Raw genomic sequence first — 44,724 nt, forward strand, 5'->3', positions numbered from 1 at the left:
TCCGGCTGGTGGCCAGCCGCAGGAGCGGCCCCCGGGCGCCGATGATCCAGCGGGTCAAGCAGCTCTACGACCCCAACACCGGCCAGGTGGTGGTGACCCGCGGCCTCCAAGGCGGGAACGGCGACAACGGCAACGGGGGGGACGCATGACAGCAACCACATCGCATCGCACGCGCCCGGTGGATATTTCCGCCTGGGGCGACGAGCCCCCGCGCTGGATCCGTCTGTTGGCCGCCGAGGTGCAAGCCACCAGTCGCACCCTGGCCGGGCAGCGCATCGGCATGTCGCGCAGCGCGGTCTCTTTGGCACTGGCCAACCGCTATCCGAGCCCCAGCACCGCGGGGGTGGAGCGGCGCGTGCTGGCCGCGCTGGACGGCATCCATTGCCCCGCCCAGGGCGAGACCATCAGCACCCAGCAGTGCCGGGAGTACCGCGAGCGCCCCGCGCCCACCCACAACCCCATGGCCATGCGCATCTGGCGCACCTGCCAGAGCTGCCCCAACAACCCGAACTGCGGAGGTAGCCAATGACCATCCGAGGCATCTGCCCCGAGTGCGGGCTCTCCGCCGAGCTGGCGGCGTTCGTCACCCAGGGCGAGCACAACCAGGCGCTGGCCGCCGCGCTGGAGATCCCGGCGATCCTCGGCCCCCGCGTGGTGCGCTACCTGGGGCTGCACCGGCCGCCCAGCCGCGCCCTGGCCGGCGCCAAGGCCGTGCGCCTGCTCTCTGAACTGCGCGACGTGATCGTCAGCGGCCGCATCGAGCGCAAGGGCGTCAGCCGCCCGGCGCCGCTGCAGGCGTGGGTCGCCGCCCTGGACAAGATCCTCGAGCGCCCGCCCAGCAAGTTGCCGCTGTCCGGCCACGGCTACCTGTTCGAGGTGGTGGCCAGCGAGGCCGACCGGCTCGACGCCGAGGCCGAGAAGCGCAAGGAGGAAGCCGTTAGAAGCGGGGCCAGCGCGCCGCCTTCTAACGCCTCCCCCACCGTGCGCGAGCGCAGCACCGAAGACGTGCTCGCCGAACACCGCCGCCTGGCCGCCCAGGGCCAGGGCGGGAAGCCCAGGGGCGGCGAGAAGGAAGTGGCCCCGCGCCGCGGCAACCAGTCCATCAGCCAACTGCTGAAAGGCGCCCCGAGCGCCGAGGAAGGGGAATCATGAACCACCACGCCCCCATCATCCGCAACCCCTACCACCCACCCCGGGCCTTGCCCGCGCGGCCCCGCTACGCCTGTCCCAAGCATGGGCCGCTGGGCGCCAATGAGGTCGACCTGGACCACCGCTGCACGCACTGCGGCCGGCCGATCCTGGCCATCCGCAAGCTGGCCGAGCGCCACGACCGCCTTGCCCTGCCGCGCCACGACCTGGAGCGGATCATCGCCGAGTGCGGTTGCGACCACACCGCCAATGCCCTGCGCGAACTCATGGAGGCCCACCATGCCGACCTATAGCGACGCCGTCATCGAGCACTACGCCGACCGCTTCATCGCCCTGCGCCTGGCCCGCTATGGCGTGAGCCTGGCGCAGTACCTGGCCGACCCCAAGCGCTACGAGGAGCGTGCCCTGGAGCCCGAGCCGCCGCTGCCCCAGCAGCGGGCCGTGGCCCTGCGGCTGTGGTGGGCCTGGGACACCGGCCTGGCGCCGCGCGGCGACGGCAGCGAGTCAACGCCGCTGCCCGAGAACTTCCAGGACTGGCGCGAGCTGCTGGCCCAGTGGCGCGCCGAGGCCGAGCAGGCCGAGCGCCCGCTGGCCCACCTGCCCCAGCGCAACGGCGTCATCGTCGAGCCGCTGCACCATCACCGTTTCGAGCGCCGGCACAACGCCGACTTCACCAAGCGAGGAGCCTGAGATGATCTCCGTCAATCCCGCTCTGCGCCTGATCGACGCCACCGAGCTCGGCGAGGCCAGCGTCAGCCAGATGCTGCGCGACCTGGGCGCCGAGCAGCGCGAACAGATCGCCGTGGCCATCGTTAGCAGCCACCAGTTCCAGCCCCGTGCCGCCTTCGTCTGCCTGCACGGCCCGCATACCCAGCGCTACCTGGACGCCATCGAACAGGTACGCCGCGACATCACACTCGACCAGCGCTATGGAGGTGCCAAATGAACGCCCCGAACCCGAAACAACAGCAGCAGATCCCCGAGGGTTATCGCCTCGATGCCAAGAACCGCCTGATCCCCGAGGACCAGATCAAGGAGATCGACAAGGTCCGCGACGAGCTGGTGCTGGCCATCGTCGATCGCGCCAGCGAGCTGCGCGAAGAGCTCAGGGACTTCAAGTCAGACACCTTCAGCGAGATCGAGGCCTTCGTGCAGACCTCGGCCCAGGAGTACGACGTCCAGATCGGCGGCAAGAAAGGCAACGTCCAGCTGGTCAGCTTCGACGGCAAGTACAAGGTGGTGCGTGCCATCCAGGAGAGCATCACCTTCGACGAGCGCCTCCAGGCTGCCAAGGGGCTGATCGACGAGTGCCTGCGCGAGTGGACCGCCGATGCCCGGCCCGAGGTGGCCACCATCGTCCAGGACGCCTTCCGGGTCGACGCCGCCGGCAACATCCGCACCGGACAAGTGCTTGGCCTGCGCCGCCTGAACATCCAGGACAAGCGCTGGCTCAAGGCCATGGACGCCATCTCTGACGCCGTCCAGGTCACCGGCTCCAAGAGCTACGTGCGGATCTATGAGCGGGTCGGCGACAGCGACCAGTACAAGCCCATCAGCCTCGACATCGCGGGGGTGTGACATGCGCCATTCCGATCAAGCCCAACCGATGGGACCGCGCTGCACCATCACCATCCAGCCCGGCGAGGGCGGCGTGATGGTCGCCGTGGAGTTCGGCGAGGCCCTGGACCTCACCGACCCGACGGTCACCCAGAGCCTGGCGCTGCATGGCGCCGAGGCCATCCAGCGCCAGGTGGCCGACCTGCGCGCGATCGCCAAGTGCAGCGGCCAGCCGCTGCACCCCACTCGCCAGCTGATGCACTGAGGAGCACGAGATGGACAAGCCGATCATCATCCGCGTCCGTCAGGCCAACAACACCTACGCCGCCACCCACAAGGGCCAGCGCGCCACCGCCACCGCCGGGCCCCACGCCGCGGCTCGGCGGGTGGCCGAGAAGATCTACGGCGAGAGCAGCTTCGTGCTGAGCGATGCCGGCATCGACAACAGCGACAACACCAAGGGTGCCCAGCACTGCTTCCGGGTGGAGCTGAAGGAAGGTGAGGCATGAACTTCACCCGCGGCCTCTGCTGCGCGCTGCTGGGACTCTTCGCCTGGCTGGGCGGCTACGGGCATGCCATGGACATGGCCCCGGAGTGGTTCGGCCTGTTGATCGCAACGGCTCTCTACTTCGCCGCCGGCAGCGGCAGCTAAGCGAAACGCCCCTCCGGGGGCGTCGTCCGGCGGTGGTGCGCCGGGCCTGATGAGCAGCCAACGAGGTGATGTGTGGACAAGTGGAAGGTACTCGAGGAGCAACTCCAGGGCGTGTTCGCCAGCGCGACGATCCTGGCCGACGGCCACGAGGTGAGCCTGCAGAAGCGCCTCGACGGCGAGAAGCTGGTGATCCAGGTCGGCGTCGACGGCTGGATCAAGGGCGCCTGGAGCAGCGTCGACGAGCACGGCCAGCCGGTGCACCCCGAGGGTCGCTTCTGGCGCCCCATGAAGAGCCGCGCCTGGAAGCTCAAGGAGCACGCCAAGCTCAAGCGAGTCTTCGGCAAGAAGAAGGCCGACGAGATGACCGCCCTGCGCACGGTGGCCGTCACTCCCTACTGGGGCAGCCCGCGCACACTGATCAGCCACCTCAAGAAGCACTTTCCCGATCTCGAGCTGAAGGCCGACGAGGTGACGTCATGATCAGCAAGGGCAAGCTGGCCCAGATCCATATCGCCAAGGCCCAGCTGGGCCTCGGCGACGACGAGTATCGGGCGATCCTGGCGCGCACCGCCGGGGTGAGCAGTGCCAAAGAGCTCACCAATCGCAACGTGGGCAACGTGCTGGCGGAGTTCCGCCGCCTGGGCTGGCAGCCCAAGCCGGCCAAGAAGGCCGGGCGCAAGACCCCGCGGCCGCCGGCCACCCGCCAGGTGGTGATGGGCAAGGTCGAAGCGCTGCTCGCCGATGCCGGGCGCCCCTGGGGCTACGCCGATGGCATGGCCCGGCACATGTTCCGGGTCGAGCGAGTCGACTGGCTCGACGATGCCCAGCTGCAGAAGCTGATGCAGGCGCTGATCATCGACAACAAGCGGCATGGAGGTGAAGGCTGATGGCAGACGACACCCAGGACATGGGCTTCGAGATCCCCGAGGACGCCCTGGCGCGCCTCCAGGATCCCGAGATCCTCAAGAAGTGGCCCCAGGGGCTCTCGGACATGGTGACGGTGATCACCGCCGCCCTGCGCCGCGCCGGCGACGACGAAACCACCGCCCGGGAGCGCGCCTTCCGGGCCGTGCGCGCCCTGGCCCAGTATGCCGGCGGCCGCAGCCTCTACGTGCCCAAGGGCGAGGCGCTGGACCGCGCCTTGCGCGACCGGGACATCTGGGAACGCTTCGACGGCGCCAACGTCACGGCGCTGGCGCGCCAGCACGACCTCACCGAGGTGCAGATTTACGCCATCCTGGCCGAGCAGCGAAAGCTGGCCCGTGCCCGGGTGCAACCGCAGCTGCTCTGATACGCTGAAGAGCAGGCAGCCGAGACCGAAAGGAGCAGGATCATGAGCGAACAGAAGACCGGCCGACAAGGCATCAAGGGTTTGGACGTCGTCGGTATCATGCTGATGCTGGCGAGCGTGGTGTGGATCATGGCCTTCGGCCCCCCTCAGGAGGACCCGCTGCTGGGCGGCTATGGCCTTGACCAGCTCGCGCCCCTGCTGCCAGCTGTGATCGGCTTTTGCCTGGTGATCCTGGCCAGGTTCAGGAAGTAGCCCCGCTTTACAGCACACCAGCGATCGCGCTAAATATCCCGTCCATGCCCCGCCTCCGTGCGGGGCATTTTGCGTAAAGCGCCTGATTTCCTCGCCATCCCACTTCGTCCCTAGCCTGAATATGTAAAGCGTCTTCATACAAGTTCAGGCGAGGTGACCCGTGCTCTCCAAGATCCTTCTCGACAAGCTGCGCGTCGGTCCCTGGCTGGTCGCCGGTCTGGTGCTGATCATCTTCAGCGCCGAGGCTCACCCCAACCTGGTCGACCGCCTCCTGTTGGCGCTGGCCCTGCTGTTCCTGGGCTCCTGGCTGGGCTACTGGATCGACCGAACGCTCTTCCCCTACGCCCGCCCGGGCGACCTCTTCCGTGCCGCCAACCGCCTCGCGGCCGGCAATGTGCATGAGCCCGAGGGCGGTCGCAGCATGCGCCACGAGGCGAGTCTGGCCGCTATCCGCCGTGCGGTGCTGGTCGCGATGGTCATCTTCGTGCTGAGCCTGGGGGTGTGACGTGGCCATCGACCGCCGGACCATCCTCGCCGCCATCGCCGCCGAGGCAGCTTCCCGCAAAAGCCCAGTGCCTGCCTGGCTAGTGCCAGTAGCCGTCAACGCCCATGCGAAAAGCGACGTGTCTCGCGTGCAGTCCATGCTCTCCGACCTGTTGATTCATGGGTTGGTCGAGCATCCCTTCAGCGAGTCACCGGGGCGCGGCATCCGTCTGACGACAGAAGGCCAGCATGTGCTGGACACCCTCAACCGCGAACGTGCCGAAAAGCGCAGGGCCAAGCCGTCGGTGCCATCACCAGCGCCACCGCCTCCCCCTCCCGAGCCGCCTGCGCCGCCTGCGCCGCCCGCCGACCTTGAACGGGTCGACCCCGATGCGCAGCCGCAGCTCTACGGCCTGCTGTTGCAGCTGGGCGCGGTCCTGATCGAGGACCTCGAGGCCGCCACGGCCGGGCGCGACCTCTATCGCGCCCTGCACCTCAACGACCTGGCCACGCGCCTGTTACGCCACACCGGAGGACCCCGGTCATGATCTCCCGACACTTCAAGCGCGCCGAGTTCGCCTGTTCCTGCGGCTGTGGCTTCGACACCGTCGATCAGGGCACCCTCGAGATCCTCGAAGCGGTACGCACCCACTTCGGCGCCCCGGTGATCGTCACCAGCGGCTGCCGCTGCCCGGCGCACAACGCCACCGTGGGCGGGGTACCGAACTCCCAGCACGTCCTGGGCCGCGCCGCCGACATCAAGGTGCGCAACGCCGCGCCGCTCACGGTGCGCGACTACATCGCCCGCCACTTCCCCCAGGCTAGCCTCGGGCTCTACGCCACCTTCGTCCACGTCGATACCCGCTCGAACGGCCCGGCGCGCTGGCCGGTGGGACAGGAGGGCTGAGATGGATGAGTGGAGCTGGAAGGATGCCGTCGACAAGGTCGCGCAAGTCGCCCCCGCCGTGGCCACTGCGCTGGGCGGGCCTGCTGCTGGTGGCATTACTGCTGGTGCCGCTCGCATGGTCACCGGCCTGCTGGGTGTCGAAAACACTCCTGAAGGCCTGCTGGGGGCGCTTGACGACCCGGCGAAGCTGGCGGAGTTGAAGCGGATCGACGCCGAGCACCGCCGCGAGCTGGAGAAGCTGCGCCTGGAGGCCGAGGCCGCCCAGGCCCAGGAAGCGACCAAGCGGCTAGCCGAGATCAACCAGACCATCCGTGCCGAGGCCGCCAGCAACGACGCCTTCGTGCGCCGCTGGCGGCCCACCTTCGGCTACCTGGTGGCCATCGCCTGGGCCGTGATGAGCCTGGCCATCGCCTGGTCCATCGTCAGCCAGCCGGGCCAGGCCGGCACCGTGGCCCAGGCCATCACCGCGCTGACGCCGATGTGGTCGGTGGCGCTGGCGATCCTCGGCATCAACGTGAGCAAGCGCAGCCAGGACAAGCAGGTCGCCGCCGGCCAGCCACCGGCGCCGGGCTTCATGGGCGCTATCGCCACCCGCCTGGCGGGTCGGCAGAAAGACCGATAACGAGGGACGCGGGGGAATGATGGAATCGATCGACTGGAACGCCGCCAAGGTGCTCTTCGATGTCGCCCAGGCGATGTTCATGGCCGGCGTGGCGGCCTACGTCTGGTGGACCAACAAGCACCGCGCCACCAGCACTGCCATCGCCGAAGTCAATTCGCGCATCGACGCCGTCGACAAGCACGTCGCGCGGATGGAGCAGACGCTGGAGAGCCGGCCTGGCTACGGCGAGATCGAGGTGCTGCGCACTGAGCTCGCCGAGATGAACCGCGGCATGGCCCAGATCAGCGCCCAGATGCAGGGCACCTCGGCACTGCTCAACCGGCTGCATGAATACCTGCTGACCGAGAAGGGGAACGGACGATGAGCACGAACTACCAGGACTTCGAGACCGAGGGTCGGCGGCTGGTGATCCTGCGCATCCTGGCGCGCCGCAACCAGTTCACCGCCAACGAGTACTCGCTGGGCGATGAGCTCAAGGGCGCCTATGCCCACCATGTCAGCCGCGACCGGCTGCACGGCGATCTCGCCTGGCTGGAGGAGCAGGGGCTGGTGATCACCCAGCAGCCGCGTGCCGGCTGGGTGATCACCCTGACCGCTCGCGGGGCCGACGTGGCCGAGGGCAACGCCCAGGTGCCCGGGGTGGCTCGTCCGCGCCCGGGCATCGCCTGAGGAGATCGCCATGCCCCCGCGCAACAAGGTCTACGACCTGCCGCCGGAGATCCGCGAGGAGCTCAACGAGAAGCTGGTCAGCACCGGCTTCCAGGGCTACTCGGCGTTAGCCGACTGGCTGGAGGATCGTGGCTATAACGTCTCGCGCAGCTCCGTGCACCGCTACGGCAAGGACCTCCAGGAGGAGTTCGAGGAGGCCATGGGCGACGTGCGCAAGACCACCGAGCTGGCCCGGGCCATGACCGCGGAGCAGGACGACGAGAGCGGCGCGCTGATCGACGCCACGGCGCGCATCGTCCAGGACCAGCTGCTGCGCATCACCATCGCCATGCGCAAGGCCGAGCACGAACCGGAGAAGGCCGCCAAGCACCTGGCAAGCGTGACCCGCGCCCTGGCCGACATCGGCCGGGTGAGCCTCGGCCAGAAGAAGTGGGCCCGGGAGCTGCGCCTGGAGATCGCCCAGGAGGCCGCCGAGGCCGCCGAAGGTGCGTTGGCCGGCCAGGGCATGACCCGCGAGGCCATCGACAGCATCAAGCGCGACATCCTGGGGATCGCCGGATGACCGAGGCCATGCCCCAATCCGTCCTGCTGCCCTACCAGCAAGCCTGGGTCGAGGACGCCGCCGACCTCAAGATCGCCGAGAAGAGCCGCCGGACCGGCATCACCTGGGCCGAGGCGGCCGATGCCGTGCTCTCGGCCAGCGCCTCGCGCGCCGCCGGCGGTACCCACCACTTCTACGTCGGCTCCAACAAGGACATGGCCATCGAGTTCATCGATGCCTGCGCCATGTGGGCCAAGGCGTTCGACCGTGCGGCCTCGACCATCCAGGAGGAAGTCCTGGTTGATGAGGACAAGGACATCCTCACCTTCAACATCCACTTCGCCAGCGGCTTCAAGATCCAGGCGCTGAGCTCGCGCCCCTCCAACATGCGCGGCCGCCAGGGCAACGTGACCATCGACGAGGCGGCTTTCCACGAGCAGCTCGCCGAGGTGCTCAAGGCTGCCCTGGCCCTGACGATGTGGGGCGCCAAGGTGCGGCTGATCAGCACCCACAACGGCGTCGATAACCTCTTCAACGAGCTCATCCAGGACAGCCGCGCCGGCAAGAAGCGCTACAGCGTGCATCGCATCACCCTCGACGACGCCTGCGAGCAGGGCCTCTACCAGCGCATCTGCCAGGTGCGCGGCAAGCCGTGGAGCCAGGTGGCGGAGGACGAGTGGAAGGCCAACCTGCTGGCCGACACCGCCACCCGCGAGGATGCCCTCGAGGAGTACTACTGCGTGCCCAAGGCCGGCGGCGGAGCCTACCTGTCTCGGGCGCTGATCGAGGCGCGCATGGTCGAGGCGCCGGTGGTGCGCTTCGAGGGCTCGGCGGAGTTCAACGCGGTACCGGAGCACTACCGCGCCCTGGAGATCGAGGACTGGTGCCAGCGCGAGCTCGCGCCGCTGCTCGAGCAGCTCAATCCCCGCGACGCCCACGCCTTCGGCGAGGACTTCGGCCGCTCCGGGGATCTCACGGTGATCGCCCCCATGGCCATCACCGCCCAGCTGGTGCGCCGCGTGCCCTTCCTGGTGGAGCTGCGCAACGTGCCCTTCAAGCAGCAGGAGCAGGTGCTGTTCTATGTCGTCGACCGGCTGCCGCGCCTCCAGGCCGGCGCCCTGGACGCCCGGGGCAACGGCCAGTACCTGGCCGAGCAGGCCGTCGATCGCTACGGCGCCGGGCGAGTCGAGGCGGTGATGCTCTCCCAGGGCTGGTACCTGGAGCACATGCCGCCCTTCAAGGCCGCCTTCGAGGATGCCGGCATCGAGATCCCCCGCGACCGCGACGTGGCCGACGACCTGCGCGCCCTGCAGGTGATCAAGGGCATCCCCAAGCTGCCCGACGGCAAGACCGGCGACGCCAAGGCCCGCCACGGCGACGCGGCCATCGCCCTGGCCCTGGCGCACAGCGCGAGCCTTGCGGATACCACCGAGATCGACTTCATCCGCGTGCCGCGCAGCGGCCCCGCGGACCTCGACGAGGATGACGACATGAGCGACGGCTTTGGCACAGGAGGTGGCGCATGGTAGCCATCAAGGGGATGCTCAATCGCCTGTTCGGCGGCGGCCGCGACGCCCTCGAGCAGCAGCAGACCGACGACGAGGACGGCGTCGGCATGGCCCGGGTGGGCCAATTGAAGCGCGAATTCGCCGAACACCCGAGCAAGGGCCTGACCCCGGCACGGCTCTACCAGATCCTCGAAGAGGCCGAGCAGGGCCACCTCAAGGCCCAGAGCGAGCTGTTCGAGGACATGGAGGAGAAGGACGCCCAGATCGGCGCCGACCTCGGCAAGCGTCGCCAGCTCGCCGCCGAGCTCGAGTGGCAGATCGTCCCGCCGGACAACGCCAGCCGCGCCGAGAAGAAGGCCGCCGACCAGGCCGCCGAGGTGTTCGCCGGCCTCGAGGTCGAGGACCTGATCCTCGATCTGGGTACCGGCATCGGCCACGGCTGGGCCAACCTGGAGCTGCCCTGGGCGCGAGACGGCGCGATGCGCTACATCGAGCAGCCGATCCTGCGCCCGCACTCCTGGTTCCGCCTGCACCCCGACGACCAGAACGTCATCACCCTGCGCGACCACTCCGCCACAGGCGCCGAGCTGTGGCCGCTGGGCTGGATCCAGCACCGCCACCGCGCCAAGCCGGGCTATGTGGCGCGCATGGGCATCCACCGCATGCTCGCCTGGCCCTATCTGTTCCAGAACTACGCGCTCGGGGATCTCGCCACGCTGCTGGAGATCTACGGCATGCCGGCGCGGCTCGGCAAGTACCCCAAGAACGCCACCGACCGCGAGAAGGCCACCCTGCTGAAGGCGGTGGTGGCCATGGGCAAGGACGCCGCCGGCATCATCCCCGACGGCATGTCGATGGAGTTCCTCGAGGCCGCCGGCAAGGGCAGCTCGGCGGACGTCTACAAGGTGATGATGGACTGGTGCGAGCGCGCCAAGGCCAAGGCGATCCTCGGCGGCACCTTGACCAGCGGTACCGGCGAGGGCACCAACACCAATGCCCTGGGCAACGTCCACGAGCGTGGCCAGACCAGCCTGATCCGCTCCGACGTGCGCCAGTACGCCGGCGGCATCCAGCGCTACGTGCTGTGGCCGATGGCCGCCCTGAACTTCGGCATCGAGGACCGCCGCCGCGCGCCGCGCTTCTACCTGGATCTCGGCGAGACCGAGGACTTCAAGGCCCTGGCCGACACCCTGCCCACCTTCGTCGACATGGGGGCGCGGATTCCCACCTGGTGGTTCCACGAGAAGACCCGCATCCCCAAGGCCGGTGACCAGGAGGAGATCCTCCAGCCCAGGGCCAAGGCCCAGCCGCTGCCCCCGGCGGTGACCACGCGGCGCCTGGCGGCCGCCCGGGAGGCCCTGCCGGCGGTGCGTGACGTGGCCGAGGCCCAGCGCGAGCGCCTCCAGGAAGACGGCGATGCCGCCCTGGAGCCCTGGGTCGAGCGAATCCGCGCCGAGGTGGAGGCCGCCACCGACCTCGAGGACCTGCGCGATCGGCTGGCCGCACTCGGCGACGAGCTGCCGCTGGACGACTTCGGCGCGGTGATGACCGAGGCCCTCGCCGCCGCCCACCTGGCCGGCCGCTACGACATCCTGGAGGGCGCCTGATGGTCGCCGCCCGCTACGGCTCGCTGCCGTTCCGCGAGCAGATCCGGGCCTTCCGAGAGCGGGTGCCGATCCCCACCCGGGCCTGGGGCGACGTCTATAGCCGGGAGAACGACCAGGCCTTCGCCGTAGCCGGCAGCACGCGCCAGGCCATCGTCGAGGACTTCGCCGACGCCGTGGGCCGCGCCATCGAGGAAGGCCGCACCCTGGAGGACTTCCGCCGCGACTTCGATGACATCGTCGCCCGCCACGGCTGGGCCTATAACGGCAGCCGCGGCTGGCGATCGCGGGTGATCTACGACACCAACCTGCGCCAGAGCTACGCCGCCGGCCGCGAGGCGCAGATGGCCGACCCGGAGCTGCGTCGCGCCCGGCCCTATGGCCTCTACCGCCACGGGGGCAGCAAGAATCCCCGCCCGCACCACATCGACAAGGACGGCTGGGTGGTGCCGATCGACGACCCCTGGTGGGATACCTGGACACCCCAGAACGGCTGGGGCTGCAGCTGCAAGAAGTTCATGCTGAGCCAGGCCGACGTCGACCGCCTGGGCCTAGCGGTCAAGCAAGCCCCACAGATCGAGCGCGAGACCCGCGTGGTCGGCGCCAACGGGCCCAACCCGCGCACCGTGGAGGTGCCGGTGGGCATCGATCCCGGCTTCGAGCACCGCCCCGGCATGGCCCGCTTGCGCGGCATCAGCCCACGGCCGCTGCGCGAGCCGCTGCCCTCGACCCGCACTGTGCCGGCTCGCCCGGCGCCCGACCTGCCGCCGGTACCGCGCCAGGCTCCCGAACCGCCGGCAGCCGACGGCCCCGAGGCCGAGGTCGGCGCCTTCCTCGCGCGGTTAGGTGTGGCCGAGGCCGACGGCGTGGCCTTCCACCGCGACGCCCTGGGCGAGATCCTGCCGCTCTCCCGCCAGCTGTTCGTCGATGAGGCCGGCGAGCTGGCGCTGGGGCATCTCACCGGCAACCTCACCCTGCTGGCCGAGACCCTGGACGCCCCGGACGAGATCTGGACGGCGCTGGTCCATGACGAGGTGGCTGGCCGCTGGCTGCTGCGCCGCCGCTACCTGGCGTGGTTCCAGGGCGGGGCGGTGATGATGGACTGGGGACGTGCCGGCTGGGCCGCCTGGGTCGGCAGCGCGGACAATGCGCAGGTCGATGAGTGGCGGCGCGGCGTGCGGCTGTATCGTCGCGGCGAAGAGGAGAACTGACATGGCCGGTGCCCGTATCCAGCTCGACCTCGAGGCCCGCTCGGTCCTGGCCGCCATTGGCGAGCTGATCGACCGCATCGAGGATCCCCAGCCGGCCTTCCGCGAGATCGGCGAATACCTGGACCTCGCCCACCGTGACCGCTGGGACGCCCAGCGCTCGCCAGACGGAACCCCCTGGGCACCGCTGTCGCCGGTGACCCGGGCACGAAAGAAGAAGAACGCCGACCGCGTGCTGGTGCTCGACGGCTACCTGCGCGACACCCTGCGCTACCAGGAGAGCGCCACGGAGCTGCTGTTCGGTACCGACCGGGTGTATGGCGCCGTGCACCAGTTCGGCGCCCGGCAGGGCGCCTTCGGCACCACCGCCCGGGGTGGGCCCATCCCCTGGGGCGACATCCCGGCGCGCCCTTGGCTGGGCCTGGCTAGCGAGGACGAGCAGCCGGTGCTGGAGATCCTGGAGCGGCATGTGATGGGGTGATCGTGAAAAGTCCCTACAAGCCTTTGAGAGGCGCGCAAGCTCTACGGGGGTGCCTACGGTCGCGTTTTAGTCTGGAGGGGGGTTAGAGGCGCGTTAGATTTCTTCTGGCGGGGGGTTTGAACGAACAGTTAGGCTGTTTGGTATCTCATTGCTCCACTTCATGCGATAGGGAACATCCGATGCCAAGACGCCCAGCCCTCAAGACGCTCCACTACCTGCGTGCCGTATACAACGATAACCAGGCGCCTCCGGAGACCTTTGCCGAGCTCGTGAGAGAGGCTCTGCAACGACTACCGAATGTGGGTGATACCAAGGTAGGCATCAGTAGCTTGGGCGTGGTGGGTGTCAGGCAGCGTCATTCGGACTATGAAGATCCCGAGCAGCCCCTGCTGCTGGCCATAGGCGCTGGAGCGCCTGGAGAACGAATGGGTACCTTTGGCACCGACGTCGCGGCTGACCACGACGACGACTTACCGGAAGCCCCGCCGCAAGACCGGGCCTTCAAGCTGGCCGACGCGTTCATGCTCATCGAGGGGCAGGAGTTGCTGGTTTGCACGGATGGCGCGATGCGAGGCTATGCCTCGGTGGAGAAGTACCTGAGGGGTCTTTTCGATAGGGCCAATTTGCCTCCCGTCGTCTCGGCGTTCGAGTTGCAGCCTGCCTCCAATCAGGAAAAGCGACAGACGCTCGAGCGGGAAGGTGTCAAGGAAATCACCATTAAGGGGACGATGTACGCCGCTACCCATGAGCTAGAGGGTCAGGACCCGGGCGGTTTTACCGAGCTTTTCCGGCGTTTCCGCAAGCATTGTCAGGACTATCTGGCCGAAGAAGTCGAAGACGAGCGGGAGCGGGAAGTCTTGGCAGGCCATTGGGGGGACATCAATGTCACCACGACAATCATGCCCTCGGGCGGAACGCGTGCGGAGCAGGTGGTGCTGTCCTCTCTAGACGATGCAGGCCTCGACATGGTCGACGAGATACCGGACGACTCTGAGGTGGTGATTCTGACGCGCTCCGGCAACACCATTCGCACCGGGGATGTGGTGTTGAAAAAGAAGGTTCGGCTGCGGCGCAAGGAGCAGCAGAATGACCTGGACGCCTATGAAGTATGGGATGAGCTCAATACATTCCACCAAGAGCTGAGGTATAGAGGCGCATGGCAGAGATAACGGGTGGGCCCAGGGTCAGCAGGCGTAAGGTCGCCACTGAGATCACCAGCGTGGTGATCGCAGGGCTGGCGGGCTGGCTACTGCAACCTTGGTATCATCGAAGCGAAGACGCTACCTCGGTGTTGGTGACGGTGTTTTCGATCCTGGCCGGCTTTCTGGCAGCTGTTATGGCGATCGTGGCAAACGACAGGGTGCTGCGGGGGCGAAACTGGCGCCAGGACACCTACTACCTTGGCGAGATCCGCCGCGAGCTGCTTCGCCACAGCGTGACATTCTACGTGTACCTGGCCGTTCTGGTGCTGGCCTTCCTGACTAGCATCTCGTCGACCTGGCCCCTATGGGTGCAGCGCTGGACCGAGCATGGCCTGCTTTTCTTCGCCACTTTGGGTATCTTCCACTCATTCCAGCTGCCCAAGATCCTCAGCCGGAAACATGTCACGGCGATGGAGAAGGAAATTCGACGCCGCCGTGAGAAGGAAACCGGCGCAAGATAGCGCACCTCAAGTTCCCCCTTGCCGTTAGAAACTCCCAAGATGCTTTAAATCCGGCCCCCGCGCATGCCCCGCCATGCTGCGGGCATGACTACTGCATCCGCCAAGCCTTCCGTCGCCGTCTGCGCCCTCGCCGTGCGCTCCGCCGACGACAAGACGCGCCTGATACCGGCCGGCACCTTCCACGCCCCCCGTGGGGCCATGGCCGGCAGCGGCCCCTGGCACCTGGACGCCCAGGGCGCCGAGGCGCTGATCGGCCTGGCGGCTTCCCGCTCCACCGACATCGTCATCGACTACGAGCACCAGACCCTGCTGGCCGAGCGCAATGGCCTGCCGGCCCCGGCGGCTGGCTGGGTCGACCCGCGCTCGCTGGAGTGGCGGGACGATGGCCTCTACGGCGCCGTCAGCTGGACGGCCGCCGCCAAGGCGGCCATCGAGGGCGACGCCTACCGCTACCTCTCCCCGGTATTCCCGTATGACCCCGACTCCGGGGCCGTGCTGGACCTGCTGCACGTGGCCCTGACCAACACCCCGGCCATCGACGATGGCGCGATCTCGGCACTCGCCGCGGCGCGCATGACGACCCACCCCCAGGAGGATGACTCCGTGAACCGCGAACAGTTGATTGCACTGCTGGGCCTGGCGGCCGAGGCCACCGACGAGCAGATCCAGACCGCCATCGAGGATCTGCAGGCCACCGCCAAGGCCCACGCCAAGCTCCGCGAGGAGATGGCCCTCAAGGAGGAGGAGGACACCGGCGAGGCCGTCGCCGCCCTCAAGGCCAAGGCCCAGGCCAAGCCCGCCGAGCCGGACCCTGCCAAGTTCGTGCCCAAGGCCGTCTACGACGAGGCCGTGGCGGCACTCTCCCAGGCCAAGGTCGGCCAGGACCAGGAGATGGAGCGCCTGATCGACGAGGGCCTCAAGGACGGTCGGATCGCGGGCAAGGCCACCGCCGACTGGCTGAAGCGCCAGGGGCTGGCCGCCTGCAAGGCCCACCTGAAGGACGCGCCCAGCCTCGCCGCGCTGAAGGGCGGCACCCAGACCGCCGGCAAGTCGCCCGAGGCCGACAAGCCGAAGGAGGGCGAGCTCAGCGCCGCCGAGCTGGCCGTGTGCAAGAGCATGGGCCTGACCGCCGAGCAGTACCGCCAGGCCAACCCGGCCGACGACAAGTAAGGGAGGAGCGCCACCATGGTCGCCGCTACCAAGAACCGCAACACCCCGACCCGCGCCGGCAACCGGCGTAGCGCCCCCGTCGCCGCCGGGGCCCTGTGCTATGCCGGCGCCATCGCCGTGATGAACGCCGCGGGCTACGCCGCACCGGGCACCACCGCCACCGGGCTTACCGCCCTGGGCGTGTTCCACCACTACCAGGACAACGTCGGCGGGGCCGATGGCGACCAGGTCGTCGAGATCGAGCGGGGCGTCTTCCACTTCGCCAACGACGGCGGTGACCCGATCGATCGCACCATGATTGGCACCCCCTGCTACCTGGTCGACGACCAGACCGTGGCCGCCACCGATGGCACCAGTACCCGTTCGGCCGCCGGAACCGTCGACGACGTCGACGACAACGGGGTCTGGGTCCGCATCGATCCCACCGCCTAACTAGGAGCCCGACATGGATCTCACTTCCGCGAATCTCCAGGCCCTGTTCAAGGCCTACAAGACCAACTTCCAGCAGGGCTTCACCAGCCTGGGCGAGCAGGGCGCGCTCTACGAGCAGTTCTGCACCACGGTCAACAGCACCACCGCCGTGGAGGTCTATCCCTGGCTGAAGACCCTGCCGCGCATGCGCGAGTGGCTGGGCGACCGGGTCGTGCATGGCCTCGAGGGCGCCGACTTCAGCATCAAGAACCGCAAGTTCGAGCTGACCGCCGGCGTGCCCCGCGATGCCATCGAGGACGACACCTACGGTCTCTACGCGCCCACCTTCGAGGAGTTCGGGCGCAGCTCCCGCGAGCACCCCAACGAGCTCGCCGTGGAGGTGCTGGAGGCCAACCCGCTGTGCTACGACGGCCAGAGCCTGTTCGATACCGATCACCCGGTGCTGGATGCCAGCGGTGCCGAGACCTCGGTCTCCAACGACATGGGCGGCAGCGGCCCGGCCTGGTACGTGATGGACCTCTCCCGGGCCATCAAGCCGATGATCTTCCAGCGCCGCCGCGGCTACGACTTCCGCGCCCTGACCGACCTGATGAGCGATCGCGTCTTCATGACCGACGACTTCATGTTCGGCACGGACGCGCGGGTCAACGCCGGGCCTGGCCTGTGGCAGCTGGTGGTGCGCTCCAACCAGGAGTTCAACGCGGCCAACTACAAGGCGGCCCGCGAACGGTTGACCACCCTCAAGGGCGACCACGGCCGTCCGCTGGGGCTGCGCCACACCCACACCATGGTGCCCAACACCCTGGAGGGCGACGCCCGCGTGATCCTCATGAACGAGCGCGACGCGGCCGGGGCCACCAACCCCTGGAAAGGAACCTCGCAGCTGGTGCTCAACGCCTGGCTGGCCAACGCCTGAGGCTGAGTTGAGCCAATGACCCGGCGCTGCGCCCGCCCGATGGCGGGCGCAGCGGGAGGAGAGAGACGATGACGACCCGCAAGTCGACCAGCAAGACCGCGGCCAAGCGCACCCCCAAGGCCAGCGAGACCCAGGAACAGCAGGCCGCGACCCCCCAGCCCAATGCCGGCGATAGCGCGCAAGCGCCTGAGGCGGGCGGGGTCGAGGCTACCCAAGTCAAGGACGCCGCCACCCAGGAGCCCGCCATGGAGCCGGCCGCCAAGGAAGGCCCTTCTGACGCGGCGCAGGATCAGCCGAAGGCCTCCGAGAAGGGCGAGAAAATTAACACGCCCCCCGGGGAGGCGCCCGTTGAGCAAGTGCCCGCGGTATTCGTGCGCACCCGCAAGCGTTACGGCTCACGCCGCCGGGCGGGCTTCCGCTTCACCCAGGAGGGGCTCGGCATCGCGCTCTCGGCCTTGACCGACGAGCAGCTCGAGCAGCTGCACGCCGATCCCGCCCTCGAGGTCGAGGAGTGCACCTTCCCGGCCGACGACGACGGCGAACCGGAGCAGTAAGCCATGCCCTACATCACCCTCCAGGATCTCATCGATCGCTTCGGCCAGGACGAGCTGCTCCAGCTGGCCGCCGATGACACCGGCCAGGCGATCGACCAGGGCGAGATCGATCTGGCCATCGCGGACGCCGCCGGCGAGATCGACGGACGGGTGGCGGCCGGGGGCTATGCCGTGCCGCTGGATCCGGTGCCGCGCATCATCCAGGCCTACGCCTGCGACATCGCCCGCTACCGGCTCTACGACGAACACGCCACCGACCAGGTCACCAAGCGCTACGAGGACGCCATCAAGTTCCTGCGCGCGGTGGCCAAGGGCGAGGTGCTGCTGGGGATCGGCGGCGACGCCGACGAGCCCACCGCCGGCAGCGTGGAATTCCAGAGCGGCCAGCGAGTGATGCCGGGAGGGGGCTTCTGATGAGCCAGGCGCTGCACCACGACGACTACCTGGTGGCCGAGGGCCTGATCCTCGCCCGCCTCGAGGCACAGCTGGCCGACCTGTCCGGGCTCAAGGTGCTCTCAGCGGCGGATCTCGCCGGGGTGACCGAGGGCGCCCAGCATACCCCCGCGCTGCACGTCATCTACATGGGCGATGCGGTGCCCGGGGGCGAGCAGGTCGACCAGGGCAACTACCACGTGCTGCGCCAGCGCTGGATGGTGGTGGTGGCGGTACGCAACGCCCGCCAGCAGCGAACCGGCCAGGCCGCCCGCGAGGCCGCCGGGCCGCTCCTCTCGCGGGCGATCCAGGCGCTTTCCGGCTGGCGGCCGGGGCAGGGTCTGGGCCCTCTGGCCCGGGTGAGCGCCCCGGCGCCGGCCTTCACCCCCGGCGGCTTCGGCTACTTCCCGCTGCAGTTCGAGACCGTGCTGATGACCCGCGCGCCCTCGGTCGATTGACCGCCGGCGACTGACACCAGGAGATCGACACCGTGAGTACCAAGACGAAAGCCAGTCAGCCCGCCCCGCGCCAGGAGGTGACCCTGGCCAAGCCCGTCATCCAGGGCGGGACGCTGTACACACCCGAGGGCAAGGAGAAGCCCCGGCTGACCCCGCGCCAGATCGAGCGCCTGACGGCATCCGGCCACATCGGCGGCGGTGCCAAAGCCAACGCGAAGGAGGCCTAAGCCATGACTCGCAATCTCAATGTGGTGGTGCCCGCCGGCAAGGTCTACTTCAACCCGCGCCGCGAGGATGGCACCTACGAGGGCTACCGCTACCTGGCGGAGACCCCGGCCTTCACCATCACCGCCCAGGGCGAGACCCTGCCGGTGGACGGCTCCGACGGCCCCACCGCCGAGCGCCTGTTCGACGTGCCGATCCGCGTCAGCCGTTCCGGCCGCACCACGCTGCGCGACATGAACGCCGAGAACTACGCGCTGTTCATGATGGGCGAGGCCAGCGAGGTCTCCCAGACCGACACCCCGGTGACCGACGAGGCCCACGCCGTGATGCCCGGGCGCTTCTACCAGCTGGGGGCCTCGACGGATAACCCCGGTGGGGTGCGCAACGTCTCGGCGGTGGACGTCCAGGACGAGACCGATACCACCACCTACGTGGCCGGCACCGACTATGTCGTCCATGCCGAGATCGGCATGCTCGAGATCCTCGAGGACGGCACGATCACCGAAGAGACCATCCACGTCGACTACACCCCGGCGGCCGAGACCCGCGACCGCGTGACCACCAACCAGCTCGGCGCCCGGCGCGGCGAGGTCAAGTTCGTGGCCAACAACACCGAGGGTCAGAACCGCGACATCTACATCCCCGAGGCGCGCCTCTCCCCGGACGGCGAACTGCCGATGAAGAGCCGCGAGAACCCCCAGGAGATGCCGCTGATCGTCGCCGTGCAGACCCGCGACGGTTACGCCCAGCTCTACGTCGACGGCCGCGCCGCCGCATAACCAGGAGGACAGCAGCGCATGAGCGAGCATCGCCCCGAACAGGATCCCGAGATCCTCTTCCCCGACGAGACCCTCGAGATCGCCGGCGAGACGATCGAGGTGCGCGAGTTCCGCTACCTGGAGGGCCTGCGCGCCATCGCCCTGGCCCGGCCGCTGTTCGCCGCACTGGCCGAGCTGCTCGAGGGCGGCGAGCTCGACGCCCTGGCCCTGGACGGCCTGATCGCTGAGCACTACTCGGCCTGGATCGCGCTGATGGCGATCAGCACCGGCAAGGACGAGGCGTGGATCGAGGGCCTGCGCGACCGCGACGGCCAGACGCTCTCGATGACCTTCTGGCGGGTCAACTCGGGTTTTTTTATGAGACGGCTGGTGTTCGGCGGGGCGCTGGCCAGGGCGATGCGCCAGATGGTGCCCCCGACGACAGGGAACCCATCCCCCTCGCCGAGCTCTTCGACGCCCTCATCAGTGGCGGCTACGGGCGAGACCCCGAAGAGCTCGCCCGACGCCTGACCTGGCGGCAGATCCAGCGTTACTACGCGCTGACCCGCCGCCGGCGCGACGAGCATCGCGCCGACCTGATCGAGGCGGTCCACGTCGCCTGGGGCGGTAAGCCCAACCAGGAGATCCGCAAGCTGCGTAACCGGAGCCAACCCTGATGGCCGATCGTAACCTCGAACTCGCCCTGCGCATGCGCGCCGACCTGCAGCAGGCACGTCGCCAGCTGCAGCAGGTCGAGCAGGAGCTGGGTGACGTGGCGCGCGGTGGTGGCAAGGCCGGCCAGGGCATGCGCCGCTATACCCAGGAGGCCGACAAGGCCGAGCGCAGCTCCCGGCGGCTCTCCGGCACCGTAGGGCAGGTGCGCAACCTGCTGGCCACCCTAGGGGCCGGCCTCGCCCTGCGTCAGTTGGTCCGCTACACCGACACCATGACCGGCCTAGAGAGCCAGTTGCGCCTGGTCACCGGCAGTCAGGACGAGTTCAACCAGACGTTCGCCGATCTCTACCAGCTCGCCAACAGCACTCGCCAGGGCCTCGAGCCCACGGTCAACCTCTATGCGCGTATGGCCCGCGCGACCGAGGAACTGAATCTCTCGAATGAAGAACTGCTGACCCTCACCAAGGCGATCAACCAGTCCTATATCGTCTCGGGCGCCAGCGCCCAGGAGGCTGCGTCCTCCACCCTGCAGCTGAGCCAGGCCATGGCCAGTGGCGTGCTGCGCGGCGAGGAGCTCAACTCGGTGCTGGAAAACAGCCCGCGCCTAGCGCGTGCCATCGCCGACGCCCTGGGTGTCACCATCGGGCGGCTGCGCGAGATGGGCCAGAACGGCGAGCTCACCGCCGAGCAGATCAGCCGCGCCCTGCTCGAATCCGCCGACAGCATCGACCGCGAATTCCAGAGCATGGAGCGCACCGTCGGCCAGGCGCTCCAGCAGCTGCGTAACGACCTGCTGGTCACCTTCGGCGGCAGCGAGGTGACCGGCTTCACCGACGCCATCGACGACCTGCGCGCGGTGGTCACCGATCCCGGCTTCCAACAGTCCATGGTCACCCTGGGTACTGCCGTGGCTGATCTCGTCGCCGCCATGGCCCAAGGCGTCAGCACCGGCACCAACTTCGCCGCCTGGGCCGGCGAAGAGCTCGCCGCCCTTACCCAGGGCGTGGCCAATGACGACGTTGTGCGCATGCAGCAGCGTGCCGACGAGATCCGCGGCATGCTCGATACGCCCAGTCGATCCCTGGCTGGTCAGGGCGATCGTCTGCGCCTGTTTGGCCCGACTGGACTGGTGGAATACTGGAGCGATGACGAGCTCAAGGCCGAGCTATCGCGTCTCGAGAGCCAGATCGAGGCCTACTACGCCAACCGGCCCCCCATCACCATCGACATCACCGAAGGGCAGCGCGGCGAAGAAGACCAACCCGAAAGTCCCCGCGCCTCTTCCTCCGGTGGCAGCAGCAGCGGCCAGAGCGCCGCGGCCCGCGAGTACCAGGCCGCCCTGCAGGCACTGCAGAACCTCGACCAGGGGCTCCAGCAGCAGATCGCCACCTTCGGCGAAAGCGAAGCCGCCGCCCTGGAGTACCGCCTCACCTTGGGCGACATGGCCGACGACGTCGCCCGCCTGGGCGCCGAGGGCCAGGCGCTGGCCGCCAGCATCGTCGAGCAGGCCCGCGAGATCGAACGCCTGACAGAGGCCGAGGAGCGCCGCGCCGAGGCCGAGCGTGAGCGTCAGCAGGCTCAGCAGCAGGCCGAGCAGGCCCTCCAGCAGATCCTCGACCAAGCCGACCCGGCCCGCGCCATGGAGCGCCAACTGGAGCTGATCGAGGAGCTCAAACAGCAGTTCCCCGAATACGCCGCCGCCCTCGAGCAGGCCGCCGCCCAGGTCAGCCAGCGCATCGACGAGATCAACCAGGGCCTGCTGAGTGCTCGTCAGATCAACGCCGAATTCACCTATGGCGCCACTGATGCCCTGACCTCCTTTGCCGAGGACATCGCCAACGGCCGCGACGCCATCGACTCACTGGCTGATGCCTTCCGCCAGTTCGCCGCCGATTTCCTGCTGCAGATCGCTCGGATGATCATGCAGCAGGCCATCTTCAATGCCCTGCAGGCGATGGGCGGCGGTGGTGGCGGGATAGGAGGCGCCATCGCCAGCCTGTTCCACGGCGGCGGCGTGGTCGGCCAGGGCGGCACCACTCGCGATCTATTTGGCACCGCGCCCCGCTACCACACCGGCGGCATCGCCGGCCTGGCCCCCGACGAGGTGCCCGCGATCCTGCGCCGCGGCGAGGAAGTGCTGACGGCGGCCGATCCCCGCCATCGCGATAACCAGGGGGGCGGCGAGCCCAACGTCAGCGTCAAGAACGTCAACGTCTTCAACCCGGCGGACGTGCTCGAGCAGGCCATGGCCGACACCGCGGGCCAAAAGGTGGTGCTCAACCACGCGCGCTCCAACCGCAACGCCTGGCGCAGCGCTCTGGGCCTCTAGGCCATCACCGATAGGGAAAGACGATGCCGTTCCGCTTCCTCAACAATTACGTCACCCAGCTTGCCGAGGCGCTGGCCACCGGGGCCACCACCCTGGAGATCACTGGCATGGGCGATGAGTTTGCCGATGCCTCGCCCTCGACGCCTTACGCGCTGACCCTGGCCGAGCGCAATATCCGCGGCATCGACCTGCGCCGCGAGATCGTCCACGTCACCGGGCGCGCAGGGAACGTGCTGACGGTGCTGCGTGGCCGCGAAGGCACCACCGACGATGACTGGCCGCTGGGGACCCCGGTGGAGGCCCGCGATACGGCCGCCGGGCTGAACGAGGCCGCCCAGGCGGTGGCGGTTCACGAGAGCGAGGCGGATCCGCATCCGCAGTACCGGCAGGTCATCGCCGGCGTCGAGCCTCAGGTGATCATGAAGGGCGATCCGCTGGACATGACCCTGGCAGGGGACGCCGTGACCATCACGGTGCCAGCGGGCTACGTCCTCTACCTCGATTTCATCGACCTGGTGATTACGGCCAGCGATGCACCAACCGGGACGCCGTCCATCGTCGCCGGGCCGGATGGCACCAACGACGATACCTACCTGGCCAACTCGCCGATCAGCGTCGATGCCATCGGCGACCGTGAGGCGTTCATGCCCCTGGTGACGGTGGGGATCTCCGAGATCCGTATCGCCGTCAGCACGGCGGGCGCCGGCACCCTGGAAGCGACGCCCGTGCTGCGCGGCTATCTGCTGGAGGTGTGAGGTGCTGAACGTCTGGCCGGTCAATACCCAACCCCTGCTCGATAGCGATGCCCTCGAGACCGAGGGGCCGGTGGTGCCGCCCGAGGGCGAGCGCCGCGCCTGGCCCTTCGCCATCGCCTGGCCGCCCAGCGGGCAGAGCGTCCAGGAGCGCTACCGCTACCTCACCGAGATCTACACCAGCCGCAGCGGCCGCGAAACCCGCAGCGCCCGGCGCAGCCGGCCCCGCAAGCGCCTCGAGTTCAGCTGCGTGCTGCACGACGGCGGGCTGGCCGCCTGGCAGGCTTTCGTTCACCGCGCCCTGGTTCAGAACCTGGTGGTCCCTCAGTCGCACCTGGTGCGCCAGCTGCCCGCCGAGATGCCCCAGGGGACCAACGCCCTCTATCTGGAAGACTCGCCCGACTGGATGCTGCCCGGCATGGCGATCGTCATCGGCGATGGATCCCGCCGTGAGACGCTGACGATCGGCGCCGTCTATGGCGATCTCAACTACTTCACCGCCGGCAGCCAGTACCCTTGGCCGGCAGGCACCCCGGTCTATGCCGGACTGACCGGGGTGCTCGACCAGGCCCACGACGCCGAGCTGCTGACCGCCATGGTGGCGCGCCTGGGGGTCACCTTCCACGTGCGGCCGCTCTCCGAGCCGGCCCCGGCGCCTGCCGAGCCGCCGCTCACCTTCGATGGCCGCGAGGTGTTCCTGATGCGCCCCAACTGGGTGCAGCCGGTGAGTCAGTCCTGGGTGCGCCCGGTCGACGAGCTCGACTACGAGATCGGCCCGACCAGCCGCTATTCGCCGGTGCCCTTCGCCGCGGACACCCTGCAGGCCACCTACGTGGGCGCCACCCGCGAGGAGGTGCAGGCCATCGTCGATCTCTTCCACCGCATGCGCGGGCGCCAGGGCGAGTTCTACGCCCCCAGCTGGCTGCCGGATCTCACCCTGCGCGAAGGCCTGACGGCCGGCGCCACCACTCTGCGGGTGCAGGGTACCGAGTCCGCCGAGGTCTATGCCGCCAGCCTCACCCATCGCGCCCTGTTCGTGCGCCTGCGCGGCGGCGAGCTACTGCTGCGCAAGGTGACCAGTATCGGCGTCATCGACGACGCCCAGGGCAACGACTCGGTGATCAACCTCGCCAGCGCCTGGGGCGACAGTGTGCCCGCGAGCCAGGTGGTGATGGCCGGCTGGCTGCTGCTGCGCCGCTTCGCCAGTGACGACCTAACGGTGGAATGGCGCACCTCGGCGGTGGCCACCGTGCAGTTCGGCATGGTCGCCCTCGAGGCCCTGGCCGCCGAGGCGTTAGAAGGGGAGGTGCTCTAACGATGTTCGACGTCTTCTTCACCAGCCGTAGCGCCAGTCGGCCAGCCTACCTCTACGACATCACCTTCGCCGCCGGTGAGGCGGGCCGACTGCGTCTCACCAGCGCCGACCAGCCGCTAATCGTGGGCGGACAGCGGTATGAGCCCGCCCAGATCAAGCACGGCGAGATCGAGAGCTCGGGCACCCTGGACAACGCCACCCTCGAGGTGAAAACGCCGCGCTTCAACCCGCTGGTCGAGGTGTTCCGCGTCTACCCGCCCGAGCGGGTGGTCAACCTGACCATCTACCGCGGCGAGCTGGACGACCCCGACGCCGAGTTCAATGCCACCTGGTCGGGACGCATCCTCAACTTCGCCATGAGCGGCCTGGAGGCGACCTTCTCATGCGAGCCCATCGCCACCGCCGTGCGCCGGCCGGGGCTGCGTCGCACCTATCAGTACGGGTGCCCGCATGTGCTCTACGGCCCGCAGTGCCGCGCCAGCAAGGCCGCGGCCAGCAGCGCGACGACGGTGCAGGCGGTGAGCGGCTCGGTGGTGACCCTGGCCAGTGGCTGGAACGCCCACCCGACCGCCAAGTACCTGCGCGGCATGCTGGAGTGGGACATCGAGGGCGGCACCGTGCGCCGCACCATCCTGCAGGTGCTTTCACCGACCCAGGTGCTGCTGGCCGGAGTGGTGCGCGACCTGACGCCCGGCATGACGGCCACGGCGGTACTGGGCTGCGGCCACGCCGGGGACGACTGCAAGAACCTGCACGACAACCTGCTCAACTATGGCGGCTGCCCCTGGATCAGCGAGATCAATCCGCTGGGCCAGCGCAGCCCCTTCTACTGAGAGGAGCGCGCCATGGGTGCCTTTCTGCTGGCCATCGCCATCGCCATCATCCTGACGGTGATCGCCTACGCCCTCATGCCCAAGCCGAAGGCCAACAAGTCGGACATGTCGCGCGACCTGGAGACGCCGACCTCGGACGCCGGCCGGCCGGTGCCGGTGGTGTTCGGCGACATCACCATCAAGTCGCCCAACTGCCTGTGGTACGGCGAGACCAAGACCAGCCAGCACGAGATCGACGTATGAGCGAGCCGCGCTTCACCGTGGATGACGTGATCCGCGCGGGGGGCTGCCCGGCCGGCATCCGCCGCTGGTTCACCGCACGGGGTGACGACCTGCCGCCGGGGGTGACGCTGCGCTCCTTCCTGCGCGAGGGCATGAGCGTCGACGAGGCGCGCACCTGTCGGGACGCCTTCATCGAGCGGGCCCTGAGACTCAAGGAGACGGCCGATGGGCGGTAAGAGTGGTGGCGACGCCAAGATGATCGTGACCCGATACTACCTGTCGGGTCACTGGGGCATCTGCCAGAAGGCCGACGCGATCCGTGACATTCGCGTCGGCGAGAAGATCATCTGGAAGGGTATGGCCCGCAACAACGGCACGATCAACGTCGCCCGCGAGGGGCTGTTCGGCGGCATGAAGAAGGAGGGTGGCGTCAAGGGCGGGATCGACGTGATGCTCGGCGGCGATAACCAGGTGCCGCCGCAGAGCCTAATCCGACGCCTCGGCGTCGGGGCTTCCAACGTGCCGGGCTTTCGCGGCATCACCTCGCTCATGTTCCACGGCGGCGCCTATCGGGATGCCGATGCCTACGGCGACCCCATCGGCGGGGATGGCGGCAGCGACTACGGTGACACCGGGAAGACGATCTTCGGCATGTCGCTGTCGGTGTTCGCCCGCCTGGCCTACAAGTCCACGGCCTGGTACTGGGGCACCCAGCCCTACCTCAAGCCGCTGTGGGTCACGGTACAGCGCATCCCCGGCACCCAGCTCGACGAGACCACGGCCCCCATCCCGCGCGGCAGCAGCAACGCCCCGACCAGCCTCTACGTGGAGCTGGACGATTCCGGCTCGATGGACGAGTTGACCTCCAACGGCAAGACCCGTCGCGAGAACATGCAGGTCGCCATGCACCTGGTCCTCGACCAGCTCGCGGTCCAGGTGGGGCAGGGGCAACGGATCGACCTGGGCATGTCGCGCTTCAACGGCGGTAAGCTGGAGCGCCCCTCGCTCACCGCCTCCGGCATCACCGACTTTCGCAACTTCATCGACGCTATCCCGCCCAACGGGGGCTCGACCCCTTTCGACGCGCCGATCCAGGACGCCGTCAACTGGTTCGAGGCGACCCGCAACGACCCGGCGCTGGTCAACCGGATCAACTTCTTCGTCACCGACGGCGAGCCCAACCCCCTGGAGAGCGCCGATGCGGCGGAGACACTGGCCCAGGAACTGCTCGACCGGACAATCCCGGTGGACATGTGGGGCGTCAACATCGACCTGGCGAACACCCAGTTCACGGAACAGTTGCACAACGTCAACGCCCCGGTGCCGGTGGTCTCCGGCGGCAATTCGGCGGAACTGGCCTCGATCATCCAGTCCGCGCTGCAGGACATCAAGGACGCCAACCCCGCGCACATGATCTATGAGTGCCTGACCGATACCGACTGGGGGATGGGTGCCGACCCGGAGGCCGTGGATTTCGACAGCTTCAAGGCCGCCGGGGAGACGCTTTACGACGAGGTCTTCGGCGTGGCCATGGCCTGGATGGCGCAGTCCAGCATCGAGGACTTCATCAACGACGTGCTGGCGCATATCCACGGCGCCATCTTCCCGCACCCGCGCACCGGCAAGATCACCCTCAAGCTGCTGCGCGACGACCTGGACCTGCCCAACCTCAAGACGGTGACGCCGGACAACGCGACGCTGACCAGCTTCTCGCGCAAGGGCTGGGGCGAGACCACAAACGAGATTGTCGTCACCTGGACCAACCCGGTCACCGAGAAGGAGGAGACGGTCTTCGCCCAGGACCTGGCCAACATCGCCCAGCAGGGTGGCGTGGTCTCCAGCAGCAAGAACTACCATGGCGTGCGCACCGTGGAGCTGGCCAACCGGCTCGCCGAGCGCGACCTGCGCGAGGAGTCGGCGCCGCTGTGCTCCTGCGAGGTGGAGGTCAACCGCGAGTTCTGGGACGTGGTGCCCTTCGAGGGCGTCAAGGTGACCTGGCCGGAGTACGGCCTGAACGAGCTGGTCATGCGCGTCATGAAGGTCAACTACGGTGACAGTTCCAGCTCGGCGATCAAGCTCTCGCTGGTGGAGGACGTCTTCTCGCTCCCCCTGGCCAGCTATATTCCGCCGGTGACCGGCGAGTGGGAGGACCCGGCACAGCCGCCCGTCCCGGTATCGGCGGCCCGGCTCATGCCGCCGCCGGCCTACGTGGTCTCACGCTATGGCGTCGACCTGGACACCCTGACCCACCCGGACACCGGGGTGGTGCCGATGGCGGTCAACCCGACCACCTCGGAGGGCGCCAGCTACGACGTCCTGCAGGAGGAGGCCACGGCCTCCGGCACCACGAGCTGGGCGCAGGTGCTGGGGAGCGTGCCTTTCCTGGCCACGGCCGAGCTGCCGGCCGATACGCCCGCCGAGGTGCAGACCACCGGCCTGCTGCTGGGCAACCTTTTCGGCGAGGAGCCTACCGTCGAGGACCTGCTGTTGATCGGCGACGACGAACTGGCCGACGACGAACTGGAGCTGGCGCTGGTCACCGCTACCGACCCCGAGACGGGCGAGATCACGCTGCGCCGCGGGGTACTCGACACCGTGCCGGTCGAATGGCCGGCGGGCACCAAGGTAGCCGTGACCCGCGATTTCCACTGGCGGCCGATCCCGCGCACCTTCGTCGACGGGCAGTCGGTCACCCTCAAGTTCCTGGTGGAGACCTCCGCCGGGCTGCTGGAGGAGTACGAGACCCCGGAGTTCACCGGCCAGGCGACGTCACGGGCGGTGCATCCGACCCGGCCGGCCAACCTGCGCGCCTTTGGTGAACTCTACCCCGACCCCGACTACTACCCGGTATACCCCGTCGAGATCACATGGAGCCATCGCAACCGGCTCCTGGAGGACGCCATCATGCTGGCCTGGGACGAGGGTGATACCCCGGCGGAGGCGGGCGTCGAGTATCGGGTGCTGATCGAGGCGGTGTCGAGCACCGGCGAGGTGGATGGGGTTATCGGCGATCTGGTCCAGACCGGGACAAGCTACACGCTGACGGAGGGTTTCGTCGGGGCCTATGCCGCGAGCCTCTACGTGCGGGTTTCCGTCTGGGCGCTGCGCGACGGCCTGCAGAGCTGGCAGGCCGGGTCGGTGCTGTTCAGGGGCCCGTTCCGCGAGCCTTACGACCTCAGCCTTGAGTATTACGACTTCAGAAAGCCCTACGGGGTGACCGCCGCAGTGACAGGGGCGTGACATGGGAACACGACTGGTGTGGAAAGAGGCGAACCTGGCGGAGGACGGGCACCGGGTATATAGGGATACCGCGCCCCTCGACCCGGACAACCTACCCGCACCCCTTGCGACGCTGGGGGCGGACGTCACTCAGTACGACGATGGGGACGTGGTTCCCGGCACCACCTACTACTATCGGGTCACGGCCTTCGTCGGGGCCGTTGAACGGGTGTCCCTCGAAAAGTCCGTGACCACAACGGAGTCCTCGGTGGCCCCGACGCTTGGTGAGGCGGTACGTTTCACCATGGACGACATCTCCGGGGACGTACTCCCCGACAACGCCGGGTCGAATGACGGGCAGATCGTCAACGGGGTGGTCACCCAGCCTGGGAAAGACGGACTCGCCCTGGAGTTCAACGGGGTGGACAACTACGTCCAGTTCGGCCAGGCGATACTGCCCGGACTCCCGGGGGGCTTTTCGATAAGCCTGTGGGTGAAGCTGGCGCCCGGCGACACTGGCTGTTTTCTCTCCCGCGTCGACGCGGTGAGCACCTCCATCGAATCCGCTCTACTGTTCCGGTATCGAGCCGGGGATGACGGTGCAGGTCCTCTTCCTGATTTCAGGATTCAGGTTCCAGGCAACCCGGACTCCACGGAGGGGGTGTTCTTCCAGAATGTTATCGACGACGGGAACTGGCACCACCTCGTGGCCACCTACGGAGAGACGTATGGGCATCGCCTGTACTTCGACGGGCAGCTCGATGTGGAGTCCGCCGAGTACGACGGGCCCGTGCAATTCGACAACAACTACTTCTATCTCGGGAGGGACTACCGGGAGGGGAGCACGATCAAGTGGCAAGACCCGTTAAGCGGACTGGCGGATCAGTTCCGTTTCTACTCTCGTGAACTGGATGCTCACCACGTAGTTCGCTTGTTCAACGAATTCAGCGGGGTGCTGTGATGCAGATCACCGTCAGGTGGGTCGACATGAACTACGGGGAGGTGGAGCAGCGTGTGTATCGCAGCACCTCCCCGCTGGACCCCCAGAATCTCCCCGCCGCCCTGGGAGTGGTCGGGCCCGGGGTCGAGAAGTACATGGACGACACGGCCGTGGAGGGGGAGACCTACTACTATCGGGTGGAGTCCGTCGCGCCCGACAATACGACTTACTTGAGCGACGAGTTTCAGATAACGGCAGACCTCGCCTACCCGGTCGACGTCGTTTGCTACTTCACGGGGGACGCTGTCTCAGGGTCCACCGTTACAGAAGAAACGGGCACCTACAACGGGGAGATAATCGGAACGGTCGATCAGGTGGTAGGTAGCGACGGATTCGCCCTTAGCTTTCCGGGGAGCACGAGCAGCTACGTGCGATTCGGTCAGTCCCTGTTCACCACGGTCGATGAGTTCACCCTCTCGCTCTGGATAAAGACGACCGACCGGGGCGCCTGGCTGACCAAGGTCGCGTCCACCTTCAGCAACAACGGCTTCATCTTTTTCCGTAACGTAACTGCCCAGACCCATTTTCGCGTGGCCTCTGGAGGCACGCTCAGCACGGGGATAGACTTCGTCACCACCATCTGGGACGGCGAGTGGCACCACATTGCCGCGACGTACAGCGCGGACGGGATGAAGCTCTACGTGGACGGTGTGCTCGACAACAGCTCGTCGGAGTATATCGGGACGTTGAACATTTCGACCTCCGCCTACTGGAACATCGGCCGAGACTCCCGCGGGCAGGACCCGATAAATGCCGACATCGACAACCTGCGCATCTACGAGTACGAGTTGAGCGCCGCCGGGGTCGCGGGTCTGTTCAACGCCAACAAGTAGGCTATCGGCCGCTGGGCTGAAAAACCGGCTGCGGTTCAACCTGCACCTGCGCTAGGCTTCGCTCACGTCATCAGCAACGGATAAGGTGCATGAGCCAGCTTTGCGCGAACTGTCTCCAGCAGCAGGCCAAGAGGCGGAGAGATCCGCCTCACAGCCGCCTCAAGCCCATCGGCGAGTCACGCTACTTCAGCACCCACATCGGTGGATCTCGGGAGCAGGATTATCATTGCCAGGACTGCGGGGCTACTTGGCTATATGACTCAGACAAGGGCAGCATCGGCTGGTTGCTGATGAGGGAGTAGAGACGCGGTGCGCGCCGCAGGAGTGGACTCAGGTCCAGCCAGCCGGCCGGGGCCCCTGAAGATGCTCTGCTCGCACTGTGCAGCTTTCTGCTCAGGCAGTCATCAGTGGATCTCAGATTGATCAGTACGCTGCCCATATCGAAGCCTGACGTGCTTCAGGGCTAGACCGCTAAGACGTATGCCAAGCTTACCGCAAAATCATGCACTTCTCTGGCAGCAGGCTAGGGCCAAATATCCCGCAATCAGGTGCCAAAGTCGGCGCGCGGTTACAGTGCCTTCATGGCGGGTCACAGGATGGTCACAGACACAAAAAAGGACCTACGGCATCACCGTAAGTCCTTGAATTCGTGGCGCGCCCGGCAGGATTCGAACCTGCGACCCTCGGCTTCGGAGGCCGATACTCTATCCAACTGAGCTACGGGCGCACGTGCCTGGCGGTGGGTGCCAGGCGGTCGACATCGTACCCGCCAGCCCTGCCGCTGTCCAGCGGCCATCCCGTGCGCCTCAGGCCATGGTATGAGCCGGGACATTTTCCAGGCGTAGGTGATGCCGGTATACTGGCGAGCACTTATGCGCGCCATGGCGTCCACCGGCTGACGTGATGCCGAGCGTGATTCCGATGACAGGACCGTCGAGAGGTGGTGAGAGTGAAATCCAGCAAGCTGATCATGGGGTGTCTGGCCACCCTGGGCCTGACCACAGGCATCGCCGTTGCACAGGATGACGCGGAGCGCGAGGCCATCGCGGAACGCCTGAAGCCGGTCGGAGAACTCTGCCTCCAGGGCGAGGACTGCGGCACCGCCATGGCAGCCAGCAGCGGTGGCGGTGACACCTCGGGTGATGGCGGCAGCGTGGACGGCGAAGGCATCTACAACAATGTCTGCATGGCCTGCCACGAGACCGGCGCCGCCGGCGCCCCGGTGCGCGGCGACGAGGCCGGCTGGTCCGAGCGCACCGGCAAGGGCTTCGAGACCCTGCTGAGCCACTCCATCAACGGCTTCAACGCCATGCCGGCCCGCGGCGGCAATCCCAACCTCTCCGATGAAGAGATGGAAGCGGCGACCGCCTACCTGGTCGAACCGGTGATGGACGTGCCGGAGCTGGGTGGCGACACCGGTGCCAGCGGCGACGAGGGAGCGGCAGCCTCCGGTGAAGAGCAGGCGGCCGCCGACGGGGAAGACGCCGCCTCCGGCGAAGAGCAAGCGGCAACAGACGGGGAAGACGCCGCCTCCGGCGATGAACCGGCCCATGCCGGCATCGACGGCGAGGCCATCTACAATCAGATCTGCATGGCCTGCCACGAGACCGGCGCCGCCGGCGCCCCGGTACGCGGCAACGCCGAGCAGTGGAGCGCGCGCCTAGAGCAGGGCATCGAGACCCTCTACGACCACTCCATCAATGGCTTCAACGCCATGCCGGCCAAGGGCGGCAACCCGAGCCTCTCCGACGACGAGGTGAAGGCCGCCACCGACTACCTGGTCCAGCCGGTGCAGTAAGCCTGCCGTCAGGACCACGAGCGGGGCGCCTTCGGGCGCCCCGCTTGCGTATGGCGACGGGTTTCAAGCTGGAGGCCGCCTATCGCGCAGCAAGCTGCACTCCTACGGATACAGTGCCTTCAGCCCAGTAGAGAGCCTTCAGCCCAATAAAGAGCGCAGCCCGGCAATGGCGTCCTGCCCGCGTGCCTGCTTCTTCTCCGGGTCCTCCCGGTCGGCGCGGCCTTCCCACTCCAGGTCGCCTTCCGGCAGCTCGTCGAGGAAGCGGCTGGGCGTGCAATCCATCAGCTCACCGTAGGCCTTGCGCTGGCGGGTCAGCGTCAGGGTCAGGCTACGGCGTGCCCGGGTGATGCCCACGTAGGCCAGGCGACGCTCCTCCTCCACGGTGCCCGCCTCGATGGCGTTGCGGTGGGGCAGCAGCTCCTCCTCCAGGCCCATCAGGTAGACATGGGGAAACTCCAGGCCCTTGGAGGCGTGCATGGTCAGCAGCTGCACCCGGTCGGAGTCGTCCTCCTCGGCCTGCTGCTCGAGGATGTCGCGCAGCACCAGTCGGGAGATGGCCGCCTCCACGTCGTCGGTCTCGGTCTCCGTGCTGGCCGTGTCCTCGGGGTCACGGTTCATGGACTTCTCGAGCTGGTCGACCAGCACCCAGACGTTGGCCATGCGACGCTCGGCGATGGTCGGGGCACTGGCGTTCTGGTAGAGCCAGGCCTCGTAGTCCATCTCGTGGAGCATGCCGCGAATGGCGTCGATGGCATCGCCCTGGTCCATGCGCCGCCGGACGCCGTCGATGAAGTGGGTGAAGCGCGACAGACGCTCCATCGCTCGCTCCGGTAGCTGCTGGGCGAGCCCCAGCTCGTGGCAGGCGGCGAAGAGCGAGATCGAGCGCCCGGTGGCCTGGTCGTTGGCATAGTTGGCCAGCTTCTCCAGGGTGCTGGGACCGATCTCGCGGCGCGGCACGTTGACGATGCGCAGGAAGGCGTTGTCGTCGGCCGGGTTGATCAGCAGCCGCAGGTAGGCCATGGCGTCCTTGATCTCGTTGCGCGAGAAGAAGGAGGTGCCGCCGGAGAGCTTGTAGGGGATCTGGTAGTTCTGCAGCTTGAGCTCCAGCAGCCGGGCCTGGAAGTTGCCGCGGTAGAGCACCGCAAAGTCGCGCCACTCGGCGGACTCCTTGATGCGTCGGGTGAGGATTTCGCTGGCCACGCGCTCGGCCTCGGCCTCCTCGTGGCGGTTGACCACCACGCGGATCGCCGCGCCCTCGCCCATCTCCGACCAGAGGGTCTTGTCGTAGACGTGGGGGTTGTTGGCGATCAGCGTATTGGCGGCGCGCAGGATGGTGCCTGTGGAGCGGTAGTTCTGCTCCAGCTTGATCACCTTGAGGCGCGGGAAGTCCTCGCCCAGGGTGACCAGGTTTTCGGGGCGCGCCCCGCGCCAGGCGTAGATCGACTGGTCGTCGTCGCCCACCACGGTGAAGGTCGAGCGTTCGCCCATCAGCAGCCGCACCAGCAGGTACTGGCTGATGTTGGTGTCCTGGTACTCGTCCACCAGCATGTAGTGGATCTTGCGCCGCCAGCGGGCCAGCGCCTCGGGATCGTCGCGCAGCAGCACCACCGGCAGCAGGATCAGGTCGTCGAAGTCCACGGCGTTGTAGGCCTTGAGGTGGCGCACATAGGCTTCAAAGACCCGGGCGGCGTACTGCTCGTCGTCGTCCGCGGCGTGGGAGAGCGCCTGGCCGGGCAGCACCAGGTCGTTCTTCCACTGGGAGATCTGGTGCTGCACGGCGTTGATCTGGTCGGCGTCGACCTGGGCGTCCTTGTTCATCAGGTCGCGCAGCAGCGCCTTGGCATCCTCCGGGTCGAACAGCGAGAAGCCCGGCCGGTAGCCCAGCGCCTTGAGCTCGCTGCGGATGATGTTGAGCCCCAGGGTATGGAAGGTGGAGACGGTCAGCCCGTGCCCCTCCTTGCCCTTGAGCATGCTCCCCACGCGCTCCTTCATCTCCCGGGCGGCCTTGTTGGTGAAGGTCACCGCGGCGATGCGCCGGGCGCTCATGCCGCACTCCTGCACCAGGTAGGCGATCTTGGTGGTGATCACGCTGGTCTTGCCGGAGCCCGCCCCGGCCAGCACCAGGCAGGGGCCGTCGATGTAGCGCACGGCCTCCTGCTGGCGGGGATTGAGGCCGGCGAGCCGGCTAGCGATGGTCAGTGACATCAGCGAATCCTCGCAGGCTCGGGGGCGTCGCGCTCCGGCAAGCCGGCCCCCGGAAGGCCGGACCCCGGAAGGCCGGACCCCACGAATCCCAGCTGGCGCCAGGCCTCGAAGACCACCACCGCACAGGCGTTGGAGAGGTTCAGGCTGCGGCTCTCCGCCAGCATGGGAATGCGCAGGCGCCGGGATTCGGGCAGGGCATCGAGCAGCGCCTGGGGCAGGCCGCGGGTCTCGGGGCCGAACACCAGGGCATCCCCCTCGCGATAGGCGGGCTCATGGTAGCCGGTGCGCCCGCGAGTCGAGACGGCGAAGACCCGCTCGGGCGCCACGGCCGCCAGGAAGGCCGCCCAGTCGGCATGGACCCGGACCCGCGCCCACTCGTGGTAGTCGAGCCCGGCACGGCGCAGGCGCTTGTCGTCCATCACGAAGCCCAGCGGCTCGATCAGGTGCAGGCGGAACCCGGTGTTCGCGCAGAGGCGGATCAGGTTGCCGGTGTTGGGGGGAATCTCGGGCTGGTAGAGCACCACGTCGAGCATCAACGACTCCTGATATGAAGGGCCCGCAACGCACTCGGGCCCCGTGCGGGGCCCGAGGGTCGATCGCCAATCGCCTAGCGCACGCCGCGTGACGTTCAGTCGCCTCCCACGCCATAGCGAGCGCGGTAGGCGCGGATCGCCTCGGCATGGGGCTGCATCGCCTCGCCGGCATGTTCCTCGAGGTACTCGAGCAACAGGTCCAGGGTGACGATGCTGACCACCGGCATGTCGTAGGCGGCCTCGACTTCCTGGATGGCGCTGGTCTCGCCCCGACCGCGCTCCTGGCGATCCAGGGCGATCAGCACGCCGGCCGCCCGGGCGCCGGCACCCTCGATCAGGCCCATCACCTCGCGGATGGCGGTGCCGGCGGTGATCACGTCGTCGATGATCAGCACTCGCCCCTCGAGCGCGGCCCCGACGATATTGCCCCCCTCGCCGTGATCCTTGGCCTCCTTGCGGTTGAAGGCATAGGGCAGGTCGCGGTCATGGTGGTCGGCCAGCGCCACGGCGGTGGTGGCCGCCAGCGGGATGCCCTTGTAGGCCGGGCCGAACAGCACGTCGACCTCGAGGCCGCTGGCCTGGATGGCCCGGGCATAGAAGCGTCCCAGCCGCGCCAGGGCACTCCCGGTGCGGAACAGGCCGGCATTGAAGAAGTAGGGGCTGACCCGACCGGACTTCAGGGTGAATTCGCCGAAGCTCAACACGCCCTGCTCGATGGCGAACTCGATGAACTCCCGCTGGTAGTCTTGCATGCGCTGCGCGCCGGGCTGGTCCGCCACGGGGCCTCCTCTCTAAACGCTCAAGGGCCTATATCACGTCTATCGACCGGGGCCATTTACCCAAACGTCGAAACGTCGGGTATCATACACGCGCGACGCAAAAGGGACCATGTATGAAAATCGCCACCATCAATGTCAACGGCATCCGCGAGGCCGTCGGTCGAGGCTTTCTCGACTGGCTGGCCGGCCAGGACGCCGATGTCGTCTGCGTGCAGAACCTCAAGGCCAAGAGCTTCGAGCTAGACGACAGCATCCTCTATCCGGAAGGCTACGAGGGCTACTTCCTCGACGCCGAGCAGGACGGCTTCTCGGGGGTCGGCCTCTACTGCCGCAAGATCCCCAAGGCGATCATGTACGGCCTGGGCTTCCCCCAGTGCGACCATGAGGCGCGCTTCCTGCAGGCCGACTACGACCGCTTCAGCATCGCCAGCTTCCTGATGCCCGACGGCAGCGACGTTGCCGCCAAGCAGGCCTTCATGGCCCAATACCAGGAGTACCTGTCGAAGATGGCCCGCAAGCGGCGCGAGTACATCATCTGCGGCACCTGGCACATCGCCCACAAGACCATCGACCTGGAGAACTGGGCCGACAACCAGACCACGCCCGGCTTCAAGCCCGAGGAGCGCGCCTGGATGGACCAGGTGTTCGGCCCCACCGGCTTCATCGACTGCTTCCGCGAGATCAACCGCGACGCCGGCGAGTACACCTGGTGGCCGAAACTCGACCAGGAGGTGCCGCGCTCCCGCCAGGAGGGCTGGCGCATCGACTACCAGGTGGTAGGCCCCGAGTTCCGTCGCCACGTGGTGGACGCCTGGATCGACTACGATGCCACCTTCTCGGAGTTCGCCCCGCTGATCGTCGAGTATGACCTGACCCTCTGAGTCCGCTCCCTTCGTCGCCGTTCCGGCCCCCGGAACGCATCGCGCCGGCCCTCGGGCCGGCGCGATGCGTTTGCACGGGCGAGGGCTCGACGGCGCCTCGCCAACAGGGCGGCTCAGCCGCGGATGCCCAGGGCCGCGCGCTGGTGCTCGAACAGCTCGTTGCCGGCCTTCTCGGCCAGGTCGAGCATGGCGTCGAGCTGGGCACGACTGAAGGTGCCGGCCTCGGCGGTGCCCTGCACCTCGATCAGCCCGCCGCCCTCGGCCATCACCACGTTCATGTCGGTATCGGCGCTGGAGTCCTCGGGGTAGTCCAGGTCGACCACCGGCAACCCCTTGAACAGCCCCACCGACACCGAGCTCACCAGCTGGTGGAAGGGGTCGCCCTTGATCAGCTTCTCGCGCTGCAGGTGGCGGATGGCATCGATCAGCGCCACGCAGCCGCCGGTGATGGAGGCGGTGCGGGTGCCGCCATCGGCCTGGATGACGTCGCAGTCCACGGTGATGGTGAACTCGCCGAGCTTCTTGAGGTTCACCGCCGCCCGCAGCGAGCGACCGATCAGCCGCTGGATCTCCAGGGTACGGCCGCCCTGCTTGCCGCGGGTGGCCTCGCGGCTGCCGCGGGTGTGGGTGGCACGGGGCAGCATGCCGTACTCGGCGGTCACCCAGCCCTGCTTCTTGCCGCGCAGCCAGCGCGGCACGCCGACCTCGACACTGGCATTGCACAGGACCTTGGTGTCGCCGAACTCCACCAGCACCGAGCCCTCGGCGTGGCGGGTATAGTCGCGGGTGAGACGGATCTCGCGAGACTGGTCGGGGGCGCGTCCGCTGGGACGCCGGATCTCCGAAGACATGGCACCTCTCTTGAACCTGGATGATGACGGGAAGTCACGCTGTGGGATGGCGGCCATTCTACACGCTCTGCTCTACACGGTCTGGGCGGGGAATCGGTTACACTGCCATCCCTTGCATACCACGCGTCATCGGGAGGCTCCATGGCCCACAGCATGACCGCCTTTTCACGCCAGGATCGCGACATCGCGGCCGGCACCCTGCAGCTCGAGCTGCGCTCGGTGAACCAGCGCTACCTCGAGCCCCACTTCCGCCTGCCGGAGGCGCTGCGCGACCTGGAGCCGATGTTCCGCGAGGCACTGCGCGCACGCCTGGCCCGGGGCAAGGTCGAATGCACACTGCGCTTCGAGGCCGCCGGCGACGAGGCCGCACCGAGCGTCGACCGAAAGCGCCTGGTGGCGCTGGCCACGGCCCTGGAGGAGGTGCGCGAAAGCGTCCCCGGGACCGCCATGCCCGATGCCCTGAGCCTGCTCGGCCACCCCGGCGTGCTGGACAGCCGCGGCCCCGACATGGAGGCCGTCAAGCAGGAGGCGCTGGCGCTGTTCCAGGCCGCCCTGGACGATCTGGTCGCCGGCCGCGCCCGGGAGGGCGAGAAGCTTGCCGCGCTGATCCGCGAGCGGATCACCGCGGTGAACGACCAGGTGGCCGAGGTGCGCCGGCTGATGCCGCAGATCCTCGAGCGCCAGCGGGCCCAGCTGCTGGAGCGGCTGGAGGCGATGCGCGCCGAGCTGGACCCCCAGCGCCTGGAGGCCGAGCTGGTGCTGCTCGCCCAGAAGGCCGACGTCGACGAGGAGCTCGACCGCCTGGCCACCCATGTCGCCGAGGTGGAGCGCCAGCTCGGCCAGCCGGGCCCGGTGGGCCGCCGCCTGGACTTCCTGATGCAGGAGCTCAACCGCGAGGCCAACACCCTGTCGTCCAAGTCGGTGGTGGCCGCCACCACCCGCTGCGCCGTGGAGCTCAAGGTGCTGATCGAGCAGATGCGCGAGCAGATCCAGAACATCGAGTAAGGCCCCGGCTACAGGCCGGGCGCCATTCTGTGCGATACTCCGCCCTTTCCGCAGCCGCTCACCATCCGTTGTAACGTCGGGGATCCCTGCTCATGGCCCAAGGTACGCTCTTCATCGTTTCCGCTCCCTCCGGCGCCGGCAAGACCAGCCTGGTCCGCGAGCTGATCGAAAGCCTCGACGGCATCCAGGTCTCGGTCTCCCACACCACCCGCGAGCGCCGCGAGGGCGAGGTGGACGGCGTCAACTACCACTTCGTGGACGTGCCGGCCTTCGAGGCGATGATCGAGCACGGCGACTTCTTCGAGTACGCCCGGGTCTTCGACAACTACTACGGCACCTCACGCCGCAGCGTGGAGGCGATGCTCGCCGCCGGCCAGGACGTGATCCTGGAGATCGACTGGCAGGGCGCCCGCCAGGTTCGCCAGCAGCTGCCCGATGCCGTCTCGGTGTTCATCCTGCCCCCCTCCCGGGAAGAGCTGGAGCGCCGGCTGGCCAGCCGCGGCACCGACGAGCACGCGGTGATCGCCCGGCGCATGCGTGATGCGGTGGAGGAGATGACCCATCACGACGAGTACGACTACCTGGTGATCAACGACGACTTCACCACCGCCCTGCGCGAGCTGCAGTCGCTGGTCATCGCCCGCCGCCTGACCCGCGAGAAGGTGAGCGAGCACCACGCCCCGCTGCTCGCCGCGCTCTTGTCCTGAATTCGGCAGCGGCGCTTGTCCTGAATCCAGCAGCGGCACTTGTCCCGACGCCGGTCGCGGCGCCCGTCCTGCCCAAGCCGCGGCGCTTGTCAGGGCAGCCGGGCGTCGAGTAATCTATCCGGTCTACCCATCGGTGGAATTCCCGGGGCGTCTCCACGCCGGCCGGGGTTTTGCCCGTCAGCACTATTTCAGGAAGGCATCCATGGCACGTGTCACCGTCGAAGATTGTCTGGAAAACGTCGAAAACCGCTTCAAGCTGGTGATGATCTCCACTCACCGTGCCCGCCAGCTGGCGCGCGGCTCCCGCGACGCCCTCCTGCCCTGGGAGAACGACAAGCCCACCGTCATGGCCCTGCGCGAGATCGCCGAGGGGCTGGTCGACGCCAGCGTGCTCGACGAGCCCGTCGAGGCGGCACCGGTGCGTGTGCGGACCGAGTTCGAGCCGGGCACCCACGTCGAGGAGTGATCCTGCCCCTCCCGGCGCAGGAGCGCTTTCCCTCAGGGCCATCACGCAGCAGTCAGGGCGCGCCGCATGTTCACCATCGATGACCTGGCCGACCGACTCGGCGGCTACCTTCCCCAGGACGAGATCCGGCAGGTCAGGCGCGCCTTCTACTATGCCGAGCAGGCCCACGACGGCCAGCGACGGCGCTCCGGCGAGCCCTACGTGACGCACCCATTGGCCGTGGCGAACATCCTGGCCAACATGCACATGGACCATCAGAGCCTGATGGCCGCCATGCTGCACGACGTGATCGAGGATACCGGGGTCTCCAAGAAGGCCCTGGGCGAGCAGTTCGGCAAGCCCGTCGCCGAGCTGGTGGACGGCGTCTCCAAGCTGACCCAGATCACCTTCGAGGACAAGGCGGTCGCCCAGGCCGAGAACTTCCAGAAGATGGTGCTGGCGATGTCCCGCGACATCCGGGTGATCATCGTCAAGCTCGCCGACCGTTTGCACAACATGCGTACCCTGGGCGCGCTGCGCCCCGAGAAGAAGCGCCGCATCGCCCGCGAGACCCTGGAGATCTACGCCCGCATTGCCAGCCGGCTGGGCATCAACACCATCCGGGTCGAGCTCGAGGACCTCTCCTTCCAGGCCCTCTACCCGATGCGTGCCGAGCGCATCAAGCGCGCCGTCTCCAGCGCCCGGGGCCATCGCCGCTCGACGATCCGCCAGCTCCAGACCAGCCTGCAGCAGAGCCTCGACGACGAGGGCCTGCCGGGCACGGTGATCGGCCGCCAGAAGCACCTGCTGTCGATCTACCGCAAGATGCGCGACCAGCGGAAGTCCTTCGCCGAGATCATGGACGTGTTCGGCTTTCGCATCATCACCGAGGACGTCGACAGCTGCTACCGCATCCTGGGCGTGGTCCACAACCTCTACAAGCCGGTGCCGGGGCGCTTCAAGGACTACATCGCCATCCCCAAGGCCAACGGCTACCAGAGCCTGCACACCACCCTGTTCGGCCGCGGCGGCATGCCCATCGAGGTGCAGATTCGCACCCGCGAGATGGAGGCCCTGGCCAACAACGGCATCGCCGCCCACTGGCTCTACAAGGCCGGCCAGACCGAGCACCCCATCGCCCAGGGCAGCCATGCCCGGGCCCGCGCCTGGGTCAAGGGCCTGCTGGAGATGCAGCGCCACGCCGGGGATTCGCTGGAGTTCATCGAGCACGTCAAGAACGACCTCTTCCCCGATGACATCTACGTGTTCACGCCCAAGGGCGACATCATGGAGCTGCCCCAGGGCGCCACGGTGATCGACTTCGCCTACAGCGTGCACACCGATATCGGCAACAGCTGCATCGCCTGTCGCATCGACCGCCACCTGGCCCCGCTCTCCACCCGTCTGGAGAGCGGCCAGACCCTGGAGATCATCACCGCCCCCGGGGCGCGCCCCAACCTGGCCTGGCTCAACTTCGTGGTCACCGCCAAGGCGCGCTCGGCGATCCGCCACGCGCTGAAGCACCAGCAGCACACCGAGGCGGTACAGCTCGGCCGACGACTGCTCAACAAGGCCCTCGCGCCGTTCGAGACCAGCCTGGAGGAGCTGCCCGAGGGCCTGCTCGACAGCCTGCTCAAGGAGCATTCGCTGAAGGGCCAGGAGAGCCTGCTGGAATCCATCGGGCTGGGCACCCGGGTCGCCCATGTGGTGGCCCGCCGGCTGGTGGAGCTGCAGCAGGGCGAGACGGGCGAGCCCGCTGCACAACCGGCGCATGCCCAGGGACCGGTCGTGATCAGCGGTGTGGAGGGCATGGTGATCAAGTTCGCCCGCTGCTGCCGTCCGCTGCCCGGCGACCCGGTGGTCGGCCACCTCTCCGCGGGCAAGGGCATCGTGGTCCACCGCGCCGAGTGCCGCAACCTGGCCGAGCTCAGGAACGACCCGGACAAGCTGTTCGCCCTGGAGTGGTCCGACGACATCGACGAGGACTTCCCGGCCGCCCTGCGCCTGGAGGTGGAGAGCCGCCGCGGCCTGGTAGCGGAGATCGCCGCCCTGGTCACCGACGCCGGCGCCAACATCGAGCGCATCGGCATCGAGGAGCGCGACGCTCGGCTGTCGATCGTCAACCTCATCCTCTCGGTGCGCAACCGCGTGCACCTGGCGCGCATCATCAAGCGCCTGCGCAACCTTGCCCACGTAGGCCGCATCACCCGCCTCGGCAACTGAATCTTTTCCGCCCCCCGCCGGCCGCACGAGGCGGCAGGCGGGGGGCTTTTCCATTTCGCGACGCTGGACTGAAAGGAGCACCACCATGAGCAACAAGGCCGTGATCAATACCGACCAGGCCCCCGCCGCCATCGGCCCCTACTCCCAGGCCATCAAGGCCGGCAACACCGTCTACCTCTCCGGGCAGATCCCGCTGGACCCGGCCACCATGGCGCTGGTCTCCGACGACTTCGAGACCCAGGCGCGCCAGGTCTTCACCAACCTGAAGGCCGTCTGCGAGGAGGCCGCCGGCACCCTGCAGGACGTGGTCAAGCTCAACCTCTACCTGGTCGACCTGGAGCACTTCGCCGTGGTCAACCAGGTGATGGAGGAGTTCTTCGAGAAGCCCTATCCGGCCCGCGCCGCCATCGGCGTCAAGGCGCTGCCCAAGGGGGCGCAGTTCGAGGCAGAGGGGATCATGGTCATCGGCGACTAAGAGGGGGGCCGTGAGACTCTTCCTGGCGCTGGAGCCGCCTGACGAGCTGCGCCAGCGGCTAGGGGAACTGGCCGAACTCGCCCAGGCCCGCTGCGGCGGGCGCCGCATGCCGGACGAAAGCCTGCACCTGACGCTGGCCTTCCTCGGCGAGGTGGCCGAGGAGCGGGCAGCGGCGCTCGCGGCCTGGGTCGGTGAGCGGTCGATCCCGGCGGGGGAGTGGCGACTCGATGCCTGGGGGGCCTTCCATCGCCCCGGCATCGTCTGGGTCGGCGGCCAGACGCCTGACCCTGAGCTGGTGCGCCTCCATGGCTCGCTGTGGGACGGGCTGGCAGCATTCGGGGTCAACCACCGGCCGGGGCACTTCGTGCCCCACGTCACCCTGCTGCGCCGCGCCCGCCGGCTGGAGACCCGGAGCCTGCCCGCGATCGACCTGGCCTGGCCCTGGCGGCGGCTCTCGCTGGTGCGCTCCTTCACCGAGAACGATGGGGCCCGCTACCAGACCCTGGCCCGTTCGCCGGCGGCCTGAGCGGGCCGCCCTTCCCTCACGCCTTCTCGGGCAGGAAGCCTCCCGCCTTCAGCACCTGGGCATAGCCCTCGCGGAAGCTGGGATAGCGGAAGCGATAGCCGCTCTCGAGCAGCCGGGTATTGTCGCAACGCTTGCTGGCGCGGCGACGCAGCGGCGACTGGATGGTCTCGGTGGCCTCGACCTTCAGCTGCTTCGCCAGCCAGGCCATCACCTCGTGCAGGGGGGCCGGCTCGCAGTCGCTGGCGAGGTAGAGCGCCTCGAGGGGGTCGCCGGCAAGGTGCCGGCCGATCAGGTGGGCCAGCACCCCGGCGCAGTCGTCGCGGTGGATACGGTTGGAGTACATGACGGGGCTCGCCGGGGCGATGCGACCCTCGCCGACCTGGCGGATCAGGCGATCGCGGCCGGGGCCAAAGATGCCCGAGAAGCGCACCACGGTGCCAGGCAGGTCATGGTCGATCAGCGCCTGCTCGGCCTCGCGCATCAGCAGGCCCGAGAAGCCCGAGGGGTCGGCGGGGCTGGTCTCGTCGACCTCCTCGCCATCGCGCTGGGCGTAGACGCTGGTCGAGGAGACGAAGAACACCCGCCCGGGCGCCGTGTCGCGGCCGGCGTACTCGGCCAGCACCGCGGTCAGGCCATCGAGGTAGGCAGCGCGATAGGCCGCCTCCTCGAAGCGGTCGGCGCTGACCACGTAGACCAGCGTCTCGGCGTCGGGCAGCCCGGCCAGGGTGGTCGGGTCGTTCAGGTCGACCGCCACGGCCTCCAGCCCGCTGCCTTCCAGCGCGCGCGGGTTGCGGCGCGCCCCGATCACCCGGTGTCCCGCCTCGCGGAGCTCGCGCCCCAGTGCCATGCCGATGTCGCCGCAGCCCAGAATCAGTGTCGTCGTCTTCACCTTTCCCTCGCCCCCTGATAAAAAGTCCCTATTGGCATTATTGTGTCCCTGTGCATCGGGCGAGATCGCTGGGACCATCACCCGCTTCGGAAGAGGATGCCTGCCGGCACCACAATGACTCTAACAGAACTCCGCTACATCGTGACACTGGCCCAGGAGCGCCATTTCGGACGCGCGGCGGAGCGCTGCTTCGTCTCCCAGCCGACGCTCTCGGTGGCCGTCAAGAAGCTCGAGGAGGAACTCGGCGTGGCGCTGTTCGAGCGCTCGAAGTCCACCGTGCAGGTCACCCCGCTGGGCGAGAAGATCGTCGAGCAGGCCCAGCGCGTGCTGGAACAGAGCAGCGTCATCAAGGAGCTGGCCACGGCCGGCCGCGACCAGCTGGCGAGCCCCCTGCGCATCGGCGCCATCTACACCATCGGCCCCTACCTCTTCCCCCACCTGATCCCGGAGCTCTCCCGTCGTGCGCCGCAGATGCCGCTCTACATCGAGGAGGGCTTCACCGGCAACCTGCGCCGCAAGCTGCGCAGCGGCGAACTGGATGCCATCATCATCGCGCTGCCCTTCACCGAGACCGACGTGGTCACCAAGCCGCTCTACGAGGAGGCCTTCGAGGTGCTGCTGCCTGCCGACCATCTCTGGGCCTCCCGGGAGAGCATCGACAAGGAAGACCTGCTGGAGGAGCGCCTGCTGCTGCTAG

Annotated in this window: 58 protein-coding genes, 1 tRNA gene and 1 other RNA gene; 54 read left to right on the plus strand and 6 right to left on the minus strand. The window is 68.1% G+C overall.

What is annotated here, in order from left to right:
• Nucleotides 1-145: 145 nt before the first annotated feature.
• From SCI24_RS08005 to SCI24_RS08225, 45 genes are all read left to right on the plus strand, one after another.
• A complete protein-coding gene (locus tag SCI24_RS08005; protein ID WP_318724896.1) occupies nucleotides 146-529 on the plus strand; it encodes a hypothetical protein in 384 nt (127 codons plus the stop codon).
• Nucleotides 526-1,152: a hypothetical protein gene (locus tag SCI24_RS08010; RefSeq protein WP_318724897.1), complete on the plus strand. Its 627-nt coding sequence runs from the start codon at nucleotides 526-528 to the stop codon at nucleotides 1,150-1,152. Before SCI24_RS08005 ends, SCI24_RS08010 begins: the two co-directional genes overlap by 4 nt.
• The gene (locus SCI24_RS08015) at nucleotides 1,149-1,442 is read left to right on the plus strand and encodes a hypothetical protein (RefSeq protein WP_318724898.1); all 294 of its coding nucleotides are present in this window, start codon (nucleotides 1,149-1,151) and stop codon (nucleotides 1,440-1,442) included. Before SCI24_RS08010 ends, SCI24_RS08015 begins: the two co-directional genes overlap by 4 nt.
• A complete protein-coding gene (locus SCI24_RS08020) occupies nucleotides 1,429-1,839 on the plus strand; it encodes a hypothetical protein (protein WP_318724899.1) in 411 nt (136 codons plus the stop codon). Before SCI24_RS08015 ends, SCI24_RS08020 begins: the two co-directional genes overlap by 14 nt.
• Before the next feature lies 1 nt (nucleotide 1,840).
• On the plus strand, nucleotides 1,841-2,095 hold the full coding sequence (locus tag SCI24_RS08025) for a hypothetical protein (protein WP_318724900.1): 255 nt from the start codon (nucleotides 1,841-1,843) through the stop codon (nucleotides 2,093-2,095).
• Entirely contained in the window at nucleotides 2,092-2,727 is a 636-nt protein-coding gene (locus SCI24_RS08030) for a DUF3164 family protein (RefSeq protein WP_318724901.1), read from the plus strand. The genes SCI24_RS08025 and SCI24_RS08030 overlap by 4 nt, the downstream gene beginning before the upstream one ends.
• A gap of 1 nt (nucleotide 2,728) precedes the next feature.
• The gene (locus SCI24_RS08035; protein WP_318724902.1) at nucleotides 2,729-2,971 is read left to right on the plus strand and encodes a hypothetical protein; all 243 of its coding nucleotides are present in this window, start codon (nucleotides 2,729-2,731) and stop codon (nucleotides 2,969-2,971) included.
• A gap of 10 nt (nucleotides 2,972-2,981) precedes the next feature.
• Nucleotides 2,982-3,215, plus strand: coding sequence for a hypothetical protein (locus tag SCI24_RS08040; RefSeq protein WP_318724903.1), 234 nt, complete (start codon nucleotides 2,982-2,984; stop codon nucleotides 3,213-3,215).
• Nucleotides 3,212-3,358, plus strand: coding sequence for a hypothetical protein (locus SCI24_RS08045; protein ID WP_318724904.1), 147 nt, complete (start codon nucleotides 3,212-3,214; stop codon nucleotides 3,356-3,358). Before SCI24_RS08040 ends, SCI24_RS08045 begins: the two co-directional genes overlap by 4 nt.
• Nucleotides 3,357-3,421, plus strand: an RNA gene (locus SCI24_RS08050) — hammerhead ribozyme type II. The genes SCI24_RS08045 and SCI24_RS08050 overlap by 2 nt, the downstream gene beginning before the upstream one ends.
• Before the next feature lie 9 nt (nucleotides 3,422-3,430).
• The gene (locus SCI24_RS08055; RefSeq protein WP_318724905.1) at nucleotides 3,431-3,838 is read left to right on the plus strand and encodes a hypothetical protein; all 408 of its coding nucleotides are present in this window, start codon (nucleotides 3,431-3,433) and stop codon (nucleotides 3,836-3,838) included.
• Complete coding sequence (locus SCI24_RS08060; protein WP_318724906.1) at nucleotides 3,835-4,245, plus strand: regulatory protein GemA; 411 nt, start codon at nucleotides 3,835-3,837, stop codon at nucleotides 4,243-4,245. The genes SCI24_RS08055 and SCI24_RS08060 overlap by 4 nt, the downstream gene beginning before the upstream one ends.
• A complete protein-coding gene (locus SCI24_RS08065) occupies nucleotides 4,245-4,649 on the plus strand; it encodes a Mor transcription activator family protein (protein ID WP_318724907.1) in 405 nt (134 codons plus the stop codon). The genes SCI24_RS08060 and SCI24_RS08065 overlap by 1 nt, the downstream gene beginning before the upstream one ends.
• 42 nt (nucleotides 4,650-4,691) lie before the next feature.
• A complete protein-coding gene (locus tag SCI24_RS08070) occupies nucleotides 4,692-4,901 on the plus strand; it encodes a hypothetical protein (RefSeq protein ID WP_318724908.1) in 210 nt (69 codons plus the stop codon).
• 160 nt (nucleotides 4,902-5,061) lie between these two features.
• The gene (locus tag SCI24_RS08075) at nucleotides 5,062-5,406 is read left to right on the plus strand and encodes a putative holin (protein ID WP_318724909.1); all 345 of its coding nucleotides are present in this window, start codon (nucleotides 5,062-5,064) and stop codon (nucleotides 5,404-5,406) included.
• Nucleotide 5,407: 1 nt separating this feature from the next.
• Nucleotides 5,408-5,932 carry a hypothetical protein gene (locus SCI24_RS08080; RefSeq protein ID WP_318724910.1) on the plus strand — a complete coding sequence of 175 codons (525 nt, stop codon included), beginning with the start codon at nucleotides 5,408-5,410 and terminating at the stop codon, nucleotides 5,930-5,932.
• Complete coding sequence (locus tag SCI24_RS08085) at nucleotides 5,929-6,291, plus strand: D-Ala-D-Ala carboxypeptidase family metallohydrolase (RefSeq protein ID WP_318724911.1); 363 nt, start codon at nucleotides 5,929-5,931, stop codon at nucleotides 6,289-6,291. The genes SCI24_RS08080 and SCI24_RS08085 overlap by 4 nt, the downstream gene beginning before the upstream one ends.
• A 1-nt stretch (nucleotide 6,292) precedes the next feature.
• Nucleotides 6,293-6,913: a 3TM-type holin gene (locus SCI24_RS08090; protein WP_318724912.1), complete on the plus strand. Its 621-nt coding sequence runs from the start codon at nucleotides 6,293-6,295 to the stop codon at nucleotides 6,911-6,913.
• 16 nt (nucleotides 6,914-6,929) lie between these two features.
• The gene (locus SCI24_RS08095; RefSeq protein WP_318724913.1) at nucleotides 6,930-7,277 is read left to right on the plus strand and encodes a hypothetical protein; all 348 of its coding nucleotides are present in this window, start codon (nucleotides 6,930-6,932) and stop codon (nucleotides 7,275-7,277) included.
• Nucleotides 7,274-7,582, plus strand: coding sequence for an ArsR family transcriptional regulator (locus SCI24_RS08100; RefSeq protein WP_318724914.1), 309 nt, complete (start codon nucleotides 7,274-7,276; stop codon nucleotides 7,580-7,582). Before SCI24_RS08095 ends, SCI24_RS08100 begins: the two co-directional genes overlap by 4 nt.
• Nucleotides 7,583-7,592: 10 nt before the next feature.
• Nucleotides 7,593-8,144, plus strand: a complete 552-nt coding sequence (locus tag SCI24_RS08105) for a DUF3486 family protein (protein ID WP_318724915.1) — start codon at nucleotides 7,593-7,595, stop codon at nucleotides 8,142-8,144.
• An 8-nt stretch (nucleotides 8,145-8,152) separates the two neighbouring features.
• The gene (locus SCI24_RS08110; protein WP_318724916.1) at nucleotides 8,153-9,652 is read left to right on the plus strand and encodes a hypothetical protein; all 1,500 of its coding nucleotides are present in this window, start codon (nucleotides 8,153-8,155) and stop codon (nucleotides 9,650-9,652) included.
• Complete coding sequence (locus tag SCI24_RS08115) at nucleotides 9,646-11,238, plus strand: DUF935 domain-containing protein (protein ID WP_318724917.1); 1,593 nt, start codon at nucleotides 9,646-9,648, stop codon at nucleotides 11,236-11,238. The genes SCI24_RS08110 and SCI24_RS08115 overlap by 7 nt, the downstream gene beginning before the upstream one ends.
• Entirely contained in the window at nucleotides 11,238-12,446 is a 1,209-nt protein-coding gene (locus SCI24_RS08120) for a PBECR2 nuclease fold domain-containing protein (protein ID WP_318724918.1), read from the plus strand. The genes SCI24_RS08115 and SCI24_RS08120 overlap by 1 nt, the downstream gene beginning before the upstream one ends.
• Nucleotide 12,447: 1 nt before the next feature.
• The gene (locus SCI24_RS08125; RefSeq protein ID WP_318724919.1) at nucleotides 12,448-12,924 is read left to right on the plus strand and encodes a phage virion morphogenesis protein; all 477 of its coding nucleotides are present in this window, start codon (nucleotides 12,448-12,450) and stop codon (nucleotides 12,922-12,924) included.
• Between the two features lie 179 nt (nucleotides 12,925-13,103).
• The gene (locus tag SCI24_RS08130; protein ID WP_318724920.1) at nucleotides 13,104-14,093 is read left to right on the plus strand and encodes a hypothetical protein; all 990 of its coding nucleotides are present in this window, start codon (nucleotides 13,104-13,106) and stop codon (nucleotides 14,091-14,093) included.
• Nucleotides 14,081-14,587: a hypothetical protein gene (locus tag SCI24_RS08135; protein ID WP_318724921.1), complete on the plus strand. Its 507-nt coding sequence runs from the start codon at nucleotides 14,081-14,083 to the stop codon at nucleotides 14,585-14,587. The genes SCI24_RS08130 and SCI24_RS08135 overlap by 13 nt, the downstream gene beginning before the upstream one ends.
• A gap of 84 nt (nucleotides 14,588-14,671) precedes the next feature.
• The gene (locus SCI24_RS08140) at nucleotides 14,672-15,757 is read left to right on the plus strand and encodes a phage protease (RefSeq protein WP_318724922.1); all 1,086 of its coding nucleotides are present in this window, start codon (nucleotides 14,672-14,674) and stop codon (nucleotides 15,755-15,757) included.
• Nucleotides 15,758-15,772: 15 nt separating this feature from the next.
• Entirely contained in the window at nucleotides 15,773-16,189 is a 417-nt protein-coding gene (locus tag SCI24_RS08145; RefSeq protein WP_318724923.1) for a hypothetical protein, read from the plus strand.
• A gap of 13 nt (nucleotides 16,190-16,202) precedes the next feature.
• On the plus strand, nucleotides 16,203-17,105 hold the full coding sequence (locus SCI24_RS08150) for a Mu-like prophage major head subunit gpT family protein (protein WP_318724924.1): 903 nt from the start codon (nucleotides 16,203-16,205) through the stop codon (nucleotides 17,103-17,105).
• 68 nt (nucleotides 17,106-17,173) lie between these two features.
• Entirely contained in the window at nucleotides 17,174-17,659 is a 486-nt protein-coding gene (locus SCI24_RS08155) for an HI1506-related protein (protein ID WP_318724925.1), read from the plus strand.
• 3 nt (nucleotides 17,660-17,662) lie between these two features.
• The gene (locus tag SCI24_RS08160; protein ID WP_318724926.1) at nucleotides 17,663-18,073 is read left to right on the plus strand and encodes a DUF1320 domain-containing protein; all 411 of its coding nucleotides are present in this window, start codon (nucleotides 17,663-17,665) and stop codon (nucleotides 18,071-18,073) included.
• A complete protein-coding gene (locus tag SCI24_RS08165; protein WP_318724927.1) occupies nucleotides 18,073-18,549 on the plus strand; it encodes a hypothetical protein in 477 nt (158 codons plus the stop codon). Before SCI24_RS08160 ends, SCI24_RS08165 begins: the two co-directional genes overlap by 1 nt.
• Before the next feature lie 32 nt (nucleotides 18,550-18,581).
• The gene (locus tag SCI24_RS08170; protein ID WP_318724928.1) at nucleotides 18,582-18,776 is read left to right on the plus strand and encodes a hypothetical protein; all 195 of its coding nucleotides are present in this window, start codon (nucleotides 18,582-18,584) and stop codon (nucleotides 18,774-18,776) included.
• Between the two features lie 3 nt (nucleotides 18,777-18,779).
• Complete coding sequence (locus tag SCI24_RS08175) at nucleotides 18,780-19,553, plus strand: hypothetical protein (protein ID WP_318724929.1); 774 nt, start codon at nucleotides 18,780-18,782, stop codon at nucleotides 19,551-19,553.
• An 18-nt stretch (nucleotides 19,554-19,571) separates the two neighbouring features.
• Complete coding sequence (locus SCI24_RS08180) at nucleotides 19,572-20,063, plus strand: DUF6631 family protein (RefSeq protein WP_318724930.1); 492 nt, start codon at nucleotides 19,572-19,574, stop codon at nucleotides 20,061-20,063.
• Between the two features lie 145 nt (nucleotides 20,064-20,208).
• Nucleotides 20,209-22,536 carry a tape measure protein gene (locus tag SCI24_RS08185; RefSeq protein WP_318724931.1) on the plus strand — a complete coding sequence of 776 codons (2,328 nt, stop codon included), beginning with the start codon at nucleotides 20,209-20,211 and terminating at the stop codon, nucleotides 22,534-22,536.
• A 23-nt stretch (nucleotides 22,537-22,559) separates the two neighbouring features.
• On the plus strand, nucleotides 22,560-23,291 hold the full coding sequence (locus SCI24_RS08190) for a hypothetical protein (RefSeq protein WP_318724932.1): 732 nt from the start codon (nucleotides 22,560-22,562) through the stop codon (nucleotides 23,289-23,291).
• Nucleotide 23,292: 1 nt separating this feature from the next.
• Complete coding sequence (locus tag SCI24_RS08195) at nucleotides 23,293-24,603, plus strand: hypothetical protein (protein ID WP_318724933.1); 1,311 nt, start codon at nucleotides 23,293-23,295, stop codon at nucleotides 24,601-24,603.
• A 2-nt stretch (nucleotides 24,604-24,605) separates the two neighbouring features.
• On the plus strand, nucleotides 24,606-25,436 hold the full coding sequence (locus SCI24_RS08200) for a phage BR0599 family protein (protein WP_318724934.1): 831 nt from the start codon (nucleotides 24,606-24,608) through the stop codon (nucleotides 25,434-25,436).
• A 12-nt stretch (nucleotides 25,437-25,448) separates the two neighbouring features.
• Entirely contained in the window at nucleotides 25,449-25,679 is a 231-nt protein-coding gene (locus SCI24_RS08205; RefSeq protein WP_318724935.1) for a hypothetical protein, read from the plus strand.
• The gene (locus SCI24_RS08210; RefSeq protein WP_318724936.1) at nucleotides 25,676-25,894 is read left to right on the plus strand and encodes a hypothetical protein; all 219 of its coding nucleotides are present in this window, start codon (nucleotides 25,676-25,678) and stop codon (nucleotides 25,892-25,894) included. Before SCI24_RS08205 ends, SCI24_RS08210 begins: the two co-directional genes overlap by 4 nt.
• Entirely contained in the window at nucleotides 25,884-28,898 is a 3,015-nt protein-coding gene (locus SCI24_RS08215) for a phage tail protein (protein ID WP_318724937.1), read from the plus strand. The genes SCI24_RS08210 and SCI24_RS08215 overlap by 11 nt, the downstream gene beginning before the upstream one ends.
• Nucleotide 28,899: 1 nt before the next feature.
• Nucleotides 28,900-29,838 carry a LamG domain-containing protein gene (locus tag SCI24_RS08220; protein WP_318724938.1) on the plus strand — a complete coding sequence of 313 codons (939 nt, stop codon included), beginning with the start codon at nucleotides 28,900-28,902 and terminating at the stop codon, nucleotides 29,836-29,838.
• Nucleotides 29,838-30,710, plus strand: coding sequence for a LamG domain-containing protein (locus tag SCI24_RS08225; protein ID WP_318724939.1), 873 nt, complete (start codon nucleotides 29,838-29,840; stop codon nucleotides 30,708-30,710). The genes SCI24_RS08220 and SCI24_RS08225 overlap by 1 nt, the downstream gene beginning before the upstream one ends.
• 650 nt (nucleotides 30,711-31,360) lie before the next feature.
• On the opposite strand, the gene SCI24_RS08230 is transcribed toward SCI24_RS08225, so the two are convergent.
• Nucleotides 31,361-31,437: transfer RNA gene (locus tag SCI24_RS08230), tRNA-Arg, on the minus strand.
• A gap of 222 nt (nucleotides 31,438-31,659) precedes the next feature.
• Here SCI24_RS08230 and SCI24_RS08235 point away from each other — a divergent pair.
• Complete coding sequence (locus SCI24_RS08235; RefSeq protein WP_318724940.1) at nucleotides 31,660-32,508, plus strand: c-type cytochrome; 849 nt, start codon at nucleotides 31,660-31,662, stop codon at nucleotides 32,506-32,508.
• Nucleotides 32,509-32,646: 138 nt separating this feature from the next.
• Here the strand turns inward: SCI24_RS08235 and rep are convergent, their stop codons facing one another.
• The 3 genes from rep to pyrE all read right to left on the minus strand — a co-directional run bounded on the left by rep (nucleotide 32,647) and on the right by pyrE (nucleotide 35,998).
• Nucleotides 32,647-34,713, minus strand: coding sequence for a DNA helicase Rep (gene rep / locus SCI24_RS08240; protein ID WP_318724941.1), 2,067 nt, complete (start codon nucleotides 34,711-34,713; stop codon nucleotides 32,647-32,649).
• Nucleotides 34,713-35,246, minus strand: a complete 534-nt coding sequence (gene trmL / locus SCI24_RS08245) for a tRNA (uridine(34)/cytosine(34)/5-carboxymethylaminomethyluridine(34)-2'-O)-methyltransferase TrmL (RefSeq protein WP_318724942.1) — start codon at nucleotides 35,244-35,246, stop codon at nucleotides 34,713-34,715. The genes rep and trmL overlap by 1 nt, the downstream gene beginning before the upstream one ends.
• A gap of 95 nt (nucleotides 35,247-35,341) precedes the next feature.
• Nucleotides 35,342-35,998, minus strand: a complete 657-nt coding sequence (gene pyrE, locus SCI24_RS08250) for an orotate phosphoribosyltransferase (RefSeq protein ID WP_318724951.1) — start codon at nucleotides 35,996-35,998, stop codon at nucleotides 35,342-35,344.
• Nucleotides 35,999-36,138: 140 nt separating this feature from the next.
• Between pyrE and SCI24_RS08255 the strand changes: the two genes are divergently transcribed.
• Nucleotides 36,139-36,906 carry an exodeoxyribonuclease III gene (locus tag SCI24_RS08255; protein ID WP_106229603.1) on the plus strand — a complete coding sequence of 256 codons (768 nt, stop codon included), beginning with the start codon at nucleotides 36,139-36,141 and terminating at the stop codon, nucleotides 36,904-36,906.
• A 113-nt stretch (nucleotides 36,907-37,019) separates the two neighbouring features.
• On the opposite strand, the gene rph is transcribed toward SCI24_RS08255, so the two are convergent.
• Entirely contained in the window at nucleotides 37,020-37,757 is a 738-nt protein-coding gene (gene rph, locus SCI24_RS08260; protein WP_282733969.1) for a ribonuclease PH, read from the minus strand.
• Nucleotides 37,758-37,898: 141 nt separating this feature from the next.
• On the opposite strand from rph, the gene SCI24_RS08265 reads away from it, so the two are divergent.
• The 6 genes from SCI24_RS08265 to thpR all read left to right on the plus strand — a co-directional run bounded on the left by SCI24_RS08265 (nucleotide 37,899) and on the right by thpR (nucleotide 43,138).
• Entirely contained in the window at nucleotides 37,899-38,762 is an 864-nt protein-coding gene (locus tag SCI24_RS08265) for a YicC/YloC family endoribonuclease (RefSeq protein ID WP_318724943.1), read from the plus strand.
• A 92-nt stretch (nucleotides 38,763-38,854) separates the two neighbouring features.
• Nucleotides 38,855-39,469 (plus strand): guanylate kinase, encoded by a 615-nt coding sequence (gene gmk / locus SCI24_RS08270; protein WP_318724944.1) that lies wholly within the window; start codon nucleotides 38,855-38,857, stop codon nucleotides 39,467-39,469.
• A 202-nt stretch (nucleotides 39,470-39,671) separates the two neighbouring features.
• Nucleotides 39,672-39,935 carry a DNA-directed RNA polymerase subunit omega gene (gene rpoZ / locus SCI24_RS08275; RefSeq protein ID WP_318724945.1) on the plus strand — a complete coding sequence of 88 codons (264 nt, stop codon included), beginning with the start codon at nucleotides 39,672-39,674 and terminating at the stop codon, nucleotides 39,933-39,935.
• 66 nt (nucleotides 39,936-40,001) lie between these two features.
• A complete protein-coding gene (locus tag SCI24_RS08280; protein ID WP_318724946.1) occupies nucleotides 40,002-42,137 on the plus strand; it encodes a bifunctional (p)ppGpp synthetase/guanosine-3',5'-bis(diphosphate) 3'-pyrophosphohydrolase in 2,136 nt (711 codons plus the stop codon).
• An 85-nt stretch (nucleotides 42,138-42,222) separates the two neighbouring features.
• A complete protein-coding gene (locus tag SCI24_RS08285; RefSeq protein ID WP_318724947.1) occupies nucleotides 42,223-42,612 on the plus strand; it encodes a RidA family protein in 390 nt (129 codons plus the stop codon).
• 10 nt (nucleotides 42,613-42,622) lie between these two features.
• Nucleotides 42,623-43,138 carry an RNA 2',3'-cyclic phosphodiesterase gene (thpR, locus tag SCI24_RS08290; RefSeq protein WP_318724948.1) on the plus strand — a complete coding sequence of 172 codons (516 nt, stop codon included), beginning with the start codon at nucleotides 42,623-42,625 and terminating at the stop codon, nucleotides 43,136-43,138.
• A 16-nt stretch (nucleotides 43,139-43,154) separates the two neighbouring features.
• Here thpR and SCI24_RS08295 read toward each other — a convergent pair whose 3' ends face one another.
• Nucleotides 43,155-44,027, minus strand: coding sequence for an SDR family oxidoreductase (locus SCI24_RS08295; RefSeq protein ID WP_318724949.1), 873 nt, complete (start codon nucleotides 44,025-44,027; stop codon nucleotides 43,155-43,157).
• Between the two features lie 114 nt (nucleotides 44,028-44,141).
• On the opposite strand from SCI24_RS08295, the gene SCI24_RS08300 reads away from it, so the two are divergent.
• Nucleotides 44,142-44,724 (plus strand): LysR substrate-binding domain-containing protein (locus tag SCI24_RS08300; RefSeq protein WP_318724950.1); only part of this gene is annotated, 583 nt, incomplete at its 3' end.

The sequence above is a fragment of the Halomonas sp. genome, assembly GCF_033549285.1.
Lineage (GTDB): Bacteria > Pseudomonadota > Gammaproteobacteria > Pseudomonadales > Halomonadaceae > Halomonas.

Coding starts and splice junctions, on each gene's coding strand:
- SCI24_RS08010 (WP_318724897.1), top strand. CDS start 526: ATGACCATCCGAGGCATCTGCCCCGAGTGCGGGCTCTCCGCCGAGCTG.
- SCI24_RS08015 (WP_318724898.1), top strand. CDS start 1,149: ATGAACCACCACGCCCCCATCATCCGCAACCCCTACCACCCACCCCGG.
- rep (WP_318724941.1), bottom strand. CDS start 34,713: ATGTCACTGACCATCGCTAGCCGGCTCGCCGGCCTCAATCCCCGCCAG.
- rph (WP_282733969.1), bottom strand. CDS start 37,757: ATGTCTTCGGAGATCCGGCGTCCCAGCGGACGCGCCCCCGACCAGTCT.
- SCI24_RS08040 (WP_318724903.1), top strand. CDS start 2,982: ATGGACAAGCCGATCATCATCCGCGTCCGTCAGGCCAACAACACCTAC.
- SCI24_RS08135 (WP_318724921.1), top strand. CDS start 14,081: ATGGCAGAGATAACGGGTGGGCCCAGGGTCAGCAGGCGTAAGGTCGCC.
- SCI24_RS08005 (WP_318724896.1), top strand. CDS start 146: ATGACAGCAACCACATCGCATCGCACGCGCCCGGTGGATATTTCCGCC.
- SCI24_RS08140 (WP_318724922.1), top strand. CDS start 14,672: ATGACTACTGCATCCGCCAAGCCTTCCGTCGCCGTCTGCGCCCTCGCC.
- pyrE (WP_318724951.1), bottom strand. CDS start 35,998: ATGCAAGACTACCAGCGGGAGTTCATCGAGTTCGCCATCGAGCAGGGC.
- SCI24_RS08265 (WP_318724943.1), top strand. CDS start 37,899: ATGGCCCACAGCATGACCGCCTTTTCACGCCAGGATCGCGACATCGCG.
- SCI24_RS08255 (WP_106229603.1), top strand. CDS start 36,139: ATGAAAATCGCCACCATCAATGTCAACGGCATCCGCGAGGCCGTCGGT.
- SCI24_RS08205 (WP_318724935.1), top strand. CDS start 25,449: ATGGGTGCCTTTCTGCTGGCCATCGCCATCGCCATCATCCTGACGGTG.
- SCI24_RS08035 (WP_318724902.1), top strand. CDS start 2,729: ATGCGCCATTCCGATCAAGCCCAACCGATGGGACCGCGCTGCACCATC.
- SCI24_RS08090 (WP_318724912.1), top strand. CDS start 6,293: ATGGATGAGTGGAGCTGGAAGGATGCCGTCGACAAGGTCGCGCAAGTC.
- SCI24_RS08110 (WP_318724916.1), top strand. CDS start 8,153: ATGCCCCAATCCGTCCTGCTGCCCTACCAGCAAGCCTGGGTCGAGGAC.
- SCI24_RS08100 (WP_318724914.1), top strand. CDS start 7,274: ATGAGCACGAACTACCAGGACTTCGAGACCGAGGGTCGGCGGCTGGTG.
- trmL (WP_318724942.1), bottom strand. CDS start 35,246: ATGCTCGACGTGGTGCTCTACCAGCCCGAGATTCCCCCCAACACCGGC.
- SCI24_RS08085 (WP_318724911.1), top strand. CDS start 5,929: ATGATCTCCCGACACTTCAAGCGCGCCGAGTTCGCCTGTTCCTGCGGC.
- SCI24_RS08225 (WP_318724939.1), top strand. CDS start 29,838: ATGCAGATCACCGTCAGGTGGGTCGACATGAACTACGGGGAGGTGGAG.
- SCI24_RS08115 (WP_318724917.1), top strand. CDS start 9,646: ATGGTAGCCATCAAGGGGATGCTCAATCGCCTGTTCGGCGGCGGCCGC.
- SCI24_RS08215 (WP_318724937.1), top strand. CDS start 25,884: ATGGGCGGTAAGAGTGGTGGCGACGCCAAGATGATCGTGACCCGATAC.
- SCI24_RS08065 (WP_318724907.1), top strand. CDS start 4,245: ATGGCAGACGACACCCAGGACATGGGCTTCGAGATCCCCGAGGACGCC.
- SCI24_RS08175 (WP_318724929.1), top strand. CDS start 18,780: ATGACTCGCAATCTCAATGTGGTGGTGCCCGCCGGCAAGGTCTACTTC.
- SCI24_RS08155 (WP_318724925.1), top strand. CDS start 17,174: ATGACGACCCGCAAGTCGACCAGCAAGACCGCGGCCAAGCGCACCCCC.
- SCI24_RS08030 (WP_318724901.1), top strand. CDS start 2,092: ATGAACGCCCCGAACCCGAAACAACAGCAGCAGATCCCCGAGGGTTAT.
- rpoZ (WP_318724945.1), top strand. CDS start 39,672: ATGGCACGTGTCACCGTCGAAGATTGTCTGGAAAACGTCGAAAACCGC.
- SCI24_RS08285 (WP_318724947.1), top strand. CDS start 42,223: ATGAGCAACAAGGCCGTGATCAATACCGACCAGGCCCCCGCCGCCATC.
- SCI24_RS08165 (WP_318724927.1), top strand. CDS start 18,073: ATGAGCCAGGCGCTGCACCACGACGACTACCTGGTGGCCGAGGGCCTG.
- SCI24_RS08190 (WP_318724932.1), top strand. CDS start 22,560: ATGCCGTTCCGCTTCCTCAACAATTACGTCACCCAGCTTGCCGAGGCG.
- SCI24_RS08210 (WP_318724936.1), top strand. CDS start 25,676: ATGAGCGAGCCGCGCTTCACCGTGGATGACGTGATCCGCGCGGGGGGC.
- SCI24_RS08070 (WP_318724908.1), top strand. CDS start 4,692: ATGAGCGAACAGAAGACCGGCCGACAAGGCATCAAGGGTTTGGACGTC.
- gmk (WP_318724944.1), top strand. CDS start 38,855: ATGGCCCAAGGTACGCTCTTCATCGTTTCCGCTCCCTCCGGCGCCGGC.
- SCI24_RS08185 (WP_318724931.1), top strand. CDS start 20,209: ATGGCCGATCGTAACCTCGAACTCGCCCTGCGCATGCGCGCCGACCTG.
- SCI24_RS08095 (WP_318724913.1), top strand. CDS start 6,930: ATGATGGAATCGATCGACTGGAACGCCGCCAAGGTGCTCTTCGATGTC.
- SCI24_RS08160 (WP_318724926.1), top strand. CDS start 17,663: ATGCCCTACATCACCCTCCAGGATCTCATCGATCGCTTCGGCCAGGAC.
- SCI24_RS08200 (WP_318724934.1), top strand. CDS start 24,606: ATGTTCGACGTCTTCTTCACCAGCCGTAGCGCCAGTCGGCCAGCCTAC.
- SCI24_RS08060 (WP_318724906.1), top strand. CDS start 3,835: ATGATCAGCAAGGGCAAGCTGGCCCAGATCCATATCGCCAAGGCCCAG.
- SCI24_RS08020 (WP_318724899.1), top strand. CDS start 1,429: ATGCCGACCTATAGCGACGCCGTCATCGAGCACTACGCCGACCGCTTC.
- SCI24_RS08025 (WP_318724900.1), top strand. CDS start 1,841: ATGATCTCCGTCAATCCCGCTCTGCGCCTGATCGACGCCACCGAGCTC.
- SCI24_RS08130 (WP_318724920.1), top strand. CDS start 13,104: ATGCCAAGACGCCCAGCCCTCAAGACGCTCCACTACCTGCGTGCCGTA.
- SCI24_RS08150 (WP_318724924.1), top strand. CDS start 16,203: ATGGATCTCACTTCCGCGAATCTCCAGGCCCTGTTCAAGGCCTACAAG.
- SCI24_RS08145 (WP_318724923.1), top strand. CDS start 15,773: ATGGTCGCCGCTACCAAGAACCGCAACACCCCGACCCGCGCCGGCAAC.
- SCI24_RS08280 (WP_318724946.1), top strand. CDS start 40,002: ATGTTCACCATCGATGACCTGGCCGACCGACTCGGCGGCTACCTTCCC.
- SCI24_RS08220 (WP_318724938.1), top strand. CDS start 28,900: ATGGGAACACGACTGGTGTGGAAAGAGGCGAACCTGGCGGAGGACGGG.
- SCI24_RS08125 (WP_318724919.1), top strand. CDS start 12,448: ATGGCCGGTGCCCGTATCCAGCTCGACCTCGAGGCCCGCTCGGTCCTG.
- SCI24_RS08180 (WP_318724930.1), top strand. CDS start 19,572: ATGAGCGAGCATCGCCCCGAACAGGATCCCGAGATCCTCTTCCCCGAC.
- SCI24_RS08045 (WP_318724904.1), top strand. CDS start 3,212: ATGAACTTCACCCGCGGCCTCTGCTGCGCGCTGCTGGGACTCTTCGCC.
- SCI24_RS08105 (WP_318724915.1), top strand. CDS start 7,593: ATGCCCCCGCGCAACAAGGTCTACGACCTGCCGCCGGAGATCCGCGAG.
- SCI24_RS08120 (WP_318724918.1), top strand. CDS start 11,238: ATGGTCGCCGCCCGCTACGGCTCGCTGCCGTTCCGCGAGCAGATCCGG.